Origin of the sequence: Actinomadura luzonensis (assembly GCF_022664455.2) — a bacterium.
Lineage (GTDB): Bacteria > Actinomycetota > Actinomycetes > Streptosporangiales > Streptosporangiaceae > Nonomuraea > Nonomuraea luzonensis.
Window position 1 is genome coordinate 3,615,840 of record NZ_JAKRKC020000001.1, and the last position, 54,177, is coordinate 3,670,016.

Genomic DNA, 54,177 nt, shown 5'->3' on the forward strand with positions numbered 1-54,177 from the left:
AGCTGGTCGCCGGGCCGCAGCGTGCCGAGCCTGAGCGCCTGCCTGACCTGGTGGACGAGCTGCAGGTACGTCGAGACCCCCGAGCCGCGGTCCAGGCTGAACTCGATCACACGAAAACACCCTTTCCCTATTTGAGTAGTGAAAGGGTGTTATATCCGCCCGTTGTTGTCAACACGCCGACGAGGTACGCCACGCCGACGATCGTCACGGAGAGTAGTTAGATGGACCTGCCCGCCAGGGCGCACCACACCGAAACACCGGGGGCACACATGACCATGACCAGCGCCGACCCGATCGCCGCCAAGCTCGACCAGCTGTTCGCGGCCACCGACACCGACAACGACGGCTACGTCGAATGGGCCGACTACCAGCGCCTCATCGACCGCTACCTCAACACGTACCGGATCGACAAGAGCGACCGCCGCGCGCAGGCCCTGACGATCGCCTACCAGATGTTCTGGGTGGAGCTGCTGCGCCACGCGAACGGCCAGGACCGGCTGGCCAGGGAGGAATACCACCGGGCGAGCCTCGCGGCGAGCGTCGACACCAGCCGCTTCAACATGGTCGAGGGCCTGACGCACGCCATCTTCGACGTCATCGACTCCGACGGTGACAACACGATCAGCAAGCCGGAGTTCCACCAGTACCTGAAGGTCTGGGACGTCAACGACCCGGCCGCCCTGGAGGTCTTCCAGCAGCTCGACACCGACGGCGACGGGGCCGTCAGCCGCCTCGAGTTCGTCCGCGCGGTACGCGAGTTCTACTACTCCCCCGACCTCGACGCGCCGGGCAGCCTGTTCTTCGGCCGCATCGGCCGCTGACCGGCCGGCCGGTGACGCGGGCGCCCGCGTCACCGGCCGGGCAGGGCCGGGCAGGGTCGGGCAGGGCCGGGCTGACCTGCGCGCATCCTTCGCGCGCCCCGGGGTAACGCGGTGGCCATGGCATACACACCCGATCAGGACCACCGGCGCCCCGAGGGCGCCGACGACCAGGCCGTGGAGGCCGCCGGGATGGTGTCGGAGGCGCTGGAGACGGTCGAGCGGGCCCGCGGGCACCTCTACTCCTTCCACCAGCTCACCGGCTCCGCCCACGCCACCCTCGACCAGGCGGTCAAGCTGCTGGACAAGGCCGGCCACGACGACCTGGCCCGGCACCTGGCCGAGCTGGTCGGCCGGGACGTCCTGCCCGGCCGGTGGACGTTCCAGATCGTCGAGGAGTACGACGACGGCTACTACGCGGCCTTCCGCGAGCTGGAGGGCGAGGTGCGCGACCGGCTGACGGGCGGGCGGCGGCACGTGTACGAGGCGGAGCTGAAGCAGCGCTCCCAGGAGGCGGGGGAAGCGTGAGCACGTCGTCGTACTGGATGGAGTCCGCGCCGCCGCGCGAGCACCCGCCGCTCACCGAGGACCTCACGGTGGACGTGGCCGTGATCGGCGGCGGCATCGCGGGCCTGTCGGCGGCGTGGGAGCTCACCCGGGCCGGCCGGACCGTCGCCGTCCTGGAGGCGGACCGGCCGGCGGCCGGCGTCACCGGCCACACCTCGGCCAAGCTGTCCGCGCAGCACACGCTCATCTACGCCGAGCTGGCCGGCCGCGACCCGGAGACCGCCCGCCGGTACGCCCGCTCCCAGCAGGAGGCCGTCGAGCACGTGGCGCGCACGGCGGCCGAGCTGGGCGTGGACTGCGAGCTGGAGCGCCGCCCCGCCTACACCTACGTCCGCTCCCCCGGCCAGGTGGAGCAGATCCGCGCCGAGGCGCGGGCGGCGGCCGAGGCGGGGCTCGCCGCGTCGTTCGTCACCGGGACGCCCTTGCCGTTCCCCGTCGCCGCCGCCGTCAGGGTGGACGGGCAGGCCCAGTTCCACCCGCGCAAGTACCTGCTCGGCCTCGCCGACGCCATGGCCGCCCGGGGCTGCCGGATCTTCGAGCGCACCCGCGTCACCGGCCTGCACGAGGGCCGGCCGTGCCGGGTGAGCACCGAGGGCGGGGCCACGGTGACCGCCGCCGACGTCGTGGTGGCCACCCACTACCCGATCTTCGACCGGTCGCTGCTGTTCGCCCGCATGGAGCCCACCCGCGAGCTGGTCGTCGCGGGCACGCTGCCGCCCGGCGACGACCCCGCCGGCATGTACATCACCTCCGAGGAGAACACCCGCTCGGTCAGGACCGCGCCCCTGCCCGGCGGCGACCTGCTGCTCGTCGTCACCGGCGAGTCGTTCAAGCCGGGCAGCGGCCGGGTGGAGGACCGGTTCGACCGGCTCGCCGCCTGGACGGAGGAGCACTTCCCCCGGGTCAGGCTGACCCACCGGTGGGCCGCCCAGGACAACCACACCACCGACCGGCTGCCGTTCGCCGGGCCGCTGCACCCGGGCGCCCGGCACGCCTGGGTCGCCACCGGGTTCGGCGGCTGGGGCATGAGCAACGGCGTGATGGCGGGCCTGCTGCTGTCCGCGCTGATCGGCGGGCAGGAGCCGGAGTGGGCCGGGCTGTACGACCCGCGCCGGCTGCACCCGTTGCAGGAGGCGGGGCCGATGGCGAAGATGCAGGCGTCCGTCGCCCGGCACTTCGTCGCCGACCGCCTCGCGGCGGGCGACGGGTCCGAGGTCGCCGGGCTCGGGCCGGGGCAGGGCAAGGTGGTCAAGCTGGACGGCCGCCGGTGCGCGGTCTACCGGGACGAGCAGGGCCAGGTGCACGCCGTGTCGGCGGTGTGCACTCACCTGGGGTGCGTGGTCGGGTTCAACGAGGCCGAGCGCACCTGGGAGTGCCCCTGCCACGGCTCCCGCTTCGGCGTGGACGGGCGCGTCCTGCAGGGCCCGGCCGTCGAGCCGCTGGAGCCCGTACAGCCGGAGGGGTGAGCGGCGGGCCGGGTCAGCCGGGGACGTCCATGCGCTGCGTGCCGATCACCGACAGCAGCCTCAGCGCCTCGTCCGCGGGGGAGCCCGGCTCGGCCGTGTAGATCACCACCCGCTGGTCCCGGTCGGCGACGTCGAGGACGTCGCAGTTGAGGGTGATCGGCCCCACCATCGGGTGCTCGACGGTCTTGCGCAGGGTCAGCTCGGCGCGGACGTCGTGCTCGGCCCACAGCCGGGCGAACTCCTCACTGCCGGCCAGCAGGTCGCGCACCAGGGCGGTCACCTCGGGGTCGCCGGGGTAGCGGGCGGCTGTGGCGCGCAGGTCGCGGGTGGCGGCGCGGGCGAAGGCCGTCAGGTCGGCGGTGGCGTGGCGTGGCCCCCGCGTTCCCTGCGGGGGGCCGAGGAAGGCGCGGCGCACCAGGTTGCGCTCGGCGCGGGACAGGGCGGAGAAGTCCTCCAGGAGCGCGGCGGCCAGGTCGTTCCAGGCGATCACCTCGAACGTCGCCGACAGCACGATCGCGGCGGCGTCCGGCAGCCGCCGCAGCAGGTCGAGGATGCTCTGCCGCACCTCGCGCGACGGGCCGGGCGGCGGGCCGGGCGGGGCGCCGGCCAGGTGGTGGAGGTGGTCGCGCTCGGCGTCCGACAGGCGCAGCGCGCGGGCCAGGCCGCTCAGCACCTCACGCGACGGGCGGGGGCCGCGGGCCTGCTCCAGCCGGGTGTAGTACTCGGCCGAGATGAACGCGAGCTGCGCCACCTCCTCGCGGCGCAGCCCCGGCGTGCGGCGGCGCGGCCCGGCGGGCAGGCCCACGTCGGCCGGGGAGATGCGCTCGCGTCTGCCGCGCAGGAAGCCGGCCAGCTCTCGTCGATCCACTCCCCCAGTGTGCGGCAGCACGGCCGGGCCCAGCCAGGTACCGCCGGTGCCTGGATGAGCCGCGGCCCCGGGGCGAGGCTCGACGGCATGGACAACACCACCACTGCTCAGGGCCTGCTGGCCGGCAAGGTCGCCCTCGTCACCGGCGCGGGCCGCGGGATCGGCGCCGCCGCGGCGCGGCTGTTCGCCAGGGAGGGCGCCACGGTGCTGCTCGCGGCCCGTACGGAGGACCAGCTCAAGGCCGTGACCGAGGAGATCGTGGCGGCCGGCGGCGTCGCCGCCTACACCGTGTGCGACCTGGCCGACGGCGCGAGCGTCCGGGCCGCCGTCGGGCGCGCGGTCGAGCTGTACGGCCGGCTCGACGTGGCCTTCAACAACGGCGCGACCGCCGTCCCGCCCGGCCCCCTGGACCAGGCCGACGAGGCGGACCTCGACCGCGTCTACGCCGTGAACTTCAGGGGCCAGTGGCTCGCCATGGCCGCCGAGGTCGCCGCCTTCCGGACCACCGCCGGCGCCGGCGCGATCGTCAACACCTCCTCCGTCGGCAGCCTCAGGGGCAATCCGGCGCTGCCCGCGTACGGCGCGATGAAGCGGGCGCTGAACAGCCTCACCGAGTCGGCGGCGGTGACGTACGGGCCCGAGGGCATCCGGGTCAACGCGATCACGCCGGGCACGACGATGACCGCGATGGTGCGGGCCTGGGACGAGGTCTCGCCCGGCATCGTCGACCGGCTCGCCGAGCGGGCCCCGCTGCGCCGCGCGGCCGGCCCGGGCGAGATCGCCGAGGCCGCCGCGTGGCTGCTCAGCGACCGCGCCTCGTACGTGACCGGCGCGGTCCTGCCGGTGGACGGCGGCCTCCAGGCGGCCTGACCCCTGTCGCGGCCGCCGCGGCGAGCACCCGGTCTCGCACCCGCGCCGACGCCGACCGGGGAGGACCGCCGCTCTCAGCCTGGGGTCCTCCCCGGCACCGCTGCGGCCTGCTGCGATGCCGCATCCGGGAGGCGCGCGCGTTCACGCGGGGGCGGGAGCGGGAGCCATCGGGGCGAAGCCGAGGGCGGCCAGCGCGGCGGCGCCCCGCCCGGCCTCCTCGCCGCCGGCCAGCAGCAGCGTGCGCGCCGCCTGGTACGGGCACTCGGCGGTCTCGAACGCCTCCGCCGTGGCCAGCAGCGCCTCCCTGTCGCCGTCCAGCAGGGCTCCGGCCCGCCGCACCAGCGCGTCGGCGACCGGGTTGCCGGTCACGGCGGCGCGGGCGGCGGCGACGCGGTCGCGGGCGTCCGGGTGGCCGGCCAGCACGGCGGCCTCGGCGCGCAGCGCCACGTACCAGTGGTGCCAGATCCAGGTGATCCACTTCCACACCTCGGCGGCCTCGGGAGCGGTCCGCTCCACCGCTTCCGCCGCCTGCCCGCGGTGCAGCAGGACGATCGCGTCGAAGACCGCGCCGTAGCCGAGGGCGCGGTCCGACGACGGGCCGAGCTGGTCGAGGACGTCCTCCCAGGCGCGCCGGGCGTCGTGGTCGGCGCGCAGCCCGTGGATCATCGCGACGGCGGCGGCCGCGGCCCCGAGGTAGCCGCGGGCCGGGCTGCCCGCCCGCCGCCAGGCGTCCAGCAGCCGGACGCTGCCGTCGAGCACGTCACCGGCGTGCCCCGCCAGCGCGTCCACCAGCAGCGGGGCGCGGTGACCGGCCTCCGCCAGCGACGGGTGCGCGGCCAGCCGCCGGGCCCAGCGGCGGGCGCCCGGCACGTCGCCCGCGCCGAGACCGGCCTCGGTGACCATGCCGAGCGCGTCGATCAGCTCGTGGGTGCCGGTCGGCGAGACCGGCAGGGACGCCAGGAGCCGCACCCGGCGATCGGCCATGGCGGCGGTGGCGAACGTGTCGCCCGCCCACAGGTGCGCACAGCTCAGCGCGTCGAGCGCGGCCGACTCGGCGAGCGGGTCGCCGGTCATCGCGGCCAGCTCGACCGCGCGGCCGGCGCGCGCGATCGTCTCCGGCGCCTCGTTGACCGACGGGCCCTGGACGGCGCCGAAGGCGTCGGCGAGCACAGCGGCCTCGGCCAGCGCCAGCGCGGCCTCCGCCGCGCCCCGCTTCCCCGCCTCCCCGCCGGACGCGGCCCCGACACCGCCGGCCGTCTCCCCCGCCTCCTCTCCGGGCGCGGCCCCGACACCGCCGGCCGTCTCCCCCGCCTCCTCGCCGGACGCGGTCCCGACACCGCCGGCCGTCTCCCCCGCCTCCTCGCCAGGCGCGGCCGGGACGGCGAGCCGGCGTGCCTCGTCGATCAGCGCGACGGCCTCCTCGCGGGAGGGCAGCCGCACGAACGTCGACGAGTACCGGAAGGCCATGGTGGCGGCGCTCGCCAGGTCCGCGGCGGCCCCCGCCGGGTCGCCGGCCGCGCGGGCGGCGTCGGCGGCGGCGCGCCGCAGCCGGTACATGTCGTCGCCCGCGCTCCGGCAGCCGGCCACGGCCGACGCCTGCCGCAACATCGCCGCGCTCGCGGCCGGGCCCGGGGCGAGCCCGGCCGCCTGCTCGTAGCGCCGCTGGGACTCCCCGGTCAGGTTGCGGGTGAAGGTCAGCTCGGCCAGGTGCCGGGCCAGCTCGTACGCGTCCGCGCGCCGCTCCGCCCGGCCGCCCGCCCAGGTCAGCGCCGCCCGCAGGTCGTCGGCCACGAGATCGAACCGGGCCCGCCAGTCCTGCCGGTCGGCCGCCAGCCCGGCGGCCCGCTCCAGGCACCAGCGCAGGTGCCGGCCCCGGACCTCGTCCACCTCGCCGGCCTCGGCGAGCCGCTCGGCGGCGTACTGGCGGATGGTCTCCAGCGCCCGGTACTCCGTGCCGGACGGGGACGCCGACACCACCAGCAGGCTCTGCTCGGCGAGCCGGGCCAGCCCGTCGGCGACCAGCCACTCCTCGCTCCCGGTCACCTCCGCCGCGGCGGCGGCGGTGAACGGCGCCGCGAACACCGACACCCGGCGCAGCAGCTCCCGGTCGGCCGGCTCCAGCAGGGCGTGGCTCCAGTCGAGCGCCGCCCGCACCGAGCGGTGCCGCTCGTCGGCGCGGGACCCGCCGGTGAGCATCCGCAGCGGGTGGGACAGGGCGGCGGTGATGCCGTCCAGCCCGAGCGTGGGGCAGCGGGCGGCGGCCAGCTCGATCGCCAGCGCCATGCCGTCCAGCCGGGCGCAGATCGCGGCGATCTGGCCGCGCAGCGCCGGGTCCGGCGGCCGGCCGGCCGCTCCCGCCCGTTCCACGAACAGCGCGACCGCGTCCGAGTCGCCGTCGGCGGCCAGCGACAGCGGCGGCACCGGGTAGACCCGTTCGAACGGCACCATCAGCCGGGCCCGGCTGGTCGCCAGCACCGTCACCCGCGGGCAGGACGCCAGCAGCCGCTCCAGGAACAGCGCCACCCCGTCCAGCACGTGCTCGCAGTTGTCCAGGACGACCAGCGCGTGACGGTCGGCCAGCGCGGCGGCCACGGACCCGGCGAGGTCGCGGCCGGGCTGCTCACCGAGGCCGAGCGCGCCGGCCACGGCGGTGGCGATCAGGCCGGGGTCGGTGACCGGCACCAGGTCGACGAACCACACTCCGTCGGGGAACAGGGCCGCCGCCTCGGCGGTCACGGCCAGCGCGAGCCGGGTCTTGCCCACTCCGCCGGGGCCGACCGCGGTGACCTGGCGGTGCGCGGCGAGCAGCGCGGCCAGCTCAGCCCGTTCGCGGGCCCGGCCGACGAACGACGTCAGCGGGGCCGGCAGCGCGGACGGCGGCACGGACGGCGGCACAGGCGCCGCCGCCGCTGGGACGGCGGCCGCCCGGGCGAGCGCCCGCCGGTCCGGCGCCTCCAGCTTGCGCAGCAGGGAGGAGACGTGGCTCTCCACCGTGCGCACCGAGATGACCAGGCGGGCCGCGATCTCGGCGTTGCTGAGATGGGCCCCGACCAGTTCCAGCACCTCGGCCTCGCGGGGCGAGATGTCCGTGTCCGTCACCACCGGTCCAGTCTGCCGCATGTGCTCCGCGTCGCGTCCGTACGAGCTTTCCGTGGTGCGTTCCGTGCTCACCACGGATGTGGCGGGGGCGGGCCGGGCGCGAAGCTGTGACCACGCGAGACGACGGGCCGGCATCCGGCCCCTTCCCCTCAGGAGCGACGATGACGGACTCTTCCATCCAGGGCGTCAGGACCGTGCTGCACCCCGTGTCCGACCTGGGCAAGGCCAAGGCGGTGTACGCGGCTCTGCTCGGCGTCGCGCCGCAGGCCGACTCGCCCTACTACGTCGGCTTCGACGTCGAGGGCCAGCACATCGGGCTGGTGCCGGGCGGCGGGCCGCAGGGCATGACCTCGCCGGTGGCGTACTGGCACGTGGCGGACCTCGACGCGAAGCTCGCCGAGGTGACCGCGGCCGGGGCCACCGTGTCGGAGGCCGCGCACGAGGTCGGCGGCGGACGCCGGGTGGCCACCGTGACCGACCCGGACGGCAACGTCCTCGGCCTCCTCCAGGACCAGTGAAACCCCCTCTCACCCGGAAAGGACCCGCCATGACCTCCTTCGCCTCCGTCACCCTGGAAGCCGCCGACGCCGCGGGCGCGGCCGCCTTCTACGAGGCCTTCGGCCTGAGCCCGTACCTGCGGGTCAGGGCCTCCGACACGCCGAGCGACGGCTTCCGCGGGTTCGCGCTGTCGCTCGTGGTCGCCCAGCCGGGCAACGTCGACGCCTTCGTCACCGCCGCCCTCGACGCCGGCGCGACGACGCTGAAGCCCGCGACGAAGAGCTTCTGGGGCTACGGCGCCGTCGTCCGCGCCCCGGACGGGACGATCTGCAAGATCGCGAGCTCCAAGAAGAAGGACGACGCCCCCGCCGCCCGGCGCGTCGACCAGGTCGCCCTCCTGCTGGGCGTGGCGGACGTCAAGGCCAGCAAGCGCTTCTACGTCGAGCGCGGCCTCGCGGTGGCCAAGAGCTTCGGCGGCAAGTACGTCGAGTTCGCCGCCCCGTCGTCGGCCGTCACGCTGGCCCTCTACCCGCGCCGCGCCCTCGCCAAGGACGCGGGCGTGGCCCAGGAGGGGTCCGGCTCGCACCGGCTCGTGCTCGGCGGCGACGCCGGCCCGTGCACCGACCCCGACGGGTTCGTGTGGGAGCCGGCGACCGCCTGACCCGGCCCTTCGGCTCGGGGAGAGGCGGACCTTAAGGATTGCGTAAGCGGCCCGCGCGAGACTTCAAGCACGTCAAAGGACGGCCGGCCGGCCGCTTCCCTCTCCCTGGAGGATCATCATGAGGACCATTGCCGCCAGCCTGTTCATCTCGCTCGACGGTGTCGTGGAGGAGCCCGCGGAGTGGCACTTCCCGTACTTCAACGACGAGATGGGCGCCGCCGTGACGGCGCAGATGGCCGACACCCTGCTGCTGGGCCGCAAGACCTATGACAGCTTCGCCGGGGCGTGGCCGGAGCGGGAGGCGGCCGGCGACGAGGACGCCGGCTTCGCCAAGACGCTCGGCGACGCGCGCAAGATCGTCGTCTCCCGTCAGCCTCTCGAGTTCACCTGGCGCAACTCCGAGCTGCTGCGGGGCGACCTGGCCGAGGCGGTGACCGCGCTGAAGAACGAGGAAGGCGGCAAGATCGCGATCAGCGGCTCGGTCTCGGTGGTCCGCCAGCTCCTCGCCGCGGGGCTGCTGGACGAGCTGCACCTGCTGGTGCACCCGATCGCGGTCCGCAAGGGCGAGCGCCTGTTCGACGAGGGCGACACGCCCGTGCCGCTGGAGCTGATCCGCTCCGAGACCTTCAGCACGGGCGTCCTGTACCTGGTCTACCGTCCCGCCCCGGCCGCCACCCGCGCCGCCTAGGACGGACCTGCCGCAGGACACACGGCGGCCCCGGGCCTGACGCCCGGGGCCGCCGTCGTGCTGCCCCTGATCCGGGGCCTCCGGGGCCGCGGTCGTGCCGTCCCCCGCCCGGGGCGTGGCCGGCCCCGTCGTCAGCCGGTCCCGTGTCAGCGAGTCCTGTCGTCAGCCGGTCCTGTCGTCAGCCGGCCCTGTCGTCGGCCGGCCCCGTCGTCAGCCGGTCTCGTCGCGGTCGGCGACGTCGGCGGCGAAGCGGTCCCAGGCGGCCTGGCGGGAGACCCCCAGCGCGTCGCCGATCCTGGCCCAGGTGACGCCGCGCTCCCGCAGCAGCCGCACCCACGCGCGCAGGTCGCGCTCGGCCTGCTCCATCGTCATGGCCTGGCGGGGCAGCATGGCCAGCATGTCGTCGTCGGACATGCCGGACAGGTACGCGTCGGTGCGGGGGTCGGGGCCGCGGTGCGCGCGTTCCGGGCCGCCCTCCGGCGGGGGCGGGGTGGCGTCGAGGATCTGCCGGCTGAGCTCCACGCAGGCCTCGCAGATGTAGACGCCGGGGCCCGCGACGACCCGGCCGGCCTCGGCGTGGGGCTTGCCGCAGAAGGAGCAACGGGTCAGCAGCCCGTCGGGGGAGCCCACGGGGCGCGTACGTCTGCTTCGCGTCACCCGCCGATCATCCCATCGCCTTTTGTCAGCCGAACCTTGACAGACCGACGTGTCAAGGACAGGCTGACAGCCGATGATCCCCGACGAGAGGACAGGTCCATGAGCCCCGACCTGCGACCCTGCGAGGACGGCGACGGCCGGCCCTTCGACGCCGGGCGCGCCGGCGACGTCCCGCACGGCTACGCCGAACGGGAGTGCCTGCTCACCGGCACCGCCGCCGCCTACCACGAGGACCCGGCCGAGCCGGGCGGCATCGGCGTGCGCGCCCGCGCCCCGTACGTCACCCGCATCCTCGTCCGCACGCCCGAGCAGCCCGAACGGTTCAACGGGACCGTCGTGGTGGAGTGGTTCAACGTCTCCGGCTTCATCGACGCGGGCGTGGAATGGCTCTACACCCACAGCGAGCTGGTGCGCGGCGGGTACGCCTGGGTCGGCGTCTCCGCGCAGTGCGCCGGCGTCACCGGCAGCGCGCTGCCGCCCGACGGACCGGCCCCGGGCGGGCTCAAGGCCGCCGACCCCGCCCGGTACGGCACTTTGCGCCACCCCGGCGACGACTACTCCTACGACATCTTCTCCCAGGCCGGGCGGGCCGCCGCCGAGCTGTTCCCGGGGGCGCGCCTCCTCGCGGCCGGCGTGTCGCTGTCCGCCTACCGGCTCACCACGTACATCAACCACGTCGACCCGCTCGCCCAGGTCTACGACGGCTTCCTGACGCACAGCCGGATCGGCGCCGCCTCGCTGCTCGTCCTGCCCGACCCGCCCGTGATGGACCCGCGGCCGATGCCGTTCCGGGGCGACCCGCGGGTCCCCGTCCTCGCGCTGCTCACCGAGACCGACGTCGTCACGCTGGACTACCTGGCCGCCCGGCAGCCGGACGGGCCACGCCTGCGCGTATGGGAGGTCGCGGGGGCGGCGCACGTCGACACCTACGTCGACGTCGCCGCCGGCCACGACATGAGCCGCGTCGAGCCCGCCCGCCTGGCCACCGCGCTCGCCCCCCGCAGGCGCGCCGCCGGCGCCGAGCTCGGCCACACCGTGAACGCCGCGCCGCAGCACCACTACGTCGCCAACGCCGCCGTCCACCGGCTCGCCCGCTGGGTGCGCGACGGCACGCCCCCGCCGCACGCGCCGCGCCTGGACGTCCTCCCCGGGCCGCCGCCCGCGCTGCGCCGCGACGAGCTCGGCAACGCGCTCGGCGGCGTCCGCACGCCCTGGATGGACGTGCCCACCGCGGTGCTGACCGGGATCAGCCCCGACGACGGGCTGATCGAGCGGTTGTTCGGCGAGACCGTCCCCTTCGACGCCGCCACCCTGGCCCGGCTCCACCCGGGCGGCGCGGCCGACTACCTGGCGGCCTTCGGCGCGGCCACCGACGCCGCGGTCGCCGAGGGCTTCCTGCTGGCGGCCGACAGCGCCGAGATCAAGGCTCTCGCGGCGGCCGCGTACCCGCCCGCCGAGATCCCAGCGGCGGCCTCCGGCACCACACCGTAAGAGCGCCACCCACCTTCAGCCGCGCAGCTCCGCGCTTTTCTCTCGATAAGCGGCGAGGGCCGCTCGCACATGGCGCTTTATCGAGGGGCGGGCGAGGGCCGCCCGCGTCTGGCCGCCTTCTCGATAGGCGGGCGAGGGCCGCCCGTGCCTGGCCGCCTTCCCAATGGGCGGGCGAGGGCCGCTCGCACACGGCCACCTTCTCGATGAGCGGGCGAGGGCCGCTCGCGACCGCGCCTGCGACCTCGGCCGGGCCGGCGGGCCGCCGGGCTCCCCGCATCCCACGAGCCGCCTTGCCCACCCCCTGCCGCACCCCGCAGGGGCGGCGGGCCTCCGCTCGCGCTCGGCGACGCCCGCAACGATCACACGGGCGGCCCGGCGAGGGCGTGGCCCGCAGCACGGACCGGGTGGCGGCCCCCGCACCAGGCGTGCTCAGGCGATGCCGCCGTTGGCGTACAGGACCTGGCCGTTGATCCAGCGCCCGCCGGGCCCGGCCAGGAACGCCACGCTCTCGGCGATGTCCTCGGGCGTGCCGAGCCGCTCCAGCGGCGCGGCGGCGGCGATGTGGCCGATCAGCTCCTCGCTCTTGCCGTCGAGGAAGAGCGGGGTGGCGGTCGGGCCGGGGGCGACGGCGTTCACGGTGATGTCGCGGCCCCGCAGCTCGCGGGCGAGGATCAGCGTCATGGCCTCGACGGCGCCCTTGGTGGCCGCGTACGCCGCGTAGGTCGGCTGCTGGAGCCGGATGACCGAGGTGGAGAAGTTGACCAGCGCGCCGCCGGCCCGCAGCCGCCGGGCGGCGAGCTGCGCGACGACGAAGGCGCCGCGGACGTTGACCCGGTGCATGCGGTCGAAGGCGTCGAGGTCCATCTCGGCGACCGGGGCGAGCAACATGATCCCGGCGGTGTTCACGACCACGTCGATCCCGCCGAAACGCCGCTCCGTCTCGTCGAACAGCGCCGTCATCGGGGCCTCGTCGGCGACGTCGCCAGGGAGGGCCACGGCCGTGCCGCCGGCCCGCGTGATCGAGGCGACGACCTCCTCGGCGCGGCCGGCGCTGCCCGCGTAGTGCACGACGACGGCCATGCCGTCGGCGGCCAGGCGGCGGGCCACGGCGCCGCCGATGCCGCCCGATCCGCCGGTCACGACGGCCACCCGCTGCGTGGTCTGCTCCATGATGACATCCTTCCCTATGATGTGAACAAGTCGTACATTATCATGAAGTGTACGAATCGTACATATAAGTGGGGTGCTGATGGAGCGGAGCGTGTCGCCGCTGAAGCCGGGGCGCGGCCGCCGGCGGGCCGAGGACGTGCGGCGGGCGGCCGTCGCCGCGGCCACCGAGCTGCTGTTCGAGGAGGGCATCAGGAACGTGACGTTCGAGAAGGTCGCGGCCCGCGCCGGGGTCAGCAAGGTCACCCTCTACAAGTGGTGGCCCTCCCCCGGCAGCCTCGCCTTCGAGGGCTACTTCGGCGCGCTGGAGGACGTCCTCTCCTTCCCCGACACCGGCGACCTGCGGGCCGACCTCACCACGCAGCTCCACGCCTTCGTGGCCCTGCTGCAGCGGCGGGGCGGCGTGGTCGCCGAGATCATCGGGGCCGCGCAGAGCGACCCCGAGCTGGCTGCCGCCCTGTCGGCGCAGTACGTCAGGCCGCGCCGCGACCTCGCCGTGGACCGGCTGGCGGCCGCCAGGCGCGCCGGCCAGATCCGCCCGGACGTCGACCTGGAGACGATCGTCGACCAGCTCTGGGGAGCCTGCTACCACCGGCTGCTGATGCCGGCCGAGCCGCTGAGCACCGCCTTCACCGACCGGCTGCTGGACAACCTCCTCCGCGGGATCACCCCGGACGGCCCGCACCGCGACGAGCCGTCGGCCCCTACGGACTGACGCGCCCGATCTGGCGGAGGACGCTCTCGTCGGTGATCTCGCTGTCGCGGGCCAGCAGGAGCGCCTTGCTGAGGATCAGCGCCAGCCGGCCGTCCTCCTCGAACGGCAGGAACAGCCGGGAGCCGCGCCTGGGAGCCTGGACGACGCAGAGGTGGACGTCGCCCGGCTCCATCAGCACGTTCGCGCTGCCCAGGTGGATCTTGTACGTGCGCAGGTCGCCGCGCACCACCAGGAACCGGTCGGTGAGGGTGAGCCGGTCGGCGACCGCGGTGCGCGGGATGAGCCGCGCCAGAGCGTCGCGGCGCACCTCGGCCGAGGGCGGCAGCGGGCCGGAGGATGCCTGCGTCCAGTAGGCGAGATCGTCGTCCTCGACGCGGTCCTGCCAGCCGGGATCGGCCGCGATCGAGGCGACGGCCACGAACAGGTCGACGTCCCGCATCGCCTCGCCGAACACCAGCGGCGGCACCTCGGCCAGGTCCGCCTGCGCGAAGCGGCGGCCCTGCCGCCGGTCGAAGCGGACCTGCCCGGTGGCGGCCAGCGTCGCCTCGCGGCCTCCGGGTGTGGCGTTGTCGTAACGGAACCGGACCCGCCAGGCGCCCTCGGCCAGCTCCTTGCGCGCCTCGGCGGCGTGGCCGCCGTCGAAGCCGCCGAGCCACGTCGTCTGCCACGCGCGCTCCTTGAGCAGCGCGAACAGGCGGGCGTGCGCGACGATGTGGCCGGCGAAACGGCTGGACCGGACGCGGGCCGCCGCCTCGGCGGGCGTGATCAGGTAGACCTCGCGGAAGGCCTGCTTGAACGGCTGCCGCAACCGCCGCTCGGTCACCGTCCGCCGCCACGCGACGACCTCCGCCAGCCCGGCCCGCGCAGGATGCCACAGCCGCTGCCGGCCAACGCCTCGATGAGCGGTCTCAGGGGCTCCCAGAGCATCATCCGCCCCTCGTCGCCGAGGGCCGCGGCCGGCTTCAGCGCGAGCGCCAGCCAGTCCTCGTCGCCGTAGGCGAAGCCCCGCTCGGCGAGGACGGTGAACAGCGCGGCGAGCTCGACCGCCGGCCACCCGCCCGCGCCGGACAGCGCGAGGCGCAGCTCCTCCGTGTGCTCCTCGAACCCGGGCCGGGCCAGGCACACCGCGGCGGCCCGCCGGGCGTGGCCCCGCTCCCCCGGCAGGCGGTCCGTCAGGTGGTGACCGTCCTTCAGCGCGCGCGGGACCCACGCCGCTGTGGCGAGCGCGGCCTCGATCGCCGCCGTGACCTCGGTGTCCGCCAGTTGCCGACGCATGGCGGAAGCATGGCAGGCCGCACCGACAGTCCCGGGACGGCTCCGCTGCGGAGGTTGACACGCCAGGCTAATGGCATTAGCTTTCTGGCTATAGACATGAGCTTGGAGGCAGGGACATGACCGAGTTTCTGAAGGTGGACGACGGGCAGCTCGCGTACGACGTGGCCGGGGAAGGGCCGCTGATCGTGCTGGCCCACGGCATCGGCAACGGCCGCAGCGCGTTCCGGCACCTGACGCCGTCGCTGGTCGAGGCCGGCTACCGGGTGGCCGCCCTGGACATGCGCGGACACGGCGAGTCGAGCCTCGGCTGGCCCTCCTACACCCGCACCGGCGTGGCCACCGACCTCGCCGCGCTGATCCGGCACCTGGGCGGGCCGGCGGTCGTCGTGGGCCACTCGTTCGCCGGCGGGTCCGCGACCATCGTGGCGGCCCGGCACCCCGAGCTGGTCAGCGCCGTCGTCGAAGTGGCCCCGTTCACCCGGGTGCAGAAGATCGACGTGGGCGGGCTGCTGCGCAACGCCCGGCACCGCAGGGGCATCATCCGGCTCATGGGCGCCGCGATGTTCAAGAGCATCGGCATGTGGATGAGCTACCTGGACGTGGCCTACCCGGGCGTCCGGCCCGCCGACCACGCCGAGCACCTCGCCGCGCTGGAGGCCGAGCTGCGCCGGCCGGGCCGGATGGACGTGGTCGGCAAGATGGGCCAGTCGGCGCCGGCCGACGCCGGCGAGCACCTGGCCGGCGTCCGGCGTCCCACCCTGATCGTGATGGGCACGCACGACCCCGACTGGGCCGACCCCGAGACCGAGGCGAACGGCATCGTCGCGGCCATGGCGCCCGGCGTGGGCGGCGTCGCCATGATCGAGGGCGCCGGCCACTACCCCCACGCGCAGTACCCGGCCGAGGTCGCCAGGGTCGTCCTCGCCTTCCTGGGCGAGCAGGCCGTCAATGGGTAGGGCGGCGCTGTCCCGCGACGCGGTGGTGGACCTCGCCCTCGGGCTCGTCGACGAGGAGGGCGAGGCCGGGCTGACGCTCTCGGCGGTGGCCGGGCGCGCGGGCGTGGCCACCCCGTCCCTCTACAAGCACGTCCGCAACCTCGCCGAGCTGCGCGAGCTGCTCTCCGCCCGGATCATGAACGAGATCGCCGACGAGGTGGGCGCGGCGGTGCTCGGCCGGTCCGGCGACGAGGCGGTCCGGGCGCTGATGGAGGGCTGGCGCTCGTACGTTCTGCGGCACCCGCGCCGCTACTCGGCCATGCTGCAGACCCCGGACCCGGGGCTCGCGACGGCGGGGGCGCGGCTGGTCGGGATCATGCTGGCCGCGCTGCGGGCGTACGGGCTGGCGGACCCGGCGGCGATCCACGCGGCGCGGTGCCTGCGGGCGGCCATGCACGGGTTCTCGGTGCTGGAGGCCGGCGGCGCGTTCGGGCTGCCGGAGAAGCTGGACGACAGCTACGCCCTGCTGATCGGCATGGTGACCGCGGGCCTGAACGCGCCCCGGTGACGACGCCCCGGTGACGACACCCCGCCCACGAACGTCCGGACGGCGCGCCCGCGCGGTCAGGCGTCCGCGCGGCGGAGGCGTTCGGCGGCCTGTTCCCGCAGCGCCGCGCCCGAGACCGGCCGGTCACCGTGCGGCGCCTCGTAGCGGGCGTTGTGCGCCGCCGTCCACAGACTCGCCGCCCACGCGACCCGCAGCTCGGCGGCCGTGAACGCCCGCCCCCTGCCCTCCTGGTAGGCCGTCAGGAACGCCTCGCTGCTCTCGATCGGGGCCAGCGTGGGCTGCCCTGAGCTGGCGAACGCCCCGCTCGCCGCCCCGGCCAGCGCCGCCTCCGGCTGCCAGGCCAGGCTGTCCCAGTCGTGGACCGTCCACACCTGCCGGCCGTGCCACCGCAGGTTCTGCGCCTCGAAGTCGGCGTGGCCGAGCACGCACGGCAGCCCGGCGGCCAGCAGCCGGGCGCGGGCGCGCGCGGCCGTGTCCACGACGTGGGCGGGCACCGCGCGCTGATCCCGCTCGTCCAGGAACGCGATCGCCGGCCACAGCCCGGGGCCGGCGTGGTCCCAGCGCGCCCAGCGCGGGTTCGGCAGCGGCGGCGCGACCCGCACGCCGGCCAGGCCGTCCATGAGCCGGGCGAACACCTCCGCGTACCGCGCCGCCACGTCCGGCGAGTCGCCGGGCAGCACGTCGCCGCCGGGCCGGAACTCCTCGGCGTGCACGGCCAGCGCGCCGACCGCGGTCGCGGGCGTGAGCGGCCGGGCGCACGGGAACCCCTGCTCGGCCAGGCGGGCCTGCGCCGCGACGCACGAGGCCGCCCTGCCGTCGTCCGGGCGGGTCTTGACCACCACGTCCGTGCCGCCGGCCAGCCGCAGCCCGAACACCGTCGAGATCTGATCCAGCCGGAACAGGACGCCGGCGGGCTCGCCGCCCAGCCGTTCGCGGCACCAGGCCGCCAGCCAGTCCGGCAGTTCGTTCACTGCCACGGGATGAACTCTGCCAGGTGCGCCTGCGTTCTGTACCCGGCCGAGCAGCCGATAGGCGGGCCGAGGAAACTGTCCGGGATCGGTCAGCGGATCGCCTGCGTCACCGGCGGCGTCGGCCCCATCATCGAGCTTGCCGGGCCCGCCTCCCCGCCGCCTCCCCGCCGCCTCCCCGGCCGCCGCCGCGGCGGACACCCGTGCAGGACAGGAGCGAACGCCTTGACCGTCCCCAGCCCGCCGCCCGCGCCGGCCGCGCACCACGGCCGCGCCGGCGTCCCTCCGGTGATCCTCGTCCCCACCCTGGTCGGGCTCGTGATCGGGACGTTGTTCGTGACGATCTTCCTGGCCGCCTTCCACACGCCCGAGCCGCACGACCTGCCGGTCGGCATCGTCGGCCCGGCCGGGCAGGTCGAGGGCGTCGAGCGGGCGCTCGCCGCGACCGCGCCGGGCACGATCGCGTTCACCGGCTACGCCTCGGCCGCCGCCGCCCGGGACGCCGTCGAGCACCGCCGCGTGTACGGCGCCTACGTCCTGCCCGGCCAGGGCACGGACGCCCGGCTGCTGTACGCGGGCGCGAACGGCCCCGCCGTCACGAGCACCCTCGAAGGCGTCTTCGGCGCCGTCACCGGCCCGGCCGCGCTGCGGACCCAGGACGTCGTCCCCACCTCCAGCGGCGACACCCGCGGCCTGTCGGTCTTCTACGCCGGGTTCGGCCTCGTCCTCGCGGGCTACCTGTTCGGCCTGATCTCCTTCCAGATGGCGCCCCGGCTGCACCTGCGTGCCCGCCTGCTGAGCCTGGCCGCGTTCTCCGTCCTCGGGGGCGCGACGGCCGCGCTCATCGCCGGCCGCACCGGCTTCGGCGCGCTGCCCGGCGACCTCGCCGCCGTCATGGCGGTGACGATCCTGCTGGCGATGGCGGTCGGCTCGGCCACGTTGCTGCTCATGCGCGTCGGCGGCCCGGCCGGGACCCTGCTGTCCTCGCTGGTCCTGCTCATCCTCGGCAACGCCACCAGCGGCGGCATCCTGCCGCCCGCGTACCTGCCGGGCTGGCTGCGTCCCCTGTCGGACGTGCTGCCGGTGGGGCTGGGGGTGCGGGCCCTGCAGGGCGTGTCCTACTTCGGCGGGGACGGGTACGCGCGCGGCCTCGTGCTGCTGGTCGTGTGGGCGGTCGCCGGCATCGCCGCCGTGCACGCCCTCGACGTCGCCGCCCGGCGTCGCGGCCGGGTGGGGGCGGGAAAAGGGCTGGCACGCCCGGCCCCCGCGGCCCCACACTGAGACGGTGGTGACGGACGGTAGCCGGCTGTGCCGGGAGCTGTGTGCGGCGCTGGCCCCCGGCGCCGCGCTGGAGGCGGTGGCGGCGGAGCTGTCCCGGGTGATCGCGCGGCTGGTGCCGCACGACGCGCTGCGCTGCGGGGCGGGCAACCCGTCGGCGGGCACGGGCATCACCACGCTGGGTTTCTGGCACGGCTACCCGCCCGGCCTGGCCCGCGAGCTGCTCACGCCGGACGGCACGGCGGCCGCGCAGGAGCTGGCCGCGCTGTCGCGGCAGCAGGTCCCCGTCACCGTGACGGGACGGCCCCACCGGGACGCGGACGAGCGACGGCGCGGCGCCGGCGAGGAGCTGTGCCTGGCGCTGCGCGACGCGCGCGGCGTGTGGGGGGTGCTCTACCTGATGCGGGCGGCGGGCGGGCGCCCGTTCGGCGAGGCGGACGCGGCGCCTGGCGGGGGTCGGCCCGGCGCTGGCCGCCGCGCTGCGCGCGTACGTGACGAGCCCGGCGGTGGCGTCCGCCGGGCACGCGCCGCCGCCCGGCATGCTGGTGGTCGGGGCCGACGGCCGGATCCGTACGATGACGCCGCAGGCGCGGCCGTGGCTGGAGGCGATGACGGCGCGGCTGGCCGTGCCGGAGTGGCTGACGGCGTGCTCGTTCGCGAGCCTGGCGGCGGCGGCGCGGCAGGAGCCGCGGTCCGTGCGGTTGTGCGTGCCGGCCGTGAGCTGCGGCTGGTGGACGGCGATCGAGGCGCAGCCGCTCGGCGACGGCGGCGGCAGTGGCGGCGGTGGCGGCGGCGGTGGCGGCGGCGGTGGCGGCGGCGGTGGCGACGTCGCCGTCCTGATCCAGCGCGCGACCGGCTCGGCGTTGCTGCCGGCGTTCTGCGACTGGTACGGCCTCACCGCCCGCGAACGCCAGATCATGGCCCACCTGTACAGCGGTGACGCGCCCAAGCAGATCGCCCGGGCGCTCGGCCTGTCCCTCCACACCGTCGGCGACCACCTCAAGGCGATCTTCCGCAAGACCGGCGCGAGCGGCCGCGACGAGCTGATCGCCGCCGTCAACACGTGACGGCCCGCGCCCCATGCCCGGAGCCGGTGGACGGCACGGGCCAATTGGGCGTCCGATCGCCGCGAGCGGAGACCTCGCCCCGTCGGCGATGCTGGCGTCGTGAGCACAGCAAGGAACCAAGCCGTCGGACATGGAGCAGCTGAGCAGGCGCCGGCTGACGCCTGGACGGTGATGCGACAGATCTACGAGGCCGAGGCCGCGTACGTGGCCGCAGGCGGACCCGGCAAGGCGAGCTACGAACAGGTCGCCGAGCACCTGGATCCGGAGGTGGTCCTGCACCAAGCCCCCGGGCTGCCTTTCACCGGCTCCGGGACGTGGCGCGGACACGACGGCATGGAGCGGTTCCTGGCCCGCTTCAGCGAGGTCTGGGAGTCGATGGAGTTCCTGGAGCAGGAGCATTGGGGCGATGAGGACACCGTGGTCGTGAAGAACCGGGTGCGCTTCCGGGCCCGCGCCACCGGTGAGGAAGTCGACACGTTGATCGTGCAACTGATCACCGTCAGGAACGGCCGCATGCTCGAATGCCGCCCCTTCTACTGGGACCCCCAGGCCATCGCCGCCGCCTGCCGACCCGCGTGACACCGACCCGAGTGACGCCCCTGCCCGGACTTGCCGACCTGGCCGATCCCGGGGCGGTCGATGCGCGAGTCAGCGGCTGTAGCTCAGGAACAGTGTGCCGTTCTTGCCTTTCTCGAGGTCGGTGAGTTTCCACAGGCGGACGTCGCCGCCCTCGAACACCCGCCTGCCGTGCCCGACCACCGCCGGCGCGACGACCAGCCGCAGCTCGTCGAGGAGGCCGGCGTGGAGCAGGGAGCGGGCCAGCTCGATGCTGCCGTGGACGCCGATGTCGCCGCCCGGCCGCTGTTTCAGGGCGGTGACGTGGTCGCGTACCGGGATGGTGACCGGCGTCGAGCCGGCCCATTCGGGGGTGAGCGGGGTGGAGGTGACGACGTGCTTGCGGGTGCCGTTGATGAAGCCGGCGAAGGGCTGGAAGTCCGACTTCGGCCAGTGCCCGGCCCAGTAGTCGTAGGTGCCGCGGCCCAGCAGGACGTCGTCCTGGGTGGCGATGACCCGGCTGAGGTAGGCGACCAGTTGCGGGCCGTCGTCGGCCAGCCAGTCGCCGTCCTCGTAGGCGATGCCGTCGAGCGACATCAGGTGGTAGAGCACGACCTTGCGCATGCGGTTTCTCCTGCCGGTCGATGGCGTGGATGGGCGGCGCGCCCACGAGGGATCCTCACCCTGTCGTACGGGCGCGCCTGCGGACAGATGCAGATGTCACAACCAGGGCGATGAATCGCGCCGCGGTCGCGCGGCCGTCCGGGGGGGCGAGGAGGGCGGCCGTCGCCATCAGGCCCGCGGTGACCAGCAGGGCCACCGGATAGCCGGTCAGCGGCGCCAGCAGGCCCACCGCGAACGCGCCCGCCGCCATGCCGCCGTCGTAGGCGGCGTTCCACAGGGCGCTGACGGTGCTGAACATCTCCGGCCGGGCGCGGTCGTACATGAGGGTCAAGGTGGCGTTCTGCAGGATGCCGAACCCGGCGCCGAAGACGGCGGCACCGGCCAGGACGCACGCGCTCCACCCGGTCAGCGACACGGCGGCGAGGCCCACCGCGGACAGGACCACGCCGGGCAGCAGCAGCCGCTCGTGCCCGCGCCGGTCGCCGGAGCGGCCCGCCGCCCACTTGGCGAGGGTCGCGGCGGCCGACTGGGCCAGCAGCGCGGCGGGCGCCAGCCAGGCCGGCCCGCCGCGCACGGCCAGCGGCACGAACGTGCACAGCACGCCGGTCCCCGCGGCCGAGGCGGCGAAGATCATGGCGGGCCGGGTCAGGCGCGGTGCGCGCAGCCCGGCCAGCACCCCAGCGCCCCGCGGGGCGGCGGGCGGGCGTCCGGGCAGGAACGGCACGGTGAGCACGGGCAGGACGGACAGGACGGCGGTGGCGGCGAAGACGGCCCCGTACCCGGCGGTCCCGGCCAGCCAGCTGCCCGCGGGCAGCGCCAGCAGCGCGCACCCGCCGCTCACCAGGCCCGCCAGCGCCAGCCCCTCGCCGCGGCGGGCGGCCGGCACGAGCTCGGCGGTGAGCGCGCCGCCCGCCACGACGGTGACGGCGAACCCGGCGCCGCGCACGACGCTGACCGCGAGGACGGCCCAGGCCCCGGACGTGGCCAGCAGCACCAGAGCGGGCCCGCCCAGGGCGAGCAGGCCGAGGCCGAGCGCCCACCGGTAGCCGAACCTGGCGACCAGGGCGGGGGCGGCCAGCTCGACGGCCACGGTGGTGACCAGCAGGGCCGCGTTCGCCGCGCCGGCGACGGCGGCGCCCGCCGACCGCTCCACGTACTCGGGGACGACGGCGAACGGCAGGAAGAACCCGATCGACGAGCCGACGACGGTGAACAGCCGCAGCACGAACGGGCCGGTCACGATCGGCGGCCGGGCGGACGGACGGGCAGGGGGACGGGCGGGGGGCCGGGCGGACGGGCGGGCGGGGGCGGGAGCGGTCATGGCGGTGTCCCTACGCTTGCCGGGGGGTGTCGCGACGCCGCGGGCAGGCGGTGATCGTCGTGCCTGTATGGTGCGGCCGGCGGACGGCACGCGGCGACACATTCGGCTCCCGCCGAATCGGCGGGAGCCGCGTCAGTCGCCCAGCAGGGCTTGGGCGCGGGGGGTGCGCACGTAGAGCATGACGCGGCCGACGCGGTGCTTGGTGACCAGGCCGGCCGCCAGCAGGAGGGTCAGCTGTTCGGAGACGCTGCCGGGCGCCAGTCCGGTACGGCGGGACAGCTCGGTGGTGGAGGCGGGGGTGTCCAGCTCGCCGAGCAGCAGCGCGCGGGAGCGGCCGATGACGGCGGCCAGCGCGCCGGGGGCGGGGGCGGTGCCGCGTTCCCACAGGGTGGCGATGGCGCGCACCGGATAGGTGATGATCGCCTGGCCGGGCGAGTCGGTGCGGTGGAACAGGCTGGGCCAGACGAAGACGGAGGCGATCAGCAGCAGCCCCTCGCCGGTCAGCGCGCGCGACAGCTCCTCGGGCCGCTGCTCCAGGCACAGGCGGCGGTCCTCCCAGCGGATCTCCGGGTGCATGTCGGCGAACACCCCGGCCGGGCCGTGCTCGGCGAGCTGGCGGGCGCGGTAGAGGAGGTCGCCCTCCAGCAGGCTGCGCATGCGGGGCCAGTGCGGCGCGATGGCCAGCCGCCAGTACGCCTCGACGGCCTCGGCCAGCCGGGGCAGGCCGGCGGGCGGGTCGTCGTACAGGTCGGCGGCGGCGCCCTCCAGGGGGCCGCAGGTGGGCCAGCTCGTCATGCGGTCGAGGTCGCCGCGGATCACCTCGTCGGGCAGGGCGCGCAGGGCGGCCAGCTCGGCGGCCAGGTCGGGGGCGGGGCTGGCGGGGATCGGGCACAGGAAGTCGGGGATGTACGCGCCGCCGGGCACGAGGTCGAGCAGGGGCGCCAGGTCGGCGGTGAGCTTCGGCCGCACGTGCTTCATCCACGGCAGGTGCAGGGCGCGGCCGGCGGGGGTGCGCAGCGCGTGGACGCTGGCGGCGACCTCCCGCAGCGGGGAGAAGGCGAACCGGATCGAGGTCAGGTCGTAGGCGGTGAACGTCAGCGTGAGCATGCCGGCTCAGGCGATGTGCGGCAACGACTCGGCCGACACGCCGTGCGCGAACGGCAGCCCCCGGGCGTAGCGGGACAGCTCGTCGAGCGCGAGGTCGGCCAGGCGGGCCAGCTCGCCGCCGAGCGAGCCCGCGATGTGCGGGGTCAGCAGCACGTTGGGCAGGTCGTACAGGGGCGAGCCGGGCGGCAGGAACTCGGGGTCGGTGTGGTCGAGCACGGCGTGCAGGCGGCCGCTGGTCAGCTCGGCGGTCAGCGCGTCGTGGTCGACGAGCGAGCCGCGGGCGGTGTTGATCAGCGTGGCGCCGTCGCGCATCAGCGCCAGCCGGCCGGCGTCGAGGAGGTGGCGGGTCTCCGGCAGCTCGGGGGCGTGCAGGGTGACGATGTCGCTGCCGGCCAGCAGCTCCTCCAGGCCGACCCGCGGCACGCCCAGGTCGTCGCGCAGGTAGGGGTCGGTGACCAGCACCCGCAGCGCGAACGGGCGCAGCAGCTCGATCACCCGCCGCCCGATCCTGGACGCCCCGACCACGCCCACCGTGCGCCGGTAGTTGCCCATGGCGGGGAAGCGCGCCTGCCAGTCGAGCGGCCCGCGCCGCTCGCGGTAGAGCCGGGCGATGTCGGGCACCCGCTTGCCGGCGAACAGGATCGCGGCCAGCGTGTACTCGGCGACCGGCTCGGCGTTGGCCGCCGCGGCCGACGACACCAGCAGCCCCCGCCGCCAGCAGGCGTCGGTGACGTGGTGCTTGACCGAGCCGGCCGCGTGCACGATCGCCCGCAGCCGGGGCGCGGCGGCCAGCACCTCGGCGGTGATCGGCGGGCAGTGCCAGCCGGTGTAGAGCACCTCCGCCTCGGCCAGCGCCGCCGCCACGCGCGGGTCGGCGAAGTCGCCGGCCACCAGGGCGGGGTCCACGTCGGCCAGGGCGACCAGCCGCTCGCGGACCTCGGCGGTGATCAGCCGCCCGGCCACGTGCGGCGCCATGGCCAGCAGGGTCTTCGGCCGCGGCGTCATCGGGACGCGGGCTTCTTGCCGGCGCGGCGGTCGGGCACGGGCGAGCGGCCGGCCGCGTGGTCGGCGAACGCGTCGGCGGCCGGGCCGGGGTCGCCGGCGCGCAGCAGCGAGACCAGGCGCCCGTGCTCGTCGGCCATGGCCCGCCAGTCGCCCTCGAACAGCGGGTCGGCGATGGCGCGCAGGGCCCGCAGGTTCGGTTCGAGCACCTCCCACATGCGGGTCAGGAACGGGTTGCCGGCGATCTGCACGACCAGCGTGTGGAAGGCGATGTCGACGTCGCGGAAGCGGCCGACGTCGTTGACCTCGACCGCCTCGCGCATCCGGGCGACCAGTTCGTCCAGCTCGCGCAGGTGCTCGTCGGTGAGCCGGGCGGCGGCCATCGAGGCGGCCAGCCGTTCGAGCGGCTCGCGCACCTGCCGGGCGTGCTCGGCGTCCTCGCTGGAGATCTCCACGACGAAGTTGCCCCGGCGCGGCACGTGCACGAGCAGGCCCTCGCGGGCGAGCTGCTTGACGGCCTCGCGGACCGGCGCTTGACTCACCCCGAGGCGGCGCGCGATCTCCGACTCGACGACGCGGTCGTTCGGCGCGAGGTCGCCCTCGACGATGGCCTGGCGGAGCAGTTCGTACACCCGATCGGAGATCAGAGTGGGGCGGACCGAGTCCTTGCTGGTGGCCAGCCTGGAGGCGAAGCCGCTCACTTGCGGTGCCGATGCCATGTGTTCCCCATCATGCGCTGTTCGCGTCCCCCTGGTCATCATAAATGATCATCGCTGAGCGGGAATCGATGACGGCGTCCGCAGCCGGGCGGCCAGCCAGGCGAGCTTGACCACCTCGTGGTCGGGGCCGCCGCCCTCGTGGTCGTTGAACGGGTAGACGCTGATCCGCTTGTCCGGCGGCGTGCGGCGGGCGCCGTAGTGGTTGAAGGCGGCGTACACGGTGGACGGCGGGCAGATGCGGTCCATCAGGCCGACCGAGAACAGGGCGGGGGCGGTGGCCCGCCGGGCGAGGGTGGCGGCGTCGAAGTAGGACAACGTGCGCATCACCGTGGCGGCGTGCTCGCGGTGCAGCTTCACGTACCTGGTGATCTCGGAGTAGGGCGGCTGGTCGGTGAGGGTGGCGGCGCGCGGGAAGTGGCACAGGAACGGCACGTCGGGCAGCACGGCGGACAGGCCGGGCGCGAGCCCGGCGACCGCCAGGGCGATGCCGCCGCCCTGGCTGGTGCCGGTCACCGCGACCTGGGACGGGTCCACCTCGGGGAGCGAGCGCACCGCCGACACCGCGCGGACCGCGTCGGTGTAGAGGCGGCGGTAGTAGTAGCGCTCGGGGTCGGCCGTATCGGCGCCCTGGCCGCGGGTGTCCATGACGAGGTGCGCGTAGCCGGCGCACGCCCAGAGGCGCCGGCCCGGCGCCGTGCACGAGGTGCGGATGGTGGTGCCTTCTCGCTGCCGCCCACCTCCTGACCGCGTTGCCTGGCCGCTGACTCCCGACCGGCCCGGGTCGCCGGCGCCTCCCGCCCAACGGCGGCGGGAGCGTCGCCGGCACGCCGCGCCGCTGCTCGCCGGGAAGCTTCAGGAGCTCCTCCTCGGTCAGCGGAGCGCGGCGGCGAGGGCGCGCCACTCCTGGCGCGGCAGGGCGTCCGGGTCGGCGGTGAGCACCTGCACGCAGACGTGGTCCGCGCCGGCCGCGAGGTGCTCCCCGAGGCGGCGCAGGACCGCCGCCTCGTCGCCCCAGGCGATCACGTCGTCGAACAGCCGGTCGCTCACCGACTCCAGGTCCTCGCGGGAGTAGCCGAGGCGCAGCAGGTTGTTGGCGTAGTTCGGCAGCGCCAGGTAGCGCCGCAGCCAGCCCTCGCCGATCGCGCGCGCCTCGTCCTTGCCCGCGCACAGGATCACCGTCTGCTCGGGCAGCAGCAGCGGCCCCTCCCCCAGCGCCTCCCGCGCCCGCCGGGTGTGGCCAGGGGTGACGAGGTACGGGTGCGCGCCGCGGGCCCGCCGCGCGGCGACCTCCAGCATCTTCGGGCCGAGCGCGGCCAGCACCCGGCCGCCGGCCGGCACGGGCGGGTCGGCCTTGTCGAGCTCGTCCAGGAAGGCCGTCATCGCCGCGAGCGGCCTGCGGTAGCGGCCCGGCTCCTGCCGGTCCACCGCCACCGCGTGGCTGACGCCGATGCCCATGAGGAAGCGGTGCCCGTGGGCCGCCGACAGCTCGGCGAAGGCGGCGGCGACGTCGGCGGCGTCGTGCATCCAGAGGTTGAGGATCCCGGTCGCCACGACGGCGCGGCGGGTGGCGGTCAGCAGGTTGCGGACGGAGTCGAAGACCGGCCCCCCGGTGTCCGGGATCCACAGGGCGCTGTAGCCCAGCTCCTCCAGCTCGGCGGCCGCCTCCGCGGCCGCGCCCGGGTCGCCGTAGCGCAGGTGGTGGCTCCACACGCCCACACCGGAAAGATCCATGACACCCTCTCCCTTCGTCCGGGTGTCTCGTGCCCCGTCGGGCGCCGATCACCCATGGCGGCCGGCGCCCGTCCGGCGCTCACCCCGTGCCCTTGACCTCCCACAGGTCGAGGACCAGCGCGCGATGGTCGGACACCTCGGGCGCGGCGGCGATCTCGAAGCGGGCGACGGCCGCGGGCTCGGACACCAGCAGGTAGCTCGCGTGCCGGACCGGCCTGGGGTAGCGGGAGGTCCGGGTGTCGGCCTCCCGCACCAGGTCGACCAGGTCCAGCCCGGCGAGGACGCCGAACGTCTCGCTGCCGGGCAGCACGTTGAAGTCGCCGCACACGACGGTCAGGTCGCCCTTCTCGCGCGCGCCCGCGACCAACTCGGCCAGGCGTTCGGCCTGCGCGCGGCGCTCAGGGGTGTCGGCCTTGCCGCGCGCGTCCCGCAGGCCGTGCACGTTCACCACCGTGACGAACCGCCCGGACCGCCGGTCGAGGACGCGCACGGCCAGCGCGGCGCGGGGCCGGCCGCCGCTCGGCCACCGGTCGCCGTGCTCGGCGTACTCGCCGTGCACGAACCCCGAGCGCAGGCCGGCGAGCGGGAACGTCCCGGCGGCGAAGGTGGCGAGCCCGAAGTCCTGCCGATGGGCGCGGCCCTCGCGGTCGTGGACCGGCCCGGAGTCGCAGGCGGTGAAAACGGCGTGGTGACGCGGCAGGCGGGCGCGGACGTCGCCGAGCAGGTCCGCCCGCTGCGGCAGCGAGCGATCGGCGTCGTCGAAGCGCGTCCAGCCGTGCGCCGTCGGGGTGTGGGTGACCTCCTGCAGGCACAGGACGTCGGCGTCGCAGCTGTCGAGCCAGGGGGCGAGGTCGTCGAACATCGCGCCGCCCCACGCGTTCAGTGAGGTGATCCGCACGACGACCAAGGTAGGGCAGCCCGCCGCGCGCCCGGCGACCGGCCCGTAAATCGGTTGCCGCCGCCGGACGGAGCCCGGCATACTCGGGCGGGTTGATCGCCGCGCCGAAGGGAGGTGGGACCGTGACGACGACTGTTCGCGTGCCGTTCTCCGCGTCCTCATACCTTCCCGCCGGGCGCCCGCCGCCGACCTGAGCCGATCGGCGCCCGGTGGGGCTCACACCTGGAGTCATCCCACCGTGCCGAAGCACTCGCAACACCGCCGCCGCGGCAAGTACGCCCTCGACGAAGACGACCTCGCCTGGCTGGAGAGCGCCCCCGAGCCGGAGCCGTCCGACGACGGCCCTCCCGAGGGCGACCGCTGGTCCACCTGGGACCAGAGCACCCCCACTGAGAAGGGGCCGCGCCCGTACCCGGACTGGCTGGTCACCGAGCTGGCCGCCGTCGACACCGAGCACGGCCTGCTCAAGACCGGCAAGGAGGCCGACGTCCACCTGATCTCCCGGGGCGTGCCCGGCACCGGCCGGGTCTGCCTGCTGGCGGCCAAGCGGTACCGCTCAGCCGACCACCGGCTCTTCCACCGCGACTCCGGCTACCTGGAGGGCCGCGCGACCCGCAAGAGCCGGACGAACCGGGCCATGGCCCACCGCACCGCGTTCGGCAGGCAGATGATCGCGGCGCAGTGGGCGGTGGCGGAGTTCGGGGCGTTGTGCCGGTTGTGGGAGCTCGGGGTGCCGGTGCCGTACCCGGTGCAGATCCTCGGGACGGAGATCCTGCAGGAGTTCGTCGGCACGCCCGACGGGTACGCCGCGCCGCGGCTGGCGCAGGTGTCCGACGGGCTCGGCGACCTGTGGGAGCAGCTCGTCGAGGCCATGGTGACGCTGGCCGGGCAGGGGCTGGCGCACGGCGACCTGTCGCCGTACAACCTGCTGGTGCACGAGGGCCGGCTGGTGATCATCGACCTGCCGCAGATCGTGGACGTGATCGCGCACCCGGCCGGGCCGGCGTTCCTGGAGCGCGACGCCCGCAACGTGGCGACCTGGTTCGCGGCCAGGGGCGTCGCCGCGGCCGACCCGGACGCGCTCGCGGCGCTGCTGCGGCGCGAGGCCGGCCGGTGAAGATCCACAGGACACGGTGAGGCCGCCGGGCTCGCCGGGAACAGGACCGTTCCTGTCTCATCGTCGATGGACGCCGGGAGGGAAAAGGGATGAATGATGATGAAGCGCCGCCCGCGCGGGAGGACCAGGAGTATCTGGACCCCGTTCTGCGGCAACACCCCTTCATGCGGCGGCAGTTGGAGCTGGGACCGGACATGACCCGGCTGTCACGCTGGGGCGATGATCACCCCGACCTCCTCGGCGGCCTCTGGTGGGACAACACCGCCACGCCGGAGGGCATGACGATGTGTCTGGGTGTCGTTGGTGACGTCGCTGCGGTGGCCGCGCAGGTCCGCCGCTTGCTCGCCCACCCTGAACACCTCAGGGTGATCGCGCAACGTCACCCCTTGCGCGAGCTGCGACGTCTGCAGGAGACCATCAGCGACGATGAGGCCGCCCGCTGGCAGGCGCTCTGGGATTCCGGGGAATGCGCCTCCGAGGAGGAGTTCTGGCGCCGCATGAGGGCCGGCCCTCTTGTCGTGGGGGTCGGTGTCGAACAGGAGATCAACAAGGTCGGGGTGGGTGTCGCTCCACGCGACCGCGCCTTCGCCGCCGCGCTCCTCGACCGGTACGGGACAGATCGCGTCCATGTTCATTGGGACAGACTGGAGGAGATGTGGTTCTAGGCGGAGCGACACCTGCGACTCCAGCCGCGAGCCGGCGGGGCTGCGGCGGGTGTGCTCCCGGGCGCAGCGCGGCAGCAGCGGGCGGCGGGCGGCGTCAGCGGATCGTGAGCGAGCAGGTCAGCGGGAAGGCCCGGGACGGCCGAGGTCGGCGAGCAGGTCGTCGAGGGCCTTGGTGAGGGCCGCGGCGTTGGCTGGGCCGAACCAGGTGGTGCGGATGCGCTCGTTGCTGCCGTTCGGGGTCTCGTGGTCGGCGGCGAGCCGGTGCAGGCTGCGGGTCCCGTCGGCCAGGGAGCGCCCGACGTCGTGGAACAGGCCGCGGACGTAACGCTCGGCCTGGGCGGCGGGCACGCCGTGACCGGCGGCCCACTCGCTGAGCGTGACGAGGTAGCGGTAGTGGGTGGTGAGCGTCGCCGTCAGCGCGGAGAAGACGTCGAAGATGGCCTCGTCCTCGACCGGGAGGGCGCCGCCGAGACGGCCGAAGAAGGCGTCCACGGCCGGGTGCGGCGGGCACGTCACCGTGACGGAGGCGCGTTCGCGGACGGGCGGCAGGGGGATGGCCCGCACCAGGGCCGCCTCGGTGGCGAGGAGGCCGCGCAGCTCGGCGGTGCCGACGCCGGCCATCACGTTGACCACGATCCTGTCCGGGGGCACGCGCAGGCCGGACAGCGCCTCGTGCCGCTGCGCGGGGCGCACGGCGACGATCACCAGCCCGGCGCGGTCCACCACCTCCTGGTTGCCGGCGCACACGCGGACGTTGCCGTGCCGCTCGGCCAGCCCGGCGGCCGTCGCGGCGCCGCGCGGCGACAGGAACACCTCCGGCGCCCGCCCGTCGCCCCCCTCGCACAGGCCCTCCACGATGGCCCGCCCGATCTCGCCCACTCCGATGACGCCGACGCTCTCCATACAGCACTTCCTCCTCGGTCACCTGATCATGACGCGGCGATCCGGGCCAGGCGGCCGGCGAGGTCGGCCGGCCGCGACAACATCACCATGTGGCCGCCGGGCATCTCCTCAGGGACGAGCCCGAGCCGCTCCTCGGCGTGGCGGCGCACGAAGGCGGGCGGGAAGAGACGGTCGTCGCGGCAGAGCAGGTACGTCGTCGGCACGTCGGGCCAGGCGGCCAGCGGCCACGGCTCGCGGCCCGCCCGCTCCATGCTCATGCCCGCCGCGAGCGCCCGGTCGTGGGCCGCCACCCGCTCGGCCAGCTCGCGCGGGACGTCGTGCCAGTAGAGCTCGTTGTCGTCGTCGATGCCGGACGGGGGCCGGCCGCTGCGTTCCCACCAGTCGTCGGGGCTCTCGCCCGGGCTCGGGATCATGGCGGTGACCAGCACGAGCGCGGCGGCGTCGAGGCGCGCGCAGACGAGCGGGCCCACGAAGCCACCCCAGGAGTGGGCCACCACGACGGGCCGGCGGCGCTCGCCGACCGCCCGGGCCACGGCGTCCGCGTAGTCCCAGAGCGTGGCGTCCGGGTCGTGCACGGGCAGGTCAACGGCGACGGTGTCGTGCCCGCGGCCGCGCAGCTCCGCTTCGAGCAGGTGCCAGTCGTAGGCGCTGCCGCCGCCGCCGTGGATGAGAGCGAAGGTCGTCATGACGGTGCTGACCGGCCGGGCGGCGAGAACTCATCGGCGGCGGGCGCGCCGCCCGGGGGCGGCAGGACGCGGCGCAGCGGGCGCATGCCCTCCTCGACGTAGTCGGCGATGGGGCGGTCGCCGCCGTCGAGGTACCACTGCTCCAGCGCGGCGAAGTAGCCGAAGACGAGGGCGTTGGCGATCACGCGGGCCTGCGTCGGCGTGACCGCGGCGGCCTCCGCGACGAGCGGGGTGACGCGCCCGCCCGCGCGGTCGAGCGTGGCGCAGACGGCCTCGCGGACGGACGGCTCGGCGAAGAAGTAGCGGACCCGGCGCCAGGGGCCCTTCGCGCGGCCGCCCTCCGGCGCGCTCTCGTAGGCGCGGACGGCGCGGAGCAGGCTGCCGATGGGGTCGCCGGGGTCCAGGTGCTCCCTGAGCGCTTCCGGGCTCATCACGTCGAACTCGTCGGCGACGACGATGCCCTCCTTGGTGCCGAAATAGCGGTACACCGAGGACGGCGACACCTCGGCCGCGGCCGCGATCTCCTCGATCGTGACCGCCGCGAAGCCGCGCTCGTCGAACAGGTCGAGGGCGCGTTCCTGGATGTCGCGCATGGCCTTCAGCCGCCGGCGTTCGCGAAGCCCGCTCATGCCGGCAGCCTATCAGACAGTGACTCTCACTTGACAGCCGCTATCCCCTAAGCTCATAGTGGCAGTCACTCTCACAAGACAGTGACTCCCTTTGACTTGCGGAGGGCTCATGCCACGCGATCGGATCCCCCTGGCGCTCATGTACGCGGGAGCGGGGCTCACGGCGTTCGCCGCGATCTTCCCGTTCGTCGACCGCGCCACGACCACCGTCCTGGCCGACCACGTCAGGGCGGGCTACCCGGCCTACGACGGCGCCGCGATCGACGCCGCCGTGGGCGCGTACCTGGCGATCCTGGCCGTCGTCGGGGCGCTGGGGCTGCTCGGCTGGCTCGGCGCGATCCTGGCGGTGCGCGCCGGCAAGCGCTGGGCCACCTGGGCGGCGGGCGCGCTGCTGGTGATCGCGATCGGCGTCGCGGTGGCCGCGCTGACCGTCCGCGACACCTCGGGCGACGTCGGGCTCGCGCCACTGCTGGGCTGGCTGCTGGTCCTCCCCTGCGTGCCCGGCCTGGCCGCCGTCGTGCTGCGGGCCAGGACGGCGTGACGCGCCGCCCCCTCGCCCGCACCCTCGCGGCGCTGAAGCGCGCGACGTACCGGGGCGGGCGGCCGGGCGCGCTCATGCGGCTGGTGAACCGGCTCGACGCCCTGCTGTACGGCGCCGGGCGGCTGTCCCCGCGCAACGGCGCGGTGCTGCGGGTGACGGGACGCGGCAGCGGCGAGGTCACGCCGGTCCCGGTCGCCGTGGCGTCCTGGCGCGGCGCCGAGTACCTGGTGTCGATGCTCGGGCCGGAGGCGAACTGGGTGCGCAACGTCCGGGCCGCCGGCGGCGCGGCCGTGCTGCGCCGCCGGGGCCGCGACACCCCGGTGCTGCTGGAGGAGGTGCCGCCCGAGGGCCGCGCCGAGATCCTGCGCCGCTACCTCGCCGCCGCCCCCGGCGCGCGGCCGCACCTCGGGCTGGGGCCCGCGGCCCCGCCGGCGGAGTTCCGGCGCATCGCGCCCCGCCACCCCGTCTTCCGCATCCACCTCCGCGTCCCCGAGCATCCGGCCGGAGCCTGATCGTGCCGTCCGCCCCTGCCGCCGGCCGCCCCCGCGGCGGCCAGGCGCGGGCACGGCCGGCGCCCTGGGGCTGCTGGTGATCCGGGTGGTGACCGGGTCGCCGAGGTGGCCCCTCACCTCGGCCCGGCCGCACTGTCAGGTCAGGTCAGGGCGACATGAACATCGGGTTGTCGTGGCACGTCGCGTCCGGGCGGCGGCGCACCGACGAGATCGTGTCACCGAACTGCCACTGCGGCTCGTGCAGGTCCACGAAGCTCTGGCCCGGCAGGATGCAGTACGAGCGGCCGCGGTAGGTGTCGTGCTGGTACACGACCCAGGCGACGACGTCCTGGTTGGTGATGGAGCTCGCTCGGTCGCCCCCGGCCCCGGCGATGTTGGCGTTGGCGTTCCAGCCTGTTCCATCCCGTTCCGTCCCGGCTGTCCTGGCGGGCCGGACCAGGTCGCGAGGGCCCAGGCGGGTGACCCTCTTCGCATCAGCGACTTCGGCGGGGCGGGCGTAATGTTCGGCGGCCGGGAGCGATCTTCATGGCATGGACCACTCGCCGGTCGCCGGCACCAGAACCCGCTGGGGACGGGGCACGCTCGCCGAGATCGCGCTCCTGCTGATCGTGCTGCTGATCTTCAGCTGGGTGCACGCCCGCGTGGGGACGGACGCCGCGGTCGCCACGGCCAACGCGCTGACCCTGCAGTCGGTGGAGCGGACGCTGCACCTCGACATCGCGCTCGGCGTGAACCGGTGGCTCACCGAGCACCCGGCCCTCATCATGCCGGCGGTCCTGTACTACCGGCTCTACTACGTCGTGATCCTCGGCGTGCTGGTGTGGGTGTACGTCCGGCACGCCGAGGTCTACCTCACCGTGCGCCGGACGCTCGTCGCGATGCTGCTGCTCGTGCTGCCCGTCTACTGGGCGGTGCCCATGTCGCCCCCGAGGTTCGCCCTGCCGGGGGTCGTCGACATCCTCGCCGGGCACGACCCGTTCGGCGCCCACACCGGGCAGACGGCCGGCGCGAGCGTGTACTCGGCGATGCCCAGCATGCACGTGGGCTGGTCGCTGTGGTGCGCGTTCGCCGCCTGGTGCGCGCTGCGCGGCTCGCACCCGCGGCTGGCGTGGCTGCCGTGGCTGTTCCCGCTCGGCATGGTGGCGGTCGTGCTCGCCACGGGCAACCACTACGTCCTCGACATCGCCGGCAGCCTCGTGCTGCTGGCCGCCGCGATCGCCGCCGCCACGGCGTGGGGCCGCCTCGCCGGGCGGCGCCGCCCCCGAGCGGGGTGACGCCGTCCGACCACCCGCCGGCGGTGTCTAGGGTGGTTCCGTGCCGATCCACGAGACCCGCCGTGACCAGTTGCGAGAGTTCCTGCGCGCCCGACGGGAGGCGCTGCGCCCGGCCGACGTCGGCCTGCCCGACGCGGGCCGCCGCCGCACCCCCGGCCTGCGCCGGGAGGAGGTGGCCGTGCTCGCCGGCGTCGGCGTGTCCTGGTACACGTGGCTGGAGCAGGGGCGCGACATCAAGGTCTCCGACGCCGTGCTCGACGCGGTCGGCCGCGCGCTTCTGCTGGACGACGCGGAGCTGTCCCACCTGTACGTGCTGGCCGGGCTCAACCCGCCGGAGCCCGCCGGCCTGCCGGGCGCGCCGGTCGGCGACCAGCTCCGCCACGTGCTCGACGGCTGGATGCCGAACCCCGCGCACGTCCTGGACCGGCACTACGACCTGGTGGCGATGAACGACGCCGCGCGGGCGGTGTTCGGCTTCGACGAGGACGTGAGCAACTGCATGGTGGCCTTCTTCACGCACCCGGTGTACCGTGGCCGGTTCACCTCGTGGCACGAGTTCGCCCCCGACATGGTGGCCGACTTCCGCGCCGCCGCCGCCCGCCATCCCGGCGACCCGGCCTTCGGGCGCATCGCGGCCGAGCTGCGCGCGGCCAGCCCCGAGTTCGCCGAGCTGTGGGGGCGGGCCGAGGTCCGCTCCCGCTCGCAGGGCACCAAGGCGATCACCCACCCCGTGGCGGGCGACCTCGTCTTCGAGTACTCGCTGTTCCGGCTGCCCGACCGCGCCGACCTCAACATCGTGCTGCACACCCCGCACCCCGGCACCGGCACGAAGGAGAAGGTGGAGAGCCTGGTGGTGGCACACCCAGGATGAGCTGACACTGCCTGTCCCCGGGCCGTCCCGCCACGATGGACGGCATGAGAGCGATCACCATCCCCGCCTTCGGCGACGCCGACGTCCTCCGCCTCGACGAGGTCGAGACCCCCGAGCCCGGCCCCGGCCAGGTCTCGATCGCGGTGTCCCACGCCGGCGCCAACTTCGCCGAGATCCTCTACCGGCAGGGCGTCGTGGACGTGCCGCTGCCGTTCGTGCCCGGCATCGAGGTGTCCGGCCGCGTCCTGGCGGTCGGCCCCGGCGTCGAGGGGCTGCGCCCCGGCCAGCCCGTCGCCGCGCTGACCATCGTCGACAGCGGCGGCTACGCCGAGGTCGTCACCACGGCCGCCGAGCTGGTGGCGCCGCTGGACGGCACCGGGCTCGGCCTGGACGTGGCGGCGGCGCTGCCGTCCAACAGCACCACCGCGTTCCTCGTGCTGGACCGGGTGGCCCGCATCGAGCCGGGCGAGAGCGTGCTGGTGCACGCCGCCGCCGGCGGCGTGGGCAGCCAGCTCGGCCAGGGCGCCCGCCTGCTCGGGGCGGGCCGCGTCGTGGGCGCCGTCGGCAGCCCCGCCAAGATCGAGGCGGCCAGGTCGTTCGGCTACGACGAGGTCGTGCTGCGCGAGCAGGTGGCCGGGGCGGGCACCTTCGACATCGTGGTGGACATGGTCGGCGGCCCGGCCCGGCGGGCAAGCCTGGACCTGCTCGCGCCGATGGGCCGGATGGTGGTGATGGGCAACGCCTCCGGCGCGGCCGACGTCGCGCTGCCGGCCAACGAGCTGTGGTTCACCAACAAGACGGTCTCCGGGTTCAACCTGGCCGCCTTCGCCGCCGCCTTCCCCGCGCAGGCGGGCCTGGCGCTGCGCCGCGCGGTGGCCGCCGCCGGGCGCGGGGACCTGCGGGTGCGCACCGAGACGCTGCGGCTGGAGCAGGCGGCGCAGGCGCACCGGCGCATCGAGTCGGGCGCCACCACCGGCAAGCTGGTGCTCGCGGTCGGGGCGGCCTGAACACCGCACATCACATGGGTGCAACAGTTGCCGATCGCCCTTGCCTCCCGTCCCGCCCTGCCCCGAAGGTCTAGGGAGCAAGCGGGGAAGGGGGCCGGGGGATGCGCACGCCGCTGGTCGTCAGGAGGGCGCTCGGCGAGCCGCTGCTCCTGCTGGCCGCGTTCGGCTCGATCCTGCTGGCGACCACGACCCTGGTGGCGCTGGCCGGGTACGCCACCTCGACCGCCGAGGCCGGCGTCCGCAGGGCGCTGGAGAGCGCGCCCCTCCGGCAGACGGCCGCCACGGTCAGCGCGCCGGTCACCGCCGGGACCTTCCCGGTGGACGACCGGGCCGTCCGCGCCGACCTCGCCCGGGTCTACCCCGCTCCCCCGGTCGTCACCACGAGCCTGCGCTCCGACTCCTACGTCATGCCCGGCCAGGACGGCGAGGACGAGCCCGAGCTGCTGAGGTTCGGCAGCCACGACGGGCTCGACCGGCACGCCCGGCTGGTGTCCGGCCGGTGGCCCCGGGCGGGCGGCACGGCGGGCGGCACAGCGGGCGGCACGGTGGTCGAGGCGGCGGTCCCGCTCCCGGCGGCCGAGGCCACCGGGTTCGCGGCGGGCCGCTCGTTCGTCACGAAGGGGCGGCTGGACGGCCGCCCGGTCACGGTGCGCGTCGTCGGCGTCTTCCGGCTGGCGGACCCGGTCAGCGAACGCTGGGCGAACGAGCCGCTGCTCGCCCGGGGCGTCGAGCGCGGTGCGTTCACCACGTACGGGCCGCTGATGGTCCCCCGGGAGACCTTCCTGGCCCGGTTCGCCACCGGCGTGCGGGCCGTCTGGACCGCCGAGCCCGCGCTCGGCACGCTGACCCCCGACCGGCTGCCGTCGCTCGCCGCCGCGATCGGCGGGACCGGCGCGCGGCTGGCGGCGGCGGGCTGCGCCGACTGCCTGGCCGCCAGCCGGCTGCCCGGCCTGCTGACGCAGCTCGCCACCGCGTCCCTGGTGGCCCGCTCCATGATGCTGATCCCGGTGCTGCAGCTGCTGGTGCTGGCCGCGTACGCGCTGACGCTGACCGCCCGGCTGCTGGCCGAGCACCGCCGCATGGAGGTGGCGCTGCTGCGCTCGCGCGGCGCGGGCACCGGCCGCCTCGCGGCGCTCGCGGCCGGTGAGGCGCTGCTGGTGGCGGTGCCGTGCGCGGTGGCCGCGCCGTTCCTCGGGCCGCCGCTGCTGTCGCTGGTCGGCGCGCTGCCGTGGATCAGGACGGCGGGGGCGGGGCAGGCGCCCGGTCTGGGGATGTTCCTGGTGTCGTCCGCGGTGGCACTGGCCGCGGCCGGGCTGCTGGCGCTGCCGGCGCTGGCCGGGGCGCGGCGCACGTACGTGGAGGAGCAGACGGCGCGCGGGCGCGGCCTGCGCGGCCTGGCCGCGGGCGCGGCGCGGACCTCGCGCTGCTGGCGGTGGCCGGGCTGGCGGTCTGGCAGCTCCTCCGCTACGGCGGGCCGGTCACGGCGACCGCCGGCGGCGGGCTCGGCATCGACCCGCTCATCGTCTCCGGCCCGGCGCTGGCCCTGCTCGCGGGCGGCCTGCTCGGGCTGCGGCTGGTGCCGCGGGTGTCGCGGCCGGTCGCCCGGCTGGCGGCGCGGCGGCCCGCGCTGGCCCCCGCGCTCGGCGCCTGGCAGGTCAGCAGGCGCCCGCTCCGGTACGCGGGCCCGGCGCTGCTGCTCACCATGGCGGTCGCGATCGGCGTCCTGTCCCTGGTCACCACCGCCACCTGGCAGGGCTCGCAGCTCGACCAGGCCCGTCACCAGGCGGGGGCCGACCTGCGGCTGTCGGGGCCGGTGGAGGGGGCCGAGCTGGGGCCGCTCGGGCGCGGCACGGCGTTCACCGCGCTGCCGGGCGTGACCGCCTTCTCCCCCGCCTTCCGGGGGCAGAGCGAGGTCAGTGGCGCGAGCGCGCTGCTGCTCGGCCTGGACGCGGCCCGCCTCGGCGAGCTGTTCCACCTGCGTCCCGACCTGTCGGACCAGAGCGTCGCCCAGCTCGCCCGCGCCCTGCCGGGCGAGCGGGCGGGCCGGCTGGAGCTGCCGGGACGGCCGCGCACGCTCGCCGTGACCGCCGAGGCGGGCGCCGCCGGACCGGCCCGGCTGGTCCTGTCGGACGCGCTCGGCGCGTGGCAGGACGTGCTGCTCGGCGAGCTGCGTCCGGGCGTCAACCGCGTCGACCTGGACCTGCGGGAGCTGGCCGGGCGCTCCGGGCAGATCACCTACCCGCTGTCGGTGCGCGGCCTGATCGCCGATGAGCCGACCCGGCTGCGGCTCACCGGGCTGCGCGCGGACGGCCGCGACGTGCCGCTCGCCGGCGCCGCCGTCACGGTGGTCGGAGCGGTGCCCGTCACGGTGGCCGGCACGGTGGCCGCCGCGCCGCGCGAGCCCGGGCCGCTGCCCGTCGTGCTCACCTCGGGCCTGGCCGCCTCGCTCAAGCTGCGTGCCGGGCAGACCGGGCGGGTCACGCTGTCCGGCCGGATCACCCGGATCCAGGTGGCCGGCATCGTGGCGAGCATGCCGACGGCCGCCGCCGGGCAGCAGGCCGTGCTCGCCGACTGGGAGACGCTGCAGGCGTACGAGCTGGCCGCGGCCCGGCCGCCCCGGCCCGCCACCGAGTGGTGGCTCGCCGCCGCCGGCACCGGACCCGCACGGGAGCTGCTGCGCCGCAACCCGCAGTGGGAGGTGAGCGTGGTCGACCGGGCCGGGCTGGCGGCGGCCCTGCGCGACGACCCGCTGGCCGGCGGCCTGCAGGGGGCGCTGGTCCTGGGGTTCGCCGCGGCGATGGGGTTCGCGGTGCTCGGGTTCCTGGTGAACGCCGTGGTCGTGGTGCGCGAGCGCGGCGCCGAGTTCGCGGTGCTGCGGGCGCTCGGCGCCGGGCCGCGGCAGGTGCTCGGGCTGCTGGCGGTGGAGCAGGCGTTCGTCATCGGGCTGTCGCCCGTGGCCGGCGCCGGGCTCGCCGTGCTGGTCGGGCACCTGGTGATCCCGCGCATCGTGCTCACCGGGCAGGCGTCGGCGGTCACGCCGGACGTGCTGCCGCGCGTCCGTGGGCGGCCGCGGCCGCGCTGACCGGCCTCGTGGCGGCGGCGCTGCTGGCGATCGTCGCCGGGCTGGCGCGCCGCCTGCGGCGCGGGCGGGCGGTGGACGACCGGTGAGGATCACGGCGCTGGCCCGGGCGCACGCGGGCACGTCGGCGCTGCTCGCGGTGCTGACGGCGGTCGCCTGCCTGCTCCTCGCGGGGCTCCCCCGCACGGTGCAGGGCGCGTTCGACGACACCCTGCGCCGGTCGCTGAGCGCCGCCCCCGCCGTGCGGACCGACCTGACCGTCGTCGGCGAGCCCGCCACCACCGACGGCGACCTGCACGAACGGGCCCCGTTCGAGGCCCTGGACGCCCGGTGGCGCGGCCTGCTGCCGGCCGCGCTGCGGCCTCTCACGAGGTCCGGCGGTCACATCAGCGCGAAGACCGTCCGCACCCCCGTCTTCGGCGGGACCGGCCCCGCCGGCCGGTACATCAACCTCGGCTGGCTGTCCGACGCCGGCCGGCGGGTGCGCTGGGTGCGGGGCCGCGAGCCGGGCGGCACGTCCGTCATGCCCTACCTGGACCGGACGATCCCGCTGGTCGAGGTGGGCGTCGTGGACGAGGCGGCGCGGACGATGGGCCTGCGGATCGGCCAGACCGAGCTGGTCGGCGCGAACGACCTCGTCGCCGTGCGGATCGTCGGCGTGTTCACCGCCGTGCGCCCCGGCGACCGCGTCTGGAGCCACGACCTCGACGTCCTGCACGTCACCCGGATCGTGCCGGAGGACGCGCCGGAGGAGCTGCACACCACGGCCCTGCTGTCCGACGCGGGGCTCTCCGCGCTCGGCAGCAGGGCCCGCACGCTCACCTACCGCTGGGTCCTGCCGGTCGACGGGCGGGCGGCGGACGCGGCCGGCGCGGCCGAACTGCACGCGGCGGCCGCCGAGTTCGGCCGGCAGCTCGCGGTCCAGGGCACCTCCACCATGAACTTCCGCCTGGTCACCGGGCTGCCGCAGCTCCTCGCCGGCTTCCTGGCCGCGCAGTCGGCCGCGCGGACCGTCATGTACCTGGTGCTCGGCGGGCTGCTCGCGGTCGCGCTCGGCGTGATCGCGCTCGGCGTGCGGCTGCTCGGCGACCGGATGGAGCCGGCGCTGGCGCTGGCGCGGGCGCGCGGCGGGTCGCTGCGGCAGGTCGCCGGGGCGCAGGCGGCGCTGACCGGGCTCGCGGTCGGGCCGGCGGCGCTGGCCGGGTACGGGCTGTCGTTCCTGGTGCCGGGGCCCGTGCCGCCGGTCGCGCACCTCGGGCCGGCGGTCGTGCTCGGCACCGCCGTGGGCTTCGCCGCCGTGCGGGCGGCCGGCCGGCACCGGGCGCGCCGCTGCGCAGCGGCGCGACGCTGGCCGCCGCCCGGCCGTCCGCGCGGCGGGTGACGCTGGAGGCGCTGGTCGTCGTGGTCGCGGCGGCGGGGGCGTACCTGTTGCGGGCGCGGGGCCTGACGGCGTCGGGGCAGGACCCGTTCCTGCTGCTCATCCCGGTCGCGCTGACGCTCGCGGTCGCGCTGGTGGTCCTGCGGTGCTACCCGTACCCGCTGCGGCTGCTGGTGCGGGTGGCGGGGCGCGGGCGGGCCGCCGTGCCGTTCCTGGGGCTGGCGCGGGCGGCCAGGGCCCGCTCGGTCAGCGCGCTGCCGGTGCTGGTGCTGCTGCCCGCGCTGAGCGTGTCGGTGTTCGCGGCGGTGATCGCGGACGGCATCGCCGCCACGCAGCGGCTGGCGTCCTGGCAGCAGGTGGGCGCGCCGGTCAAGGTGACGTCCGACACCGATCTCCCGGCCGCCACGGTGGCGCGGGTGCGGGCGGCTCCCGGGGTGGAGCGGGTGACGCTCGCGCTGCGCGGCCGGGTGCAGCTCGGGCCCGGCGGCGAGCAGCCGTACGCGGTCGCGGTGGACCTCGCCGAGTGGCGGCGGGTCGCCGAGGACGGCCCCCTCGCCCTGCCCGCGCCGATCCCGGCCGGGTCGGCCCTGCTGTCCCCCTCGCTGGCCGGGCTGGACGCCTTCGAGCTGCGGTGGTTGTCGCCGGTGCGGCTCGGCGCGCGGGGCGTGATCGGCTCCATCCCTGGCTTCTACCAGGACGGGCAGTTCCTGCTGGTGCCGCGTGAGGTGCTGCCCTGGCCGGCGGCGAACACGCTGCTGATCAAGGGCGACGTCTCCCCCGCCGAGCTGGCCCGGCTGGTGCCCTCGGCCACCGTCGAGACGCAGGAGCAGGCGCTCGCCGCGCTGCGGGCCGACCCGCTCACCGGGACGGTCCGCTGGACGCTGCTGGTGGTGACGGTGGCGCTGGGGGCGTACGCGCTGGCGGCGATCGTCCTGTCGCTGGTCGTCGGCGCGCCGGAGCGGGCCAGGGCGGTCTCGCTCCTGCGGACGCTGGGGCTCCAGGAACGGCAGGCGGCGCGGCTCACCGTCCTGGAGCTGCTGCCCCTGGTCGTGGTGACCGCGCCGGCCGGGCTCGTCCTGGGGCTCGTGCTGCCGGTCGCGCTGGGGCCCGGTGTGGACCTGTCGTCGTACGCGGGCGGCCTGGCCGTGCGCGACTACTCCCCCGATCTGCTCACGCCGCTGGCGCTGGCGGCGGGGCTGGCCGGGTGCGCGGTGCTCGGCGCGCGCGTGCACACCGCGCTCGCGCGCCGCCGCAACCTGGGGGCGGTGCTGCGCGTGGGCGACCCCACCTGACGGGGCGGGGGCTCAGGACGGGGGCTCAGGACAGGGGCTCTCAGGACAGGGGCTCTCAGGACGGGGGCGCGGAACGGGAGACGCCGGGCTCAGGACGCGAGCGCGGTCTCGGCCAGTTCGCGCCAGTCCTGCCGCCGCCCGGCCTGGGTCGCCTCGGCGAAGGCGGCCTCGCTGAGGCGTTCGGCCGCCTTCCCGGCGATCCTGGCGATGTCCGGCTGCGAGCGGTCGGGTGTGCCGCGCACGCTCTCGCCGGCCGCGAGCAGCCGCGCGGCCAGCTCGTCCTGGCCCCGGCGCAGCGCGAGGTCGGCGAGGCCGACCAGCATCGAGGCGACGGTCGGCGGGTGCACGTGCTCGCCGGCCGTGGCCACCTGGAACATCTCCGCCCGGTACGCGCGGGCCTGCTCGAGATCCTCGGCGAGGTAGCCGGACACGTCCAGGACGTGCGGGCGGATGGACTCGACCGCCCCGGCCGCGCTCAGCGCCTCGCGGGCCGCGGCCAGGTGCTCGTACGCCTGGCCCGGCTCGCCGCGCCAGCGGGCCAGCTGCGCCTTGGCGAGCGCCAGCTCGGCGAGCGCGTCCGGCCAGGCGGTGCGGCTCGCGCGCCGGTCGGCGTCCGCCATGGCGGCGGCGCTCGCCTCCTCCTCGCCGAGCAGCCAGTACAGCGCGGCCTGCCGGGCCCGCATGCCGACGACGTCCTCGCTCGCGCCCAGCTCGCTCGTCGCCACGACCGCCTCCTCGTAGTGCTCGCAGGCGCGGGCGAACTCGCCGCGGACGGCGAGCCGTTCGGCGAGGAAGGTCAGCGTCAGGGAGAGCCCCATGCGCTCGCCCAGCTCCCGGAACTCGGCGAGGGCCAGCTCGGCGTCGGCGTCGACGTCGGTCGCGTCGCCGCTGAGCGTGAGCCGCAGCCGGCCGCGCGTGAGCCTGGCCTGGGCGCGCACCCACGGGTCGGCGCCGGCGATGAGCGGCTCGAACGCGGGCAGGAACGCCTGCGGGCCCTCCAGCGTCCGCAGCAGCAGCGACACGAACCCGAGCAGCGGGCGGCGGGAGCCGCTGCGCTCGGCGTACAGGTGCGCCTCCTGGATCCACTTGCGCGCCTGGAACTGGTCGCCGCTGACCCCGGAGGTCTCGAACAGCGTCACCATGAGGTACGCCATCGCGCGCACCTCGTCGGACGCCTCGCCGGGCAGCGAGGCCGCCGCGACGCTCAGCTCGGTGCCCTCGGCCCGGTGGCCGCCCACGTACCAGTACAGGCCGAGGGCCGCGACCATGCGCATCGCCTCGTGCGCCCAGCCCTCGGCGATGGCCCCGCGCAGCGCGGCGCCGACGTTGTCGTGCTCGGCCGCCAGCCGCGCCATCCACTCCAGCTGCTCGGCGCGCAGCAGGTGCGGCTCGGCGGCCTCGGCCAGCTCGGTGAAGTACGCGAGGTGCGCGCGGCGCGCCTGCTCGCTCTCCCCCGCCTCGTCGAGGCGGTGCGCCGCGTACTCCCTGATGATGTTGAGCATGCGGTAGCGGGGGGCGCCCTCGCCGTCGGCGAGCACCAGCGACTTGTCGATCAGCGCGGCCAGCACGTCGAACACCGGCTCGTCGAGCGCGTCGCGCCCGGCGGTGAACGTCTCGCCGCCGCACACCCGTTCGGCCGCCTCCAGGCTCGCCCCGCCCGCGAACACCGACAACCGCCGCAGCACGACGCGCTCGGCCTCGGTCAGCAGGTCCCAGCTCCAGTCCACGACCGCGCGCAGCGTCTTGTGCCGGGGCAGCGCCGTGCGGCTGCCGCTGGTCAGCAGGCGGAAGCGGTCGTCGAGGCGGCGGGCGAGCTGGTCGACGGGCATGCTGCGCAGCCGCGCCGCGGCCAGCTCGATCGCCAGCGGCATGCCGTCGAGCGCCCGGCAGACCCGGGCCATGGCGGCCAGCGTCTCGGGGTCGGCGCCGATGTCCTTGCGCACCAGCTCCGCGCGGTCGCGCAGCAGCCGCACCGCGGGCGAGGACCCGGCCGCGGCGGGGTCGGCGCCCTGCGCGGGCAGCGCGAGCGGCTCGACCTGCCACAACATCTCGCCGGTGATGCCGAGCGGCTCCCTGCTGGTGGCCAGGATGCGCAGCCTGCGGCACTCGCCGAGCAGCCGGTCGGCGAAGGCCGCGGCCTCCTCGATCAGGTGCTCGCAGTTGTCCAGGATGAGCAGCATGGCGCGGTCCCGTACGGCGGCGACCAGCCGGTCCATGGGCTCCCCGGCGCGCGCGCCGCCGAGCACCCCCTGCTCGCGCAGGCCGATCGCGGTGAGCGCGGCCTGCGCGAGGTCGCCGCCCGGCCGGACGGCGGCCAGCTCGACCAGCCACGCGCCGTCGGGCAGCTCGGCGAGCATGGTGCGCGCGGTCTCGGTGGCCGTCCGCGTCTTGCCGGAGCCGCCCGCGCCCGTCAGGGTGACCAGGCGGTGCCTGAGGGCCAGGTCGGCGATCGCGGGGAGGTCGGCGTCCTTGCCGACGAAGCTGGTCAGCTCGGCGCGCAGGTTCGTCCTGCGGTTCTCCGGGCGTTCGCCCAGCTCGCCGCGGAGCAGCGCGGTGTGCAGCGCGGACAGCTCGGCCGAGGGGTCGGCGCCCAGCTCGTCGGCGAGCCGCTCGCGGGTGCGCTGGTACACCGTCAGCGCCTCGTTGCCGCGTCCCGCCTCGGCGAGCGCCCGCATCAGGGCCGCGACGAAGCCTTCACGCAGCGGGTACGTGGCGACCAGCTCGGTCAGCTCGGACACCAGCTCCGAGCCGCGGCCGAGCCGGATGTCGGCGTCGACCCGGTCGCCGAGCGCGGCGACGTGCAGCTCCTCCAGCCGGGCGGCGGCGGCGTCGAACGCCTCGCTGTCCTGCAGGGCGATGTCGGCCATGGCCGGGCCGCGCCACAGGGCGAGGGCCTGGCGCAGCAGCTCGGCGCGCGGCTCCGGCTCGGTGGCGGCGCGGGCCCGGCCGACCAGCCGCTCGAACCTGGCCACGTCTACGGCCTCGGGGGCGAGCGCCAGCCGGTAGCCGCCGGACTCCGCCTCGATCACCCCGTCGGGAAGCACTCTGCGCAGCCTGGACACCAGCGCCTGCAGGGCGTTCACCTCGTCCGCGGGCGGCCGCTCACCCCAGATCCACGCGGCGAGCCGGCCGCGGGTGACGATCCGGCCGGGTTCGAGGGCGAGCGCGGCCAGCAGGCCGCGCAGCCGGGCTCCCGGAACCTCGACCGCGGTCCCGTCCTGGTTGCGGACCTCGAACGGCCCGAGCAATCCCACGTGCACGGAGGCAATTGTGCCGAACGTTGACGTCAACCGGCGAATCGGTCGCCCGGGGCCCCCTTCCGCCCTCCAATAGTTGACACGACATATATGTCGTGTAATGTAATTCCCATGACCGTCAAGAACGTCTCCGTCGTCAGCACCGGCGCCGTCTCCATCCACCCCGAGCACGTCCTGCGCTCCCGCAAGCCGCTGCACTGGTGGGTGATGACCTCGCGCCGGTGGACGGCGCCCCGCCCCATCAACGTGTACGTGATCGAGCACGACAACGGGCTGGTCCTGTTCGACACCGGCCAGGACCGCAGGTCGGTCACCGACCCGCGCTACTTCCCCGGCGGGCCGGCCGGGCTGTTCTACCGGCGCCTGGCCCGCTTCGAGATCGCCGCCGACCAGACCCTCACCGCCCGCCTGGCCGCCCAGGGCCACGACATCGCCGAGGTCCGGATCGCGATCGTCTCCCACCTGCACCAGGACCACGTCGGCGGGCTGCGCGAGCTGACCCACGCCGAGATCATGGTCAGCGCGCAGGAGTGGGCCACGCTGCGCGAGCCCCGCCCCGAGCTGCGCGGGCTGCTGCGCGACCACATCGAGCTGCCCGGGCTGCGCCCCCGCCACCCCGCCTTCCGGCCCGTGCCCGGCATCGCCCCCTTCACCGAGGGCCACGACCTGTTCGGGGACGGCTCCCTGGTGCTGGTCCCGACCCCGGGCCACACCCCCGGGTCGATGTCCCTGCTGGTCCGGCGGCCCGGCCGCGACCCGCTGCTCATGGTCGGCGACCTCACCTACGACGACCGCCTGCTGCGGGAGGGACGGCTCGCCGGGGTCGGCGAGAAGGAGGGGCTGCGCGCCAGCACCGAGCTGGTCAACGAGTTCCGCCGGCGCAACCCCGGCGTGACGGTGCTCGCCGCCCACGACCCGGGAGCCGCCGCCGCCCTCGCCGCCGCCGGGGGTGTCGCGCATGCGGCCCGCTGAGGAGTTCCGCTACCTGGTGCTGGCCGCCCAGCGCGAGGGCAACCGGCTGCTCGGCCAGGCCCTCAAGCCGCTCGGCGTCACCTCCTCCCAGGCCGAGGTGCTGCGCCTGCTCCAGGACCGCCAGCCGCTCACGCTGTCCGGCCTCGGCGACCTGCTGGTGTGCGAGAGCGGCAACAGCCCGAGCCGCCTGGTCGAGCGGCTGGTGCAGGCCGGGCTCGTCCGCCGCGACGTCCCCGAGCACGACCGCCGCCACATCGAGCTCACCCTCACCCCGCAGGGCCAGGACCTCGCCCGCCGGATCGCCGCGATCGAGAACGACCTCTACGCCGCCATCGACGCCTCCGCCGCCGACCTCGAGCCGGCCATGGCCGCGCTGCGGGCCTTCGTCCGGGACCTGCCGTCGGGCCAGGCCCTCGCCCGCCGCACCGGGCCCGCCTGAGCGGCGGCCGCCGGGACGGCGGCGGGCGACGATCTTGACCTGGGGGCGGGCAGCGGCGATCATCACGGGATCGGCCCCGAGCCAGGGAGGCAGCAAGCCATGTCCGCCGGCCGGCTGTACGACACGATCGGCGCCACGTACACCGTGACGCGGCGCACCGAGCCGCGGATCGCCGCGCGGATCTGGGCCGCGCTCGGCGGCGCCCGCACGGTGCTGAACGTCGGGGCGGGCACCGGCTCCTACGAGCCGCCGGACCGCGACGTCACCGCGGTGGAGCCGTCGGCGCTCATGCGGGCGCAGCGCCCCGAGTGCGCGGCGCGGTGCGTGGCCGCCTCCGCCGAAAGCCTGCCGTTCGAGGACGGCAGCTTCGACGCCGCGATGGCCGTCAGCACCGTCCACCACTGGCCGGACCCGGTCGCGGGGCTGCGCGAGATGCGGCGGGTGGCCCGGCGCGTCGTGGTGTTCACCTTCGACGGCGGCGCGGAATGGTGGCGGGAGCGGTTCTGGCTGACGCGCGACTACCTGCCGGAGGTCGCCGGCCTCCTGTCCGGCTGGCCACAGCTTGCCGTCCTGGCGGACGCGATCGGGGCCCGCGCCGAGCCGGTGCCCGTGCCGTGGGACTGCGCGGACGGCTTCTTCGAGGCGCACTGGCGCCGGCCGGAGGTGTACCTGGACGAGCGGGTGCGCCGCGGCGTGTCGGTGTGGGCGCGGCTCGGGCCGGACGTCGAGCGGCGCGCGGTGCGCGACCTGCGTGACGACCTCGCCTCGGGCCGGTGGGCCGAGCGCAACCGCGACCTGCTCTCCCTCGACGCCGCCGACCTCGGCCTGCGGCTGCTCGTGGCCTGAGGACGGCCGGGCGCGGTCAGGTCACGTTGCCCAGCACCCGGTGCGGCGTGATGCGGATCGTGACGCGGACCGCCTCCGGGGGCAGCCGGAGGTACTCCTCGCCGGCTCCTTCGCCGTCGTACCGCTCCGCCAGGCGCACCACCAGCCGCCGGCCCTCGTCCTCGGTGACCGTGGCCACGCCTCTGACCTCGACGTACCTGTCCGGGTCCGCGCGGTCGAAAACGCACAGGCTGACGCGCGGGTCCCGTTCCAGGTTGCGGATCTTGCGCCGGCCGGCCTGCGAGGAGATGACCACGTCGTCGCCGTCGGTGCCCATCCAGACGGCCGAGGTCTGCGGGGCGCCGTCGGGGTTGATCGTGGCGAGGATGCCGATGTTGGGCGCGTCGAGGAGCCGCCGGACGGCGTCGCTGAGAGGCACAGTCATGATCACCAGCGTACGGCCCCCGCGGGCGCACTGGGCGTCGGCGGACACTCCCCCGCGCGGAGGCGGGCGTCAGCCGCCGTGCACGGTGAGGGCGTACCCCTCGGGGCCGGTGAAGGTGAACGTGCGGCCGAAGGGGCCGTCCTGCGGGGCGGCGAGGATGCGGACGCCGGCGGCGGCGAGCCGGTCGTGCAGGGCCTGGGCGTCGTCGGCGGCCAGCCAGAGCGCGACGCCGAGACCGGGCCGGCCGGCGTCGAGGTCGGTGCCCGGCAGGGGCTCGCGGACGGCGAACGGGATCGGCCGCGTGGCGAAGACGACGGCGTGCGGGGGCGAGACGGGGGCGCGGGTCAGGCCGAGGTGCTCCTCGAAGAACGCGGCGGCCGCGTCGAGGTCGCGCACCTGGAGGGCGACGAAGTCCGGTCCGGTGACGGTGGCGGTTGTCATGGCTGCTCCTGGGGTGGCCGGTTGCGTCCTGATGTCAGGACTTTGACATAGACCACCGTACGCCGCACCCCGTCCGTATGTCAAAATACTGACATGAGCGAGAGGGAGGCGCCGGCCCCGCCGCACGCGGCCGCCGACGTGACCGAGCACGTGGGCTACCGGCTGAAGCGGGCGGCGGCGGCGCTGCGCGGCGCGCTGGACGAGGTGCTGCGCGAGCACGGCCTGACGGTGCCGCAGTACTCGTGCCTGGAGCTGCTGGACGAGCGGCCGGGCATCTCGGGGGCCGAGCTGGCGCGGGGCACGTTCGTCACCCGGCAGTCCTCGGCGGTGGTGCTGCGCGGGCTGCAGGAGGCCGGCCTGGTCACCCGCCCGGCCGTCGCCGAGCACGGGCGGGCGCTGCCGGTGCACCTGACGCCGGCGGGCCTGGAACGGCTGGCGGCGGCGCGGGGCGCGGTGTACGCGGTCGAGCGCCGCATGATCGAGGCGATCCCCGCCCGCCGCCTGGACGCCCTGCTGGCCGACCTCGACCGCATGGCCGCCGCCCTCGGCTCCTGACCCCCCGGTCAGGCGTACAGGGCGGGCCGGTAGACGAGCTCCTGGACGCGCCCGTCGAGCGTCCTGCTGCCGATCAGCTCAAGATCGAAGTCGGCCGCGCCCCGGAAGACCGGGTCCAGCCCGGTCCGCCCGGTGATCACCGGGAAGATCGTCACCTGGACGCGGTCGACCAGCCCGGCGGCCATCAGCGCCCGGTTCATCGACAGGCTGCCGTGCGAGCGCAACGGCACCTTCGACTCCTCCTTGAGCCGGGCGACGACGTCCACCGCGTCGCCGCTCGCGACGGTCGCGTCCGGCCAGTCGAGAGGGCCGCGCAGGGTGGTGGACACCACGGTCGCCGGCAGGTTCCGCATCCGGGTGACCCACGGGTCCCGCACGTCGGACTCCTCCGTGCTCGCGGCCACCAGGCCGGCGAACGCCCGGTACGTGGCGGCGCCGAACACCATCCGCTGGTCCTCCTCGTACTGGGCGAGGCGGTGGCTCAGCAGCTCGGGGCCCTGCTTGCCCCAGTAGCCGGTCCAGTCGCCGCCGGCGGCGCCGAAGCCGTCGAGGCTGGAGAAGACGTCGAAGGTGTAGGTGACGGTCATGCCGTTCTCCTCGTACGCGGTCGGCCGGTGTGCGCAGGATCGGACCCGCGGCGACGGCGGAACTCATCGCGCGGGGGCGCACCGATCGTCACCCGAGCGGCCGCGCGCGGCCAGGCCGGGAACCGGACATCAGCCGGACATCGGCCGGACATCACCCGCGCGGCCCGGCGGTGGCGGCCTCAGGCGGCGTCAGGCGGCGTCGAGGGCGGCGGTGATCTTGCGGATCATGGCGGCCAGAGCCGGGCCGGGCGTGCGCCGGTGGGCGCGGGCCGCCGTCTCGACGGCGACGAGGACGGTGGTCCGGAAGTTCTCCGCCTCGGCCGGGTCCAGCTCCCTGAGCACGTCCATGGCCGCCGTCAGGGCCGGCAGCACCAGGTCGGCGAGCTCCGCCACGGTCTTGCCGCGCAGGTTCACGCCCTTGGGCCACTCGGCGAGCACGTGCCCGACCAGGCCGGTGGCCGAGCCCAGGGCGATGGAGCCTTCGGAGGCGGCGCGGTGCGGCCTGCCGGTGGCGTCGGCGGCGACCACCAGGGAGACGGCGCCGTAGGCGGCGGTGCGCAGGGTGATCCTGTCCTGGCCGGTGAGGGTGGTGATCATCGTTCGGCTCCTTGGCGGCGGTCGCGTGCGGCAGGTGAACGAGCGGCCGGCACGCCGCCGGGCCGTTCACGGGTTCACCCTCGCGGCCCGCGCTGACACCGGGCCGTCGCCGTGCTGACACGACGCCTGACGCCCGCGCCGGTGTCAGGCAGGCCGGGGCGGCCGGCGGGCGGTCAGCTCGTGGCGCGCCAGGCGAGGGAGAGGCCGGTCGCGGCGCGTTCGGTGCGGATCTCCATCATCGTGCCGAGGATCGTGGCGTGGTCGGACACGACGGGGACGGCGTCGGGCGTGTAGGTGATCCGGCTGCTGACCAGCACCGGGCTGCCCTCGGGCTCGTGCAGGCGCCGGGCGGCGGCCGGATCGAGCAGGCCGGGCCGGACCACCTCGGACGCCCGGGCGACCGCCACGCCCGCGTCGGCGAGCGCCGCGTAGAGGGAGACGGCGGTGAAGTCGCGGTCGCGGATCTGGTCGGCGACCGGCCGGCGGACCCAGGACACCTGGTGCACGGCCGGCCGGCCGCCGAACTCACGCACCCGCTCCAGCCGCAGCGCGGTGTCGCCGGGGCGCAGCCGCAGCTCCGCCGCGATCCTGGCGGGGGCCCGGCGCATCGCCCGGCCCGCCACCTCCGTGCGCACGTCGTGACCCTGCTCCCGCAGGTCGTCGGCCAGGCTGCGGAGCGAGCCGAGCTGGTACGCCAGGTGCGGCGGGGCCACGAACGTGCCCTTGCCGGGCCGCTGCACGATCAGCCCCTCGTCGCTCAGCTCCCGCAACGCCTGCCGCAGCGTCATGAGGGTGACCCCGTAGGAGGCGGCGAGCTCCCGTTGCGGGGGCAGCGCCGCGCCGGGGGCGTAGTGTCCCGACCGGATCTTCGCGGCGAGGTCGGCGGCGATGGCGCGGTATCTCGCGGCGTGCCCGGCGTCGGGGGTCATCGTGGTGCGTCACTCCTGGTCGAGGGCCCGCCGGAGGGTCGCGATGAAGGCCCGCAGGTCGTCCGGCCCCGCCCCGTCGAGCACCCGCCGCATGACGGCGGCGCCGACCACCACGCCGTCGGCGTGGCGGCCGCCCTCCCGCGCCTGGTCAGGCGTGGAGATGCCAAATCCTAGCAAGATCGGCCGGTCGGTGCCGTGCCTGAGCCGCGCGGCGAGCTCCGCGGCGGAGGCGGCGAGGGCGGCCCGCTCTCCGGTGGTGCCCATCACCGACACGGCGTAGACGAACCCGCGGCTGCGGCGCGCGATCTCCGCCAGCCTGGCCTGCGGCGTCGCGGGCGAGGCCAGCAGGGCCAGGTCGATCCCGGCGGCGGCGGCCGCGTCCGCCAGCTCGTCCGCCTCGTGGACGGGCAGGTCGGGCACGATCAGGCCGGCGACGCCGGCCCGGCGCAGCGCGGCGCAGAACGCCTCGGGCCCGTCGTGCAGCACCAGGTTGTAGTAGGTGCTGGCGACCAGCGGAACGCCGGGATGCGGCGCTTCGGCCAGCTCGGCGAGGATGCGGCGGGTGCTCACGCCCCTGGCCAGCGCCGCCTCACTGGCCCGCTGGATGGTGACGCCGTCAAGCGTGGGGTCGGAGAACGGCAGGCCGAGCTCGACGGCGTCCGCGCCGGCTTCGGCGAAGGCCCGCAGGTAGTCGGTCCAGCCGGGTGTGACGCCGCCGGTGATGTACGGCATGAGCAGGCGGCGGCCGGCGTCGCGGCGGGCGCGCAGGTGGCGTTCGACGGCGCCGGGGGCGAGGGCGTTCGTCACAGCAGCTCCTTCAGGGTCGAGATGTCCTTGTCGCCCCGGCCGGACAGCGTCATCAGCACCGTCGATCCGGCGGGCAGGCCGCCGTCGCCGGCCGCGCGGATCACCCAGGCGAGGGCGTGCGCCGATTCGAGCGCCGGGACGATGCCCTCGGCGCGGGCCAGCCGCACCGCCGCGGCGACCGCCTCGTCGTCGGTGACCGTGACGTAACGGGCCCGGCCGAGCTCGCGCAGGTGGGCGTGTTCCGGGCCGACCCCGGGGTAGTCGAGGCCGGCGGCGATGGAGTGCGCCTCGACGATCTGGCCGTCGCCGTCCTGGAGGAACAGCGAGCGGCAGCCGTGCAGGACGCCGAGCCTGCCGCGGGCCGCCCCGGCACCGCCCTCGGCCTCGACGCCGGTGAGGCGGGCCGTGGTGTCGGCGAAGCCGGCGAACGTGCCGGCCGCGTTGGAGCCGCCGCCGACGCAGGCGACCACGTGGTCCGGGACGCCGGCGGGCAGCTCGGCGGCGCACTGGGCGCGGGCCTCGTCGCCGATGACGCGCTGGAACTCCCGGACCATCCACGGGTACGGGTCCGGCCCGATGACCGAGCCGACGCAGTAGTGGGAGCCGGCGGTCGCGCCCACCCAGTGGCGCATGGCCTCGCTGGTGGCGTCCTTGAGGGTGCGGCTGCCGGTGGTGACGGGGACGACCTCGGCGCCCAGCATCCGCATCCGGAAGACGTTGAGCGCCTGGCGCTCGATGTCGCGTTCGCCCATGAAGACCGTGGCCTCCAGCCCGAGCAGCGCGGCGGCGGTCGCGGTCGCCACCCCGTGCTGGCCGGCCCCCGTCTCGGCGATGAGCCTGCGCCGGCCCATCCGGGTGGCGAGGAGGGCCTGCCCCAGCACATTGTTGATCTTGTGGGAGCCGGTGTGGGTCAGGTCCTCGCGCTTGAGGTAGAGCCGCACGCCCAGCTCCCGCGACAGCCGGCCGGCCGGGGTGAGCGGGGTCGGCCGCCCGGCGTGCAGGGCGAGCAGCTCGGCCAGGGCGTTGCGGAAGCCGGGGTCCTCGCGCGCCTCGCGGAACGCCTCCTCCACCTCGCGGCACGCCTCGACCAGGGACTCCGGCGCGTACCGGCCGCCGTACCCGCCGAACCGGCCGCGCGGCCCCGGCTCCCCCATGGTCGCGGCCGCCGGGGCGGGCCCGGGCCGTAGCGACGCCTCTCGCATCGTGCTCACCTCGTTCGTTCTATAACTCTTCAGAGAGTTCTATAACAGTGAGTGTGACACGGACCGGCCGCGGCGCGCCACCCCCGTCCGGCCGGCGCCGCCTTCCTCGCGCCCGCGCACGCGAAAGGCCCCGGCCGGCGGACGCCGGCCGGGGCCTTCGCTTCGCGTTGCCGCTTCCCGGATCAGCTCGCCCAGTGGGCCTGGTCGGTCGGCCACGTCCGCGTCGGCTGCTTCTTCAGCAGGCTCTCCTCGGGCGTGCCCACCGCGCACCGGGTGCCGCGCGGCGGCACGGTCAGCGCGATCAGGTACTGGTCGATGATGTCGGTCTGGCACTTGTCCTTGCCGTAGATGCGGTGCCCCCAGCCCTCGTACGTGAGCAGCACCGCCTTCGGCCCGAGCTGCCTGGTCGCGTTGGCCGACCAGACGTACGGGGTGGCAGGGTCGTGCAGCGAGTTGCCGAGCAGGATCGGCGCGTCACCGGTGTACCGCAGCTGGTGCGGCGGGTTGGTCGGCGTCGAGTTCAGGCAGATCGGCAGGTCGTCGATCGGGTACGGGTGGTACCGCGTGTCCGGCGCGAGCACGTTCGACACCTTCATGAGGGCGGCGTACTCGTCGTAGTCGCGCACCCGGAGGTTGTAGTCCTGGCACAGGATGCGCGTCGGCAGCCAGGCCACGTCGCCCTCCACCGGCCCCCGGCCGGACAGCGGCGGCACCCACGACGGCTCCGGGCCGCCGCTCAGCCAGTCGATGACCTCGCTCAGCGTGCGCCAGTCGGGGCCCTCGGTGCCGAGCGCGGCGTTGTAGATGACCTGAAGCTCGGTCATCCTCGTGCCGGTGCTCGGGTAGACCAGCTCGCCGCGGCGCGCCTTGGCCAGCAGGTCCTTCCACATCTTGCGCACGTCACGGCCGTGCAGGACGCAGCTCTCGTCGGCCTCGCACCAGCCGACGAACTGGTCGAAGGCGTCCTCGACGGCCACCGCCTCGGTGGCCAGGAAGCCCGCGACGCCGAGGCTGTGGTCCATGTTGCTGTCCAGCGCCAGGGCGCGGATCCGGCCGGGGAACAGCTCGGCGTACATCTGGCCGATGAGCGTGCCGTACGAGATGCCGTAGAAGCTCAGCTTCTCCTCGCCGAGGGCGGCGCGGAGGGCGTCCATGTCCCTGGCCACGTTGCGCGAGTCGACGTGGTCGTAGAGCGGGCCGGTACGCTCGCGGCAGTCCGCGTGCAGCTTCTTGGTGAAGGCGTCCCAGGCCGCGAAGTCGGCCTGGCTGGACATCACCGTGTGCGGCATCTGGTTGTACACCGACGCCGAGCAGATCACCGGGTGGCTGCGGCCGACGCCGCGCGGGTCGAACCCGACGATGTCGAAATGCTTCTGCAGCTCCTCGGTGTAGGAGCCGGGGGCGCCGTACACGGCCTCGACGCCGGAGCCGCCGGGGCCGCCCGGGTTGATGACCAGCGACCCGATCCGGGCCGCGGGGTCGGTGGCCTTGCGGCGGGCCAGGGCCAGGTCGATGGTCGGCCCGTCGGGGCGCGACCAGTCGATCGGCACGGTC

Annotated in this window: 58 protein-coding genes (2 of these 58 running past the window's edge); 29 read left to right on the forward strand and 29 right to left on the reverse strand. The window is 75.7% G+C overall.

Annotated elements, in window-relative coordinates; all coding sequences use genetic code 11:
• Positions 1–110, reverse strand: partial view of a GntR family transcriptional regulator gene (locus MF672_RS17720; protein ID WP_242383320.1) — the 5' portion only. Its footprint begins 283 nt before the window's first position; 110 of the gene's 393 nt are visible here — the first part of the coding sequence; its start codon is at positions 108–110; its stop codon lies beyond the left edge, outside the window.
• A 159-nt stretch (positions 111–269) separates the two neighbouring features.
• Between MF672_RS17720 and MF672_RS17725 the strand changes: the two genes are divergently transcribed.
• The 3 genes from MF672_RS17725 to MF672_RS17735 all read left to right on the forward strand — a co-directional run bounded on the left by MF672_RS17725 (position 270) and on the right by MF672_RS17735 (position 2,851).
• On the forward strand, positions 270–821 hold the full coding sequence (locus MF672_RS17725) for an EF-hand domain-containing protein (RefSeq protein ID WP_242383321.1): 552 nt from the start codon (positions 270–272) through the stop codon (positions 819–821).
• A gap of 117 nt (positions 822–938) precedes the next feature.
• Complete coding sequence (locus MF672_RS17730; protein ID WP_242383322.1) at positions 939–1,346, forward strand: hypothetical protein; 408 nt, start codon at positions 939–941, stop codon at positions 1,344–1,346.
• Positions 1,343–2,851 (forward strand): FAD-dependent oxidoreductase, encoded by a 1,509-nt coding sequence (locus MF672_RS17735; RefSeq protein ID WP_242383323.1) that lies wholly within the window; start codon positions 1,343–1,345, stop codon positions 2,849–2,851. The genes MF672_RS17730 and MF672_RS17735 overlap by 4 nt, the downstream gene beginning before the upstream one ends.
• A 13-nt stretch (positions 2,852–2,864) precedes the next feature.
• Here MF672_RS17735 and MF672_RS17740 read toward each other — a convergent pair whose 3' ends face one another.
• A complete protein-coding gene (locus tag MF672_RS17740) occupies positions 2,865–3,719 on the reverse strand; it encodes a helix-turn-helix transcriptional regulator (RefSeq protein WP_242383324.1) in 855 nt (284 codons plus the stop codon).
• 54 nt (positions 3,720–3,773) lie between these two features.
• Here MF672_RS17740 and MF672_RS17745 point away from each other — a divergent pair, with 54 nt between their 5' ends.
• Positions 3,774–4,589 carry an SDR family NAD(P)-dependent oxidoreductase gene (locus tag MF672_RS17745; protein WP_242383325.1) on the forward strand — a complete coding sequence of 272 codons (816 nt, stop codon included), beginning with the start codon at positions 3,774–3,776 and terminating at the stop codon, positions 4,587–4,589.
• A gap of 141 nt (positions 4,590–4,730) precedes the next feature.
• Here MF672_RS17745 and MF672_RS17750 read toward each other — a convergent pair whose 3' ends face one another.
• Positions 4,731–7,691: an ATP-binding protein gene (locus MF672_RS17750; protein WP_247815281.1), complete on the reverse strand. Its 2,961-nt coding sequence runs from the start codon at positions 7,689–7,691 to the stop codon at positions 4,731–4,733.
• Positions 7,692–7,849: 158 nt separating this feature from the next.
• On the opposite strand from MF672_RS17750, the gene MF672_RS17755 reads away from it, so the two are divergent.
• The 3 genes from MF672_RS17755 (at position 7,850) to MF672_RS17765 (ending at position 9,535) form a co-directional block, all read left to right on the forward strand.
• Positions 7,850–8,206 (forward strand): VOC family protein, encoded by a 357-nt coding sequence (locus MF672_RS17755; RefSeq protein WP_242382611.1) that lies wholly within the window; start codon positions 7,850–7,852, stop codon positions 8,204–8,206.
• 29 nt (positions 8,207–8,235) lie between these two features.
• Positions 8,236–8,847, forward strand: a complete 612-nt coding sequence (locus MF672_RS17760; protein ID WP_242382612.1) for a VOC family protein — start codon at positions 8,236–8,238, stop codon at positions 8,845–8,847.
• 118 nt (positions 8,848–8,965) lie between these two features.
• Positions 8,966–9,535, forward strand: coding sequence for a dihydrofolate reductase family protein (locus MF672_RS17765; protein WP_242382613.1), 570 nt, complete (start codon positions 8,966–8,968; stop codon positions 9,533–9,535).
• A 210-nt stretch (positions 9,536–9,745) separates the two neighbouring features.
• On the opposite strand, the gene MF672_RS17770 is transcribed toward MF672_RS17765, so the two are convergent.
• Positions 9,746–10,192 carry a ClpX C4-type zinc finger protein gene (locus tag MF672_RS17770; RefSeq protein ID WP_242382614.1) on the reverse strand — a complete coding sequence of 149 codons (447 nt, stop codon included), beginning with the start codon at positions 10,190–10,192 and terminating at the stop codon, positions 9,746–9,748.
• Between the two features lie 99 nt (positions 10,193–10,291).
• Between MF672_RS17770 and MF672_RS17775 the strand changes: the two genes are divergently transcribed.
• Positions 10,292–11,683 (forward strand): alpha/beta hydrolase domain-containing protein, encoded by a 1,392-nt coding sequence (locus MF672_RS17775; RefSeq protein WP_242382615.1) that lies wholly within the window; start codon positions 10,292–10,294, stop codon positions 11,681–11,683.
• Between the two features lie 429 nt (positions 11,684–12,112).
• Here MF672_RS17775 and MF672_RS17780 read toward each other — a convergent pair whose 3' ends face one another.
• The gene (locus MF672_RS17780) at positions 12,113–12,853 is read right to left on the reverse strand and encodes an SDR family oxidoreductase (RefSeq protein WP_242382616.1); all 741 of its coding nucleotides are present in this window, start codon (positions 12,851–12,853) and stop codon (positions 12,113–12,115) included.
• Between the two features lie 91 nt (positions 12,854–12,944).
• Here MF672_RS17780 and MF672_RS17785 point away from each other — a divergent pair, with 91 nt between their 5' ends.
• Positions 12,945–13,565 carry a TetR/AcrR family transcriptional regulator gene (locus MF672_RS17785; RefSeq protein ID WP_242382617.1) on the forward strand — a complete coding sequence of 207 codons (621 nt, stop codon included), beginning with the start codon at positions 12,945–12,947 and terminating at the stop codon, positions 13,563–13,565.
• On the opposite strand, the gene MF672_RS17790 is transcribed toward MF672_RS17785, so the two are convergent.
• Both MF672_RS17790 and MF672_RS17795 read right to left on the reverse strand, forming a co-directional pair.
• Positions 13,555–14,388, reverse strand: a complete 834-nt coding sequence (locus tag MF672_RS17790) for a DUF7737 domain-containing protein (RefSeq protein ID WP_242382618.1) — start codon at positions 14,386–14,388, stop codon at positions 13,555–13,557. The two genes, MF672_RS17785 and MF672_RS17790, sit on opposite strands and share 11 nt — an antisense overlap.
• Positions 14,385–14,840, reverse strand: a complete 456-nt coding sequence (locus tag MF672_RS17795) for a hypothetical protein (RefSeq protein WP_242382619.1) — start codon at positions 14,838–14,840, stop codon at positions 14,385–14,387. The genes MF672_RS17790 and MF672_RS17795 overlap by 4 nt, the downstream gene beginning before the upstream one ends.
• Positions 14,841–14,956: 116 nt before the next feature.
• On the opposite strand from MF672_RS17795, the gene MF672_RS17800 reads away from it, so the two are divergent.
• Positions 14,957–15,796, forward strand: coding sequence for an alpha/beta fold hydrolase (locus tag MF672_RS17800; protein ID WP_242382620.1), 840 nt, complete (start codon positions 14,957–14,959; stop codon positions 15,794–15,796).
• Complete coding sequence (locus tag MF672_RS17805; protein ID WP_242382621.1) at positions 15,789–16,343, forward strand: TetR/AcrR family transcriptional regulator; 555 nt, start codon at positions 15,789–15,791, stop codon at positions 16,341–16,343. Before MF672_RS17800 ends, MF672_RS17805 begins: the two co-directional genes overlap by 8 nt.
• Positions 16,344–16,399: 56 nt before the next feature.
• Here MF672_RS17805 and MF672_RS17810 read toward each other — a convergent pair whose 3' ends face one another.
• Positions 16,400–17,320 carry an aminoglycoside phosphotransferase/kinase family protein gene (locus MF672_RS17810; protein ID WP_242382622.1) on the reverse strand — a complete coding sequence of 307 codons (921 nt, stop codon included), beginning with the start codon at positions 17,318–17,320 and terminating at the stop codon, positions 16,400–16,402.
• Between the two features lie 216 nt (positions 17,321–17,536).
• Between MF672_RS17810 and MF672_RS17815 the strand changes: the two genes are divergently transcribed.
• The 3 genes from MF672_RS17815 to MF672_RS17825 all read left to right on the forward strand — a co-directional run bounded on the left by MF672_RS17815 (position 17,537) and on the right by MF672_RS17825 (position 20,235).
• Positions 17,537–18,592 (forward strand): ABC transporter permease, encoded by a 1,056-nt coding sequence (locus tag MF672_RS17815; RefSeq protein WP_242382623.1) that lies wholly within the window; start codon positions 17,537–17,539, stop codon positions 18,590–18,592.
• Positions 18,593–19,095: 503 nt separating this feature from the next.
• The gene (locus MF672_RS17820; protein WP_247815282.1) at positions 19,096–19,656 is read left to right on the forward strand and encodes a helix-turn-helix transcriptional regulator; all 561 of its coding nucleotides are present in this window, start codon (positions 19,096–19,098) and stop codon (positions 19,654–19,656) included.
• Between the two features lie 171 nt (positions 19,657–19,827).
• Complete coding sequence (locus tag MF672_RS17825) at positions 19,828–20,235, forward strand: nuclear transport factor 2 family protein (protein ID WP_242382627.1); 408 nt, start codon at positions 19,828–19,830, stop codon at positions 20,233–20,235.
• A 69-nt stretch (positions 20,236–20,304) separates the two neighbouring features.
• On the opposite strand, the gene MF672_RS17830 is transcribed toward MF672_RS17825, so the two are convergent.
• The 8 genes from MF672_RS17830 to MF672_RS17865 all read right to left on the reverse strand — a co-directional run bounded on the left by MF672_RS17830 (position 20,305) and on the right by MF672_RS17865 (position 27,613).
• Positions 20,305–20,835: a dihydrofolate reductase family protein gene (locus MF672_RS17830; RefSeq protein WP_242382625.1), complete on the reverse strand. Its 531-nt coding sequence runs from the start codon at positions 20,833–20,835 to the stop codon at positions 20,305–20,307.
• A 55-nt stretch (positions 20,836–20,890) separates the two neighbouring features.
• Complete coding sequence (locus MF672_RS17835) at positions 20,891–22,156, reverse strand: MFS transporter (protein ID WP_247815283.1); 1,266 nt, start codon at positions 22,154–22,156, stop codon at positions 20,891–20,893.
• 132 nt (positions 22,157–22,288) lie between these two features.
• Positions 22,289–23,263, reverse strand: a complete 975-nt coding sequence (locus MF672_RS17840) for a winged helix-turn-helix domain-containing protein (RefSeq protein WP_242382422.1) — start codon at positions 23,261–23,263, stop codon at positions 22,289–22,291.
• A gap of 6 nt (positions 23,264–23,269) precedes the next feature.
• Positions 23,270–24,268, reverse strand: a complete 999-nt coding sequence (locus tag MF672_RS17845) for a hydroxyacid dehydrogenase (protein WP_242382423.1) — start codon at positions 24,266–24,268, stop codon at positions 23,270–23,272.
• Positions 24,265–24,984 (reverse strand): GntR family transcriptional regulator, encoded by a 720-nt coding sequence (locus tag MF672_RS17850; protein WP_242382424.1) that lies wholly within the window; start codon positions 24,982–24,984, stop codon positions 24,265–24,267. Before MF672_RS17850 ends, MF672_RS17845 begins: the two co-directional genes overlap by 4 nt.
• Before the next feature lie 48 nt (positions 24,985–25,032).
• Entirely contained in the window at positions 25,033–25,695 is a 663-nt protein-coding gene (locus tag MF672_RS17855; RefSeq protein ID WP_302893297.1) for an acetylxylan esterase, read from the reverse strand.
• A gap of 159 nt (positions 25,696–25,854) precedes the next feature.
• Positions 25,855–26,715, reverse strand: coding sequence for a TIGR03620 family F420-dependent LLM class oxidoreductase (locus MF672_RS17860; RefSeq protein WP_242382426.1), 861 nt, complete (start codon positions 26,713–26,715; stop codon positions 25,855–25,857).
• A gap of 79 nt (positions 26,716–26,794) precedes the next feature.
• The gene (locus MF672_RS17865; protein WP_242382427.1) at positions 26,795–27,613 is read right to left on the reverse strand and encodes an endonuclease/exonuclease/phosphatase family protein; all 819 of its coding nucleotides are present in this window, start codon (positions 27,611–27,613) and stop codon (positions 26,795–26,797) included.
• A 238-nt stretch (positions 27,614–27,851) separates the two neighbouring features.
• On the opposite strand from MF672_RS17865, the gene MF672_RS17870 reads away from it, so the two are divergent.
• Entirely contained in the window at positions 27,852–28,730 is an 879-nt protein-coding gene (locus MF672_RS17870) for a serine protein kinase RIO (protein WP_242382428.1), read from the forward strand.
• 89 nt (positions 28,731–28,819) lie between these two features.
• Positions 28,820–29,395, forward strand: coding sequence for a hypothetical protein (locus MF672_RS17875; protein ID WP_242382429.1), 576 nt, complete (start codon positions 28,820–28,822; stop codon positions 29,393–29,395).
• A 117-nt stretch (positions 29,396–29,512) separates the two neighbouring features.
• Here the strand turns inward: MF672_RS17875 and MF672_RS17880 are convergent, their stop codons facing one another.
• From MF672_RS17880 to MF672_RS17890, 3 genes are read right to left on the reverse strand one after another with little or no spacing between them, the layout of a single operon-like run.
• The gene (locus tag MF672_RS17880; protein ID WP_242382430.1) at positions 29,513–30,298 is read right to left on the reverse strand and encodes an NAD(P)-binding domain-containing protein; all 786 of its coding nucleotides are present in this window, start codon (positions 30,296–30,298) and stop codon (positions 29,513–29,515) included.
• A 26-nt stretch (positions 30,299–30,324) separates the two neighbouring features.
• Positions 30,325–30,984 (reverse strand): alpha/beta fold hydrolase, encoded by a 660-nt coding sequence (locus tag MF672_RS17885; RefSeq protein WP_242382431.1) that lies wholly within the window; start codon positions 30,982–30,984, stop codon positions 30,325–30,327.
• On the reverse strand, positions 30,981–31,613 hold the full coding sequence (locus tag MF672_RS17890) for a TetR/AcrR family transcriptional regulator (RefSeq protein WP_242382432.1): 633 nt from the start codon (positions 31,611–31,613) through the stop codon (positions 30,981–30,983). Before MF672_RS17890 ends, MF672_RS17885 begins: the two co-directional genes overlap by 4 nt.
• A gap of 109 nt (positions 31,614–31,722) precedes the next feature.
• Here MF672_RS17890 and MF672_RS17895 point away from each other — a divergent pair, with 109 nt between their 5' ends.
• Together MF672_RS17895 and MF672_RS17900 are read left to right on the forward strand one after the other, a co-directional pair.
• Positions 31,723–32,154 carry a hypothetical protein gene (locus tag MF672_RS17895; protein ID WP_242382433.1) on the forward strand — a complete coding sequence of 144 codons (432 nt, stop codon included), beginning with the start codon at positions 31,723–31,725 and terminating at the stop codon, positions 32,152–32,154.
• Positions 32,151–32,666, forward strand: a complete 516-nt coding sequence (locus MF672_RS17900; protein WP_242382434.1) for a nitroreductase family deazaflavin-dependent oxidoreductase — start codon at positions 32,151–32,153, stop codon at positions 32,664–32,666. Before MF672_RS17895 ends, MF672_RS17900 begins: the two co-directional genes overlap by 4 nt.
• 145 nt (positions 32,667–32,811) lie before the next feature.
• Here the strand turns inward: MF672_RS17900 and MF672_RS17905 are convergent, their stop codons facing one another.
• Positions 32,812–32,976 (reverse strand): hypothetical protein, encoded by a 165-nt coding sequence (locus MF672_RS17905; protein WP_242382435.1) that lies wholly within the window; start codon positions 32,974–32,976, stop codon positions 32,812–32,814.
• A gap of 220 nt (positions 32,977–33,196) precedes the next feature.
• Between MF672_RS17905 and MF672_RS17910 the strand changes: the two genes are divergently transcribed.
• From MF672_RS17910 to MF672_RS17935, 7 genes are all read left to right on the forward strand, one after another.
• Positions 33,197–33,940 (forward strand): phosphatase PAP2 family protein, encoded by a 744-nt coding sequence (locus MF672_RS17910; protein WP_242382436.1) that lies wholly within the window; start codon positions 33,197–33,199, stop codon positions 33,938–33,940.
• A 40-nt stretch (positions 33,941–33,980) separates the two neighbouring features.
• Positions 33,981–34,811, forward strand: coding sequence for a helix-turn-helix transcriptional regulator (locus MF672_RS17915; protein WP_242382437.1), 831 nt, complete (start codon positions 33,981–33,983; stop codon positions 34,809–34,811).
• Between the two features lie 44 nt (positions 34,812–34,855).
• On the forward strand, positions 34,856–35,818 hold the full coding sequence (locus tag MF672_RS17920; protein WP_242382438.1) for a quinone oxidoreductase family protein: 963 nt from the start codon (positions 34,856–34,858) through the stop codon (positions 35,816–35,818).
• A 101-nt stretch (positions 35,819–35,919) separates the two neighbouring features.
• Entirely contained in the window at positions 35,920–37,695 is a 1,776-nt protein-coding gene (locus tag MF672_RS17925) for an FtsX-like permease family protein (protein ID WP_247815284.1), read from the forward strand.
• 920 nt (positions 37,696–38,615) lie between these two features.
• Complete coding sequence (locus tag MF672_RS51805) at positions 38,616–38,900, forward strand: FtsX-like permease family protein (RefSeq protein WP_308210532.1); 285 nt, start codon at positions 38,616–38,618, stop codon at positions 38,898–38,900.
• Between the two features lie 82 nt (positions 38,901–38,982).
• Entirely contained in the window at positions 38,983–40,278 is a 1,296-nt protein-coding gene (locus MF672_RS17930) for a hypothetical protein (RefSeq protein WP_247815502.1), read from the forward strand.
• On the forward strand, positions 40,275–41,567 hold the full coding sequence (locus MF672_RS17935; protein WP_247815503.1) for an FtsX-like permease family protein: 1,293 nt from the start codon (positions 40,275–40,277) through the stop codon (positions 41,565–41,567). The genes MF672_RS17930 and MF672_RS17935 overlap by 4 nt, the downstream gene beginning before the upstream one ends.
• A gap of 89 nt (positions 41,568–41,656) precedes the next feature.
• Here MF672_RS17935 and MF672_RS17940 read toward each other — a convergent pair whose 3' ends face one another.
• A complete protein-coding gene (locus tag MF672_RS17940) occupies positions 41,657–44,827 on the reverse strand; it encodes an AfsR/SARP family transcriptional regulator (RefSeq protein WP_242382482.1) in 3,171 nt (1,056 codons plus the stop codon).
• A gap of 108 nt (positions 44,828–44,935) precedes the next feature.
• Here MF672_RS17940 and MF672_RS17945 point away from each other — a divergent pair, with 108 nt between their 5' ends.
• The 3 genes from MF672_RS17945 (at position 44,936) to MF672_RS17955 (ending at position 47,081) form a co-directional block, all read left to right on the forward strand.
• On the forward strand, positions 44,936–45,796 hold the full coding sequence (locus MF672_RS17945; protein WP_242382481.1) for an MBL fold metallo-hydrolase: 861 nt from the start codon (positions 44,936–44,938) through the stop codon (positions 45,794–45,796).
• Positions 45,783–46,235 (forward strand): MarR family winged helix-turn-helix transcriptional regulator, encoded by a 453-nt coding sequence (locus MF672_RS17950; RefSeq protein ID WP_242382480.1) that lies wholly within the window; start codon positions 45,783–45,785, stop codon positions 46,233–46,235. The genes MF672_RS17945 and MF672_RS17950 overlap by 14 nt, the downstream gene beginning before the upstream one ends.
• 99 nt (positions 46,236–46,334) lie before the next feature.
• Positions 46,335–47,081, forward strand: a complete 747-nt coding sequence (locus tag MF672_RS17955; protein WP_242382479.1) for a class I SAM-dependent methyltransferase — start codon at positions 46,335–46,337, stop codon at positions 47,079–47,081.
• 16 nt (positions 47,082–47,097) lie between these two features.
• Here the strand turns inward: MF672_RS17955 and MF672_RS17960 are convergent, their stop codons facing one another.
• Both MF672_RS17960 and MF672_RS17965 read right to left on the reverse strand, forming a co-directional pair.
• Positions 47,098–47,505: a PPOX class F420-dependent oxidoreductase gene (locus MF672_RS17960; protein ID WP_242382478.1), complete on the reverse strand. Its 408-nt coding sequence runs from the start codon at positions 47,503–47,505 to the stop codon at positions 47,098–47,100.
• A gap of 69 nt (positions 47,506–47,574) precedes the next feature.
• A complete protein-coding gene (locus tag MF672_RS17965; protein WP_242382477.1) occupies positions 47,575–47,946 on the reverse strand; it encodes a VOC family protein in 372 nt (123 codons plus the stop codon).
• A gap of 93 nt (positions 47,947–48,039) precedes the next feature.
• Between MF672_RS17965 and MF672_RS17970 the strand changes: the two genes are divergently transcribed.
• Positions 48,040–48,501: a MarR family winged helix-turn-helix transcriptional regulator gene (locus MF672_RS17970; protein WP_242382476.1), complete on the forward strand. Its 462-nt coding sequence runs from the start codon at positions 48,040–48,042 to the stop codon at positions 48,499–48,501.
• 8 nt (positions 48,502–48,509) lie between these two features.
• Here MF672_RS17970 and MF672_RS17975 read toward each other — a convergent pair whose 3' ends face one another.
• The 6 genes from MF672_RS17975 to MF672_RS18000 all read right to left on the reverse strand — a co-directional run.
• Entirely contained in the window at positions 48,510–49,088 is a 579-nt protein-coding gene (locus MF672_RS17975; protein ID WP_242382475.1) for a dihydrofolate reductase family protein, read from the reverse strand.
• A 189-nt stretch (positions 49,089–49,277) separates the two neighbouring features.
• Positions 49,278–49,685 carry a hypothetical protein gene (locus tag MF672_RS17980; RefSeq protein WP_242382474.1) on the reverse strand — a complete coding sequence of 136 codons (408 nt, stop codon included), beginning with the start codon at positions 49,683–49,685 and terminating at the stop codon, positions 49,278–49,280.
• A gap of 173 nt (positions 49,686–49,858) precedes the next feature.
• A complete protein-coding gene (locus tag MF672_RS17985) occupies positions 49,859–50,614 on the reverse strand; it encodes a GntR family transcriptional regulator (RefSeq protein WP_242382473.1) in 756 nt (251 codons plus the stop codon).
• 9 nt (positions 50,615–50,623) lie between these two features.
• Complete coding sequence (trpA, locus tag MF672_RS17990) at positions 50,624–51,421, reverse strand: tryptophan synthase subunit alpha (protein ID WP_242382472.1); 798 nt, start codon at positions 51,419–51,421, stop codon at positions 50,624–50,626.
• Positions 51,418–52,623, reverse strand: coding sequence for a tryptophan synthase subunit beta (trpB, locus tag MF672_RS17995; protein WP_242382483.1), 1,206 nt, complete (start codon positions 52,621–52,623; stop codon positions 51,418–51,420). Before trpB ends, trpA begins: the two co-directional genes overlap by 4 nt.
• A gap of 182 nt (positions 52,624–52,805) precedes the next feature.
• Positions 52,806–54,177: the 3' portion of an alpha/beta fold hydrolase gene (locus MF672_RS18000; RefSeq protein WP_242382471.1), read on the reverse strand. The gene runs 167 nt beyond the window's last position; the window shows 1,372 of its 1,539 coding nt (coding positions 168–1,539); the start codon falls outside the window, past its right edge — the gene reads right to left on this strand; the stop codon is at positions 52,806–52,808.

Coding starts and splice junctions, on each gene's coding strand:
- MF672_RS17725 (WP_242383321.1), top strand. CDS start 270: ATGACCATGACCAGCGCCGACCCGATCGCCGCCAAGCTCGACCAGCTG.
- MF672_RS17730 (WP_242383322.1), top strand. CDS start 939: ATGGCATACACACCCGATCAGGACCACCGGCGCCCCGAGGGCGCCGAC.
- MF672_RS17745 (WP_242383325.1), top strand. CDS start 3,774: ATGAGCCGCGGCCCCGGGGCGAGGCTCGACGGCATGGACAACACCACC.
- MF672_RS17755 (WP_242382611.1), top strand. CDS start 7,850: ATGACGGACTCTTCCATCCAGGGCGTCAGGACCGTGCTGCACCCCGTG.
- MF672_RS17760 (WP_242382612.1), top strand. CDS start 8,236: ATGACCTCCTTCGCCTCCGTCACCCTGGAAGCCGCCGACGCCGCGGGC.
- MF672_RS17765 (WP_242382613.1), top strand. CDS start 8,966: ATGAGGACCATTGCCGCCAGCCTGTTCATCTCGCTCGACGGTGTCGTG.
- MF672_RS17775 (WP_242382615.1), top strand. CDS start 10,292: ATGAGCCCCGACCTGCGACCCTGCGAGGACGGCGACGGCCGGCCCTTC.
- MF672_RS17780 (WP_242382616.1), bottom strand. CDS start 12,853: ATGGAGCAGACCACGCAGCGGGTGGCCGTCGTGACCGGCGGATCGGGC.
- MF672_RS17795 (WP_242382619.1), bottom strand. CDS start 14,840: ATGCGTCGGCAACTGGCGGACACCGAGGTCACGGCGGCGATCGAGGCC.
- MF672_RS17800 (WP_242382620.1), top strand. CDS start 14,957: ATGACCGAGTTTCTGAAGGTGGACGACGGGCAGCTCGCGTACGACGTG.
- MF672_RS17805 (WP_242382621.1), top strand. CDS start 15,789: ATGGGTAGGGCGGCGCTGTCCCGCGACGCGGTGGTGGACCTCGCCCTC.
- MF672_RS17825 (WP_242382627.1), top strand. CDS start 19,828: ATGCGACAGATCTACGAGGCCGAGGCCGCGTACGTGGCCGCAGGCGGA.
- MF672_RS17830 (WP_242382625.1), bottom strand. CDS start 20,835: ATGCGCAAGGTCGTGCTCTACCACCTGATGTCGCTCGACGGCATCGCC.
- MF672_RS17835 (WP_247815283.1), bottom strand. CDS start 22,156: ATGACCGCTCCCGCCCCCGCCCGCCCGTCCGCCCGGCCCCCCGCCCGT.
- MF672_RS17840 (WP_242382422.1), bottom strand. CDS start 23,263: ATGCTCACGCTGACGTTCACCGCCTACGACCTGACCTCGATCCGGTTC.
- MF672_RS17845 (WP_242382423.1), bottom strand. CDS start 24,268: ATGACGCCGCGGCCGAAGACCCTGCTGGCCATGGCGCCGCACGTGGCC.
- MF672_RS17850 (WP_242382424.1), bottom strand. CDS start 24,984: ATGGCATCGGCACCGCAAGTGAGCGGCTTCGCCTCCAGGCTGGCCACC.
- MF672_RS17860 (WP_242382426.1), bottom strand. CDS start 26,715: ATGGATCTTTCCGGTGTGGGCGTGTGGAGCCACCACCTGCGCTACGGC.
- MF672_RS17875 (WP_242382429.1), top strand. CDS start 28,820: ATGAATGATGATGAAGCGCCGCCCGCGCGGGAGGACCAGGAGTATCTG.
- MF672_RS17880 (WP_242382430.1), bottom strand. CDS start 30,298: ATGGAGAGCGTCGGCGTCATCGGAGTGGGCGAGATCGGGCGGGCCATC.
- MF672_RS17885 (WP_242382431.1), bottom strand. CDS start 30,984: ATGACGACCTTCGCTCTCATCCACGGCGGCGGCGGCAGCGCCTACGAC.
- MF672_RS17890 (WP_242382432.1), bottom strand. CDS start 31,613: ATGAGCGGGCTTCGCGAACGCCGGCGGCTGAAGGCCATGCGCGACATC.
- MF672_RS17895 (WP_242382433.1), top strand. CDS start 31,723: ATGCCACGCGATCGGATCCCCCTGGCGCTCATGTACGCGGGAGCGGGG.
- MF672_RS17910 (WP_242382436.1), top strand. CDS start 33,197: ATGGACCACTCGCCGGTCGCCGGCACCAGAACCCGCTGGGGACGGGGC.
- MF672_RS17920 (WP_242382438.1), top strand. CDS start 34,856: ATGAGAGCGATCACCATCCCCGCCTTCGGCGACGCCGACGTCCTCCGC.
- MF672_RS17925 (WP_247815284.1), top strand. CDS start 35,920: ATGCGCACGCCGCTGGTCGTCAGGAGGGCGCTCGGCGAGCCGCTGCTC.
- MF672_RS51805 (WP_308210532.1), top strand. CDS start 38,616: ATGGGGTTCGCGGTGCTCGGGTTCCTGGTGAACGCCGTGGTCGTGGTG.
- MF672_RS17945 (WP_242382481.1), top strand. CDS start 44,936: ATGACCGTCAAGAACGTCTCCGTCGTCAGCACCGGCGCCGTCTCCATC.
- MF672_RS17950 (WP_242382480.1), top strand. CDS start 45,783: ATGCGGCCCGCTGAGGAGTTCCGCTACCTGGTGCTGGCCGCCCAGCGC.
- MF672_RS17955 (WP_242382479.1), top strand. CDS start 46,335: ATGTCCGCCGGCCGGCTGTACGACACGATCGGCGCCACGTACACCGTG.
- MF672_RS17960 (WP_242382478.1), bottom strand. CDS start 47,505: ATGACTGTGCCTCTCAGCGACGCCGTCCGGCGGCTCCTCGACGCGCCC.
- MF672_RS17965 (WP_242382477.1), bottom strand. CDS start 47,946: ATGACAACCGCCACCGTCACCGGACCGGACTTCGTCGCCCTCCAGGTG.
- MF672_RS17970 (WP_242382476.1), top strand. CDS start 48,040: ATGAGCGAGAGGGAGGCGCCGGCCCCGCCGCACGCGGCCGCCGACGTG.
- MF672_RS17975 (WP_242382475.1), bottom strand. CDS start 49,088: ATGACCGTCACCTACACCTTCGACGTCTTCTCCAGCCTCGACGGCTTC.
- MF672_RS17980 (WP_242382474.1), bottom strand. CDS start 49,685: ATGATCACCACCCTCACCGGCCAGGACAGGATCACCCTGCGCACCGCC.
- MF672_RS17985 (WP_242382473.1), bottom strand. CDS start 50,614: ATGACCCCCGACGCCGGGCACGCCGCGAGATACCGCGCCATCGCCGCC.
- trpB (WP_242382483.1), bottom strand. CDS start 52,623: ATGCGAGAGGCGTCGCTACGGCCCGGGCCCGCCCCGGCGGCCGCGACC.